The following is a 46,353-nucleotide window of genomic DNA, read 5'->3' on the forward strand; positions in this document are numbered from 1 at the left end:
GGCCGGGACCGTGTCCCGGCCCCGCCGCACACCACCGGCCGGTCCGATCCGGCCGGTTCGGCACCCTCCGGAACCGCCGATTGTCCACCCCGGCCAATCACGGACGGGTGATCCTTCCGTACAGGCGGAGTTCCGGCCCGGAACCGCTACTACACTGCTCAACACAACGCGTCAGGCCCACAGTGTCGTGCGTCTTCCACGCGGCTACCCCCTCCACGCCTGCGGCCGTCGGGACGGCCGTCCGCAATGGACTTGTGAGGACCCACGTGAGCTCGAAACCTGTCGTACTCATCGCCGAAGAGCTGTCGCCCGCCACCGTGGACGCGCTCGGCCCGGACTTCGAGATCCGGCACGTCAACGGAGCCGACCGCGCGGAGCTGCTGCCCGCGATCGTCGACGTCGACGCGATCCTGGTCCGCTCGGCCACCAAGGTCGACGCCGAGGCGATCGCCGCCGCCAAGAAGCTCAAGGTCGTCGCCCGCGCCGGTGTCGGCCTCGACAACGTCGACGTCTCCGCCGCCACCAAGGCCGGCGTGATGGTCGTGAACGCCCCGACCTCCAACATCGTCACCGCCGCCGAGCTGGCCTGCGGCCTGCTCGTCGCCACCGCCCGCAACATCCCGCAGGCCAACACCGCCCTCAAGAACGGCGAGTGGAAGCGGAACAAGTACACCGGTGTCGAGCTGAGCGAGAAGATCCTCGGTGTCGTCGGCCTCGGCCGCATCGGCGTCCTGGTCGCCCAGCGCATGTCGGCCTTCGGCATGAAGGTCGTCGCGTACGACCCGTACGTACAGCCCGCGCGCGCCGCCCAGATGGGCGTCAAGATGCTGACGCTGGACGAGCTGCTGGAGGTCGCCGACTTCATCACCGTGCACCTGCCCAAGACCCCCGAGACCCTCGGTCTCATCGGGAAGGAGGCCCTGCACAAGGTGAAGCCGTCCGTCCGGATCGTCAACGCCGCCCGCGGCGGGATCGTCGACGAGGCCGCGCTGTACTCGGCGATCAAGGAAGGCCGGGTCGCCGGCGCCGGCCTCGACGTGTACGCGAAGGAGCCCTGCACGGACTCCCCGCTGTTCGAGCTCGACCAGGTCGTCTGCACCCCGCACCTCGGCGCGTCCACGGACGAGGCCCAGGAGAAGGCGGGCATCGCCGTCGCCAAGTCGGTGCGCCTCGCCCTCGCGGGCGAGCTCGTGCCCGACGCCGTCAACGTCCAGGGCGGGGTCATCGCCGAGGACGTGCGCCCGGGCCTGCCGCTCGCCGAGAAGCTCGGCCGCATCTTCACCGCCCTCGCGGGCGAGGTCGCGGTCCGCCTCGACGTCGAGGTCTGCGGCGAGATCACCCAGCACGACGTGAAGGTGCTGGAGCTCTCCGCGCTCAAGGGTGTGTTCGAGGACGTCGTCGACGAGACGGTGTCCTACGTCAACGCCCCGCTGTTCGCGCAGGAGCGCGGTGTCGAGGTCCGGCTGACCACCAGCTCGGAGTCTCCCGACCACCGCAACGTGGTGACCGTCCGCGGCACGCTCTCCGACGGCCAGGAAGTCTCGGTCTCCGGTACGCTCGCGGGCCCCAAGCACCTCCAGAAGATCGTCGGCATCGGCGAGTACGACGTGGACCTGGCGCTCGCCGACCAGATGGTCGTCCTGCGCTACTCCGACCGCCCGGGCGTCGTCGGCACCGTCGGCCGCATCCTCGGCGAGGCCGGCCTGAACATCGCGGGCATGCAGGTCGCCCGCGCCGAGGTGGGCGGGGAGGCGCTCGGTGTCCTCACGGTCGACGCCGAGGTCCCGGTCAACGTCCTCGCGGACATCGCCTCCGAGATCGGCGCGGTCTCGGCGCGGACGGTCAGCCTCACCTGATCGCCCCGAAGGCTTGAAGCGCGGCGGAAGGGCCCGGGGAATCCCCGGGCCCTTCCGCTCTTTCCGGTGGTACGAGGCTCAGTGCACGAGGGCTCCGGGAGCCTCGGCCGGCTCCGCCGCGACCGGGGCGGGAGCTCCGATGCCCCGCATCGAGACCACCGCGAGCACCGCCGCCGCGAGCAGCAGCGCCGTGCCGCCCCAGGCCGCGTACCGCATCCCGTGCACGAAGGCCTCCCGGGCCAGCGTCAGGACCTGGCCGCCCGCCTCCCCGCCGAGCCGCTGGGCCACCGCGACCGCGCCGCCCAGGGTCTCCCGCACGGCGGGGTCCGCGCCGGCCAGGTCACCGCGGTAGACGGCGGTGCCGAGGCTGCCGAGGAGCGCCATCCCGAGGGCCCCGCCGAATTCCTGGCCCGTCTCCAGCAGGGAGGCGGCGGAACCGGCCTTCTCGGCGGGCGCCGAGCCCAGCGCCATGTCGGAGACGAGGGACATCACCGTCACGATGCCGGAGGCCAGGACGCCCGCCCCGACCAGCAGGAGCCACAGCGAGTCGGTGCCGACCAGCCCCATCAGGGCGAAACCGGCGGCGGCGAGGGCGAACCCGCCGGCGATGACGTAGGCCCGGTCGGTCTTCTGGGCGACGGCCGCACCGACGGGGGCGGCGGCGCCGATGGCCAGCGAGGGGGCGAGGCTCCACAGGGCCGCTTCGAGGGTGCCCATGCCCAGGACGGACTGGAGGTACTGGGTGGTGAAGTAGGCCGAACCCATCATGGCGAAGGCGGCGATGGTGTTCAGGCCGATGCCGGCCCCGAAGCCGCGGCCCTGGAAGAGCGCCCGGCCGATCATGGCGTCCTCCCGGGTGCGCTGGCGGCGGAGGAAGACGTAGCCGAAGACCAGGCCGACGGCCACGCAGCCGAGGTAGAGCGGTTCGAAGCCCTCGGCCGCGATCTCCTTGAGCCCGTAGACCAGCGGCAGGACGGCGGCCATCGACAGCGGGACGCTCAGCAGGTCGAACCGGCCGGGGGCCGGGTCCTTGAACTCCGGGACCAGTACGGGGACCAGGAGCAGCAGGAGCAGCATGGCGGGGACGTTGATCAGGAAGACGGAACCCCACCAGAAGTGGTTCAGCATCAGGCCGCTCATGACGGACCCGAGGGCGATGCCGCCGGTCATGGCGCCGGACCAGATCGCGATGGCCTGGCCGCGCTGCTTGGCGTCCTGGAAGAGGTTGCGGATCAGTGCCAGCGTGGACGGCATCAGCGTCGCGCCGCCGATGCCGAGCAGTACGCGGGCGGCGATGAGCATGTCGGGGCTGGTGGCGTAGGCGGCGCCGACGGAGGCGAGGCCGAAGGCCGTCGCGCCCGTCAGCAGCAGCTTGCGGCGGCCGATCCGGTCGCCCAGCGAACCCATGGTGATGAGCAGTCCGGAGAGGGCGAAGGCGTAGCTGTCGAAGATCCACAGCTGCTGGGTCGCGCTCGGGTCCAGCTGCCGGGTGATGGCGGGGATGGCGAAGTAGAGGACGGAGACGTCCATCGAGACCAGGAGCAGGGGCAGCACGAGCACGGTGAAGGCGATCCATTCACGGCGGCCGGCGAGGCGTGCTGTAGCAGCGGGGTTCGTCATGAGGAGGAATGTACAGACGTCATAAACGGTTGTCTAGTACGGTCGTGTGGAACGCGTGTCAGAGACGCTGGTCTAGGACGGTTGTCTTGTTATGCTGCGGCCATGGGACATCGTGAAGATCTGCTCGTGGGTGCCAAGAAGTGCCTGATGGAGAAGGGTTTCGTGCGGACCACGGCACGCGACATCGTCAACGCCTCGGGCACCAACCTGGCCTCCATCGGCTACCACTACGGCTCCAAGGACGCGCTGCTGACCCAGGCCTACATCGAACTCATCCAGGAGTGGGGCGACACCTGGACGGCCGACCGGGTCGGCGAGGACGGCTCCCTGGAACGGTTCCGCTCGGTGTGGGAGGGCGTCGTGGCGGGGCACGAGCAGACCGGCCGGCTGTGGGCGGCGAGCATGGAGGTCGCGCTGGGCGGCGAACGGCTGCCCCAGCTGCGTCAACTCCTCGCCGCCTCGCAGGGGGAGGGCCGCAAGGGCATGATCGCGCTGATGACCGGCCGGCCCGAGGAGGAACTGACGGACCGGGACGTGCGCACCCTCGGGTCCTTCTACCAGGCCCTCCTGAACGGCCTGATGATCCAGTGGCTCTTCGACCCCGAATCGGCGGCCACCGCCGAGGAGTTCACCGAGGGCATGCGCATGGCGGCCGAGGGCATCTTCCGGGCGTCGGGAGGGCAGCCGAAGGGCGACGCCTAGGGCGGGTCCGGGCGGTCCGGGGAAAACCGTGCGGCACGCGATCATGCCGTGTGCCTATCGTCGCTGGTCACCCCACAAGGAGGCCAACGTGACGGACTGGACCACCACCCCTGTCGGACCCCACATCCTGCGCGGCGCGCTCGAACTGGAGCGCACCGCGCACGGCCTGCTCCCGCACCGGCTGCCCGGCCGGGCGCGACGGCAGTGCCCCGACCCCTACCTCGCGATGGTCGAGTCCCAGCCGTCCGGCGTCCGGCTCGCGTTCCGCACCCGCGCCACCGCCGTCGAACTGGACGTGCTGCCCACGAAGGTGGTCTACCGGGGCGCCCCGACACCGCCGGACGGTCTGTACGAGCTGGTCGTCGACGGCCTGGTGACCGCGCGGGCCGTGGCCGCCGGCGGCAACGTGCACACCGTCGACATGGCGGGCGGGTCTGCGGTGACCGAGCCAGGGCCGGTCGCCACCGTCCGGTTCACCGGCCTGTCCGCAGGGGAGAAGGAGGTCGAGATCTGGCTGCCCCAGGCGGAGATCACCGAGCTGGTGGCGCTGCGCACCGACGCCCCCGTCACGGCGGCGGCCGACCACGGCCGCCGGGTGTGGCTGCACCACGGCAGTTCGATCAGCCACGGTTCGCGGGACTCCGGCCCGACGGGGACGTGGCCGGCCGTCGCCGCCCGCGCGGGGGGCGTGGAGCTGGTCAACCTCGGTTTCGGCGGCAACGCCCTGCTCGACCCGTTCACGGCCCGGGCCATGCGGGACACCCCCGCCGACCTGATCAGCGTCAAGATCGGCATCAACCTGGTCAACACCGACCTGATGCGGCTGCGCGCCTTCGGACCGGCGGTCCACGGCTTCCTGGACACCCTCCGCGACGGGCATCCGGACACGCCGCTGCTGGTCGTCTCGCCGATCCTGTGCCCGATCCAGGAGGACACCCCCGGGCCCCTCGCCCCGGAGTTCGAGGGCGGGACCCTGCGCTTCCGGGCGACGGGCGACCCCGCGGAGCGGGCCGCCGGGCGGCTGACGCTCAACGTGATCCGGGACGAGCTGGCCCGGATCACCGGGGAACGCGGGGCCGAGGACCCCCACCTGCACTACCTGGACGGCCGCGCGCTGTACGGGGAACCGGACCTGGACGGACTGCCGCTGCCAGACGGGCTGCACCCCGACGCCGCCGGCCACCGCCGGATCGGGGAGAGGTTCGCGGAGCGGGCCTTCGGGGCGGGCGGGCCGTTCGCGGCGAAGGACGCGCAGGCCTGAGGTCACGGCCCGTCAGCGCCGGTCAGGGCACGGCCCGGCGGCGCGGATGCGGGGTCACGGCCCGTCAGCGCGGGCCTGAGGGCACGGCCCGTGAAGCACCCGGCGGCCGGACCCCGGCGGCGTGCCCCGTCAGGTCAGGCGGGCCGTCTTGAGGGCCATGTGGAGCAGCAGCCGGTCCTCGCCCTCGTCCAGGTCGAGCCCGGTCAGCTGCTCCACCCGGCCCAGCCGGTAGTAGAGGGTCTGGCGGTGGATCCCGAGGGCCGCCGCCGCCCGGCCCGCCTGGCCCGCGCAGTCCAGGAACACCTCGGCGGTACGGGCGAGTTCCCGGTGCGCCGGGCCGAGCAGGGTCCGGGTCGCCGGGTCGGCCACGGGGGCCGTCGCCAGTGCGGCCAGCATCCGGTACGGGCCGATCGCCGACCACCGGGCCACCGCTCCGAGCCGGGGCTGGGCGGTCGCCGCCCGGGCCGCCGCCCAGGCCTGCGACCAGGCGTCCGCGAGCCCGGCCGGCCCGCGCCGCGGCTCCGCGATCCCGGCCGTGACGGCCCCGGCCGCCGCCGCGGGACCGGCCGACGCGGGACCGGCGTGCGGCCCCGGCTGCCGGGCCGCCGCCGCGGCGGCGTCCCGGGGCAGGAGCCGGGCCGCCACCGTCTCGGCCGGGGTCAGGATGTCCGCCGAGCGGAGCCTGACCAGCAGCGCCAGGCCCTGCGCGGGCCCGCCGCCCGGCCCCGGGCCGGGTGTCACGCACACCGCCGCCGCGCCCGGCACCGAACCCGGCGCCTCTCCGGCCCACGGGGTCAGGCAGACCACGGCGTGCAGGCCGTCCCCGTCCGGGCCCAGGGCGGAGCGCAGCGCGGCCTCCGCCATGTCCCGCTCCCAGCCTCGCCCGGCGGTGAGCGCCGTACGGAACTCCCGCGACAGGTCCGCCCCCGCCCTGGCCTCCTGCGCGAGCAGTACCCCGATCCGCTCGGCGACCTCCATGGCGGAGGCCAGCGCCCGCGGGCCGGGTCCCGCGCCGGACCCGGGTTCCGGATCGAGGAGCCACACGTAGCCCTGCACGACGCCCCGGTAGCGCACCGGGAGGCAGATCCGGCCCCGGAACACCCCGGCGTCCGGCGCGGCGGGGATCCATACCGGTCCGGTGGCGCGGGCGATGCCGAAGGCCTCGAACCAGGCGCGGACGGCCGCCGTCGACTGCCGGGTGAGGATCGACCGGGTCCGTACCGGGTCCATGGCGAGGTCGTCCTCGCTGTCGTGCGCGCCGAAGGCGATGAGGCGGAAGTCCCGGTTCTCCAGCGTCGCCGGGGCGCCGAGCAGCGCCGAGATCTCGTCCACCAGGTCCTGGTAATCGCCCTTCACCCGGACATTCTCCCACTTCCGGAACCGGCTCTCAGACATATGTATGAGATAGCTGCCACGGATGCGTGACAGCTGTCGATAGCAGAGGATCGTGGAGATCCTTAGGTTTCACGGTGGTTTTACTTGCGTTTTTCTTACGTCCTCCGCCCATCCGGCGACGGATCGTATGTCCGCTTCTGCCACCCGTTGGAGGTGCCCCGTGCTGGGTCCCGCGATCCTCGCCGCGTCGCGCAGCGACAAGATGCGCCGAATCGTTTCTGCCGCCCCCGTGACCAAGCCCGTGGTGAACCGGTTCATCCCCGGTGAGACGGTCGACCAGGTCATCCCGATCGTCGAGGACCTCACGCGCAAGGGCCTCGAGGTCACCCTCGACGTGGTCGGCGAGGACATCACCACCGTGGAGCAGTCCCACGCCGCGCGGGACGCCTACCTGGAGCTGATCGAGCGGCTCGGCGCCCTGGGCCTGGGCGAGAAGGCCGAGATGTCGGTCAAGCTCTCCATGTTCGGCCAGGCGCTGGAGGGCGGCCACGAGCTGGCGCTCGCCAACGTCCGCCCCGTCGTCGAGGCCGCCGCCGCCATCGGCACCACGGTCACCCTGGACGCCGAGGACCACACCACCCTCGACTCGATGTTCGCCATCCACGAGGAGCTGCGCCGGGACTTCCCGCAGACCGGCTGCGTGATCCAGGCGTACCTGTTCCGCACCGAGGCCGACGCCCGCCGGCTGGCCGCCGCCGGGAGCCGCGTGCGGATCGTGAAGGGCGCCTACAAGGAGCCCGCCGAGGTCGCGTACCAGGACAAGGCCGAGACCGACAAGGCGTACGTCCGGATCATGAAGACCCTGATGGAGGGCGACGGGTACCCGATGATCGGGTCCCACGACCCGCGGCTGATCGCCATCGCACAGGAGCTCGCGCGGGCGGCGGGGCGCAAACTGGACGAGTACGAATTCCAGATGCTGTACGGCATCCGCGGCGAAGAGCACCTGCGGCTGGCCGCCGAGGGCCACCGGATGCGTGTCTACACCGCCTACGGGACGGACTGGTACGGCTACTTCATGCGCCGCCTGGCGGAGAAGCCGGCCAACCTCCTCTTCTTCCTCCGCTCGATGATCACCAAGAACTAGGTCCAGAAACTAGCTCAAGGAGTTACCAGCCCCATGGATGCTGTGACCCAGGTCCCCGCGCCGGTCAACGAGCCGGTCCACTCGTACGCCCCCGGCAGCCCGGAGCGCGCACGTCTCGAAATCCAGCTCAAGCAGCTGTCCGAGAACCCGGTCGACCTCCCGATGACGATCAACGGCGTCAAGCGGATGGGCGGCGGCGAGCGCTTCGACGTCGTGCAGCCGCACGACCACAAGTCGGTGCTCGGCACCTACGCCAACGCCACCGAGGCCGACGCCCAGGAGGCCGTCGACGCCGCCCTGGCCGCCGCCCCGGCCTGGCGCGCGATGTCCTTCGACGACCGCGCCGCGATCATCCTGCGCGCCGCGGACCTGCTGGCCGGCCCCTGGCGCGAGAAGCTGGCCGCGTCCACCATGCTCGGCCAGTCGAAGACCGCCCAGCAGGCCGAGATCGACACCCCCTGCGAGCTCGTCGACTTCTGGCGCTTCAACGTCCACTTCGCCCGCCAGATCCTGGCGGAGCAGCCGGCCGCGAACAGCGCCGGGGTGTGGAACCGCAGCGACCACCGCCCGCTCGAGGGCTTCGTCTACGCGATCACCCCGTTCAACTTCACGGCCATCGCCGGCAACCTGCCGACCGCCCCGGCCCTGATGGGCAACGTCGTCGTGTGGAAGCCGTCCCCGACGCAGACGCACTCCGCGGTGCTGCTGATGGAGCTCCTGGAGGCGGCCGGACTGCCCAAGGGCGTCATCAACCTGGTGACGGGCGACGGCATCGCCGTCTCCCAGGTGGCCCTGAACCACCCCGAGCTGGCGGGCATCCACTTCACCGGCTCGACCAAGACCTTCCAGTACCTGTGGAAGACGGTCGGCAACAACATCGAGAAGTACCGGTCCTACCCGCGCCTGGTCGGCGAGACCGGCGGCAAGGACTTCGTCGTCGCGCACCCGTCCGCGGACCGCGGCATCCTCAAGACGGCCCTGACCCGCGGCTCGTTCGAGTTCCAGGGCCAGAAGTGCTCGGCCTCCTCCCGCGCCTACGTCCCGGCGTCGATCTGGAACGACGGCTTCAAGGAGGCCTTCGCGGCCGAGGTCGACGGCATCGCCATGGGTGACGTCCGCGACCTGACGAACTTCATCGGCGCCGTCATCGACGAGCGCTCGTTCGCCAAGAACAAGGCCGCCATCGACCGGGCCAAGGCCGACCCGACCTGCACGATCGTCGCGGGCGGCACGTACGACGACTCGGAGGGCTACTTCGTCCGCCCGACCGTCATCGAGTGCACGGACCCGGAGAACGAGGTCTTCACGACCGAGTACTTCGGCCCGATCCTCGCGATCCACGTCTACGAGGACGAGCAGTTCGACGCGATGCTGGAGCAGATGGAGTCGGTGTCGGCGTACGCCCTGACCGGCGCCGTCATCGCCCAGGACCGCTACGCGGTGGCCGACGCGATGGACAAGCTCCGCTTCGCGGCGGGCAACTTCTACATCAACGACAAGTCGACCGGCGCCGTCGTCGGCCAGCAGCCCTTCGGCGGCGGCCGCGCCTCGGGTACGAACGACAAGGCGGGCGCGGCGTCGAACCTGCTGCGCTGGACCTCGACCCGCTCCATCAAGGAGACGCTGGTCCCGCCCACCGACTACACGTACCCCCACATGGGCTGACCGCCCCCCGCTGAACCCCGCCCCCGTTCCGGTACCCCCGAGCCCGGAGCGGGGGCGGTCTCCATTTCACGGCACCAGCACCACCTTGCCGAGATTGCGGCGCTGCTCGATCACGGCGTGCGCGCGGGCCGCCTCGGCCAGCGGGAACTCCTCGTGGACGCGGGCGCGCAGAGTGCCCGAGTCCCGCATCTCCCACACCTCGCGCAGCCAGCGGGCGTACAGCGCGGGCCGGCCGAGGGCGATGGTCCGCATCTGGAAGCCGATCACCGACGCGCCGCGCACCAGGAGCTCGTACGCCTCCACCGTCCCGCCCCCGGAGCCGAAGGCCACCAGGCGGCCGCCGGGCGCGAGGGCGCGTACGGCGGGGGTGAGCAGGTCGCCCCCGACGCCGTCGAGGACGATGTCGTAGGGGTCACCCCAGGTGCCGTCCCCGTACAGGACGACGTCGTCGGCACCGAGGGCGCGGACGAACTCCGCCTTGGCGGGGTCGCTGACGGCGGCCACCAGGCGGCCGGCGCCACCGGCCTTGGCGTACTGGAGCGCGAGGGTGCCGACGGCGCTGGCCGCCGCCGTCACCAGGACCGACTCGCCGGGCTCCGGCCGCGCGGCCTCGTACGCGCCGCGCGCCACCAGGCCGCTGCGCACGAGGGCGACCGCCTCGACGGCGCTCGCACCGTCGGGGACGCGGGAGGCCATGGCGGTGGCCACGACGGCGAACTCGGCGTAGGCCTCGGCGAAGCAGAGCCCGGTGACGCGGTCGCCGACGGCGAAGCCGGTCACGTCGGCGCCGAGGGCCGTCACGGTGCCGGCGACCTCTCCGCCCAGCGGCATCGGCTCGCGGTTCTCGCGCACCTTGCGGACGGTGGGCAGGGTGACGCCGATCGCCTCGACGCGGACGAGCAGTTCGCCGGCCGCCGGGCGGGGAGGCTGCGCCTCTTCGACGAAGAGCACGTCGGGGCCGCCGTTGACCTCGTACCGGACACGTCGCAAGGGACCCCCTCGATCCATTCATTGGGTTTCCCAACGATAACCCATGTCGTGGGTACTCCCAACGGTTTTCGGATAGGCTGGACCCATGGCCTCAGCGCTCGCCCGCATCCAGACCCTGCCGAGCTGGCTCGTCGGCCGGGTGGCGGCCCGCGGCCGCGCGCTGGTCGCCGACGCGCTCGCCGCGGAGGGGCTCAAGCCCGCGCACCACGCGGTGCTCGCGGCGACCGACGAGTACGGCCCCCTCGCCCAGGCCGACCTGGGCCGGCGGCTGGCCGTCGACCCCAAGGACCTGGTCGGCCTGCTGAACCACCTCCAGGACGCCGGCCTCGTCCTGCGCACCCCGGACCCCGCCGACCGCCGCAAGAACGCCATCAGCCTCACCCCGGCCGGCGCTGACACCCTGGCCCGCTGCGGAGCCCTCGCGCAGGCGGCGAACGCGGAGTTCCTGGCCCCGCTGGAGCCGGCGGAGCGGCGCACGCTGATGGCCCTCCTCGGCCGCATCCACGACGCCGCTCCCTAGGACTCCGGGCGGGCGGTCAGATCTCGACCAGGACCTGGTCCAGGGACTTGCGGACCAGGTCCGGGACCTCGCAGTCCTCCGCGGGGTAGCCGACCGGGATGACGGCGAACGCCTTCTCGTTCTCCGGGCGGTCCAGGACGTGGGCCAGGAAGCGCATCGGGCTCGGTGTGTGGACGAGCGCCGCCAGGCCGCTGAGGTGAAGGGCGGACAACAGCATGCCGACCGCGATGCCCACCGACTCGTCGACGTAGTAGTGCTTGCGCTTGATGCCGTTCGGTCCGAGCCAGTAGCGCTGCTGGAAGACCACGATCAGGGCGGGCGCGTCGGTCAGGTGGGTCTTGACGGCGTCCGTGCCGATCGGGCGCAGCGCGGCCAGCCACTCGTCGCCGAGGCGGCCGTCGTAGGAGATCTGCTCCTCCTGCTCCGCAGCGGCGCGGATCTGCTGCCGGATGCCTGGGTCCCTGACCAGGACGAACGTCCACGGCTGCTGGTGCGCGCCGGAGGGGGCGGTGGCCGCACAGGCGATGGCGTCCCGGACGGCCTGGTCGGGCACCGGGTCGGTGGAGAAGTGGCGGACGGTCCGCCGCTCGTCCATCCGCGCCCGCAACTCCGCTGCGCGCGCGAGGGATTCCCGGCCGGGCATGCGCGCCGGGCGGTAGGCGACGGGCCGGTAGGGCCGGCCGTGGGTGGGGGTCCAGTGCTGGGTCTCAGGCGACATGCGCAGATCTTCACGCGGTGGACCCGTGGCCGCCAGGGTCCGGACACCACCGCCCTGTCCGATGTGTGCCGGACGGGACAGGTATGGGCATGGCGGGCGCCGGTCGATTCCCCTGCTGGGGGGGTTGTTCCGACGGACGCTCCCTGAGGGGCCTGGGACTGCCCGTGGCGGGCGCCGCCGTTCGCCGCCGCCCCCGCCACACGGCTGGACCACTGGCCGCGCCCGGTCCGCGTCCCCGGTGTCGACCTGCGCCGGAGCGGTGGAGCGCGCGGTGGACCACGCCCGCCGCCCGGCCGGCGCCGGGCCGCGCGGACGGCGCTCGGCGGGTGCGGCGCCGGGGAGCGCCGATCGCACGGCGGGCCGTCCGGGTTCCGCGGCCGCCGCGCGTTTCCGGCCTTTCCCGGCGCCCCCGGCGCCTTGGTAGCGTCGCCGGATGACCGTACGCGTCGTGCACACTGCCGAACTGACCGGCACGGAACTGCGCGAGCTCCGTGCCTTCCTCGACGCCGCCTTCGAAGGGCAGTTCGCGGACGAGGACTTCGAGCACGCCCTGGGCGGGCTGCACGTACTGGTCCGCGAGGACGGCGTGCTCCTCGCGCACGGGAGCGTCGTGCAGCGCCGGGTGGTGCACCGCGGCCGGGCGCTGCGCACCGGCTACGTCGAGGCCGTGGCGGTACGGGCGGACTCGCGCCGGCGCGGGCTCGCCGGGCGGGTCATGGCCGAGCTGGAGCGGCTGATCGGCCGGGCCTACGTCCTCGGGGCCCTCTCCGCGTCGCAGGCCGGGGCGGCCCTCTACGCGGGCCGGGGCTGGCGCCCGCACCCGGGACCGGTCGGCGTCCTGGGTCCCGCCGGACCCGAGCGGCTCACCGAGGAGGAGGGCTCCACCTACGTGTGGACGCCGCCCGGCGGGGTCCGGCTCGACCCCGCCGGGCGGCTCGACTTCGACTGGCGCGACGGGGACGTGCTCTGACTACGAGCCCGAGATGCTCGGCGCGCCCGTCTCGATGTGGCCGGTGTAGCGGCGCGACCAGGTGCCGTCGCAGTCCGCCAGGACCGTGAAGTCGTACCAGCCGTTGCTGTGGGCGACCGCGTTGAAGTAGTCCTCGCCGGCGGAGTTCGCCGGGACGGTGTACGTCCACGGGCCGTCCGCGCGGTAGGCGTTCGAGCGGATGGTGAAGGTGACCGGCGCGGCCGAGGCGTTGGTCATCTTGAGGTAGAGCGCGGTCTTGCCCGTGCCCGGCTCCACCGCGTAGCGGGCCGCGACCTCGACCGCCTTCCCCGCCTTCGACGCGTCGCCGATGAAGCGCCGCAGGAAGCGGTTGGGGCCGTACATCGAGATGTCGTACTTGCCGGAGCCGCTGCCCAGCCCGATGTTGAAGTAGTCCGTCGCGGTGGAGCCGGCGTCGACCGTGTACTGCCAGGCCGCCGTGTCGCGGTACTGGTGCGGGTGGATCGAGAAGTGCGCGGCCTGCTTCGCCTGCGCGCCCTGGTTGGTCATCGAGAACCAGGCCAGGATCTTGCCCGCCGCCCCGAACTCGAAGCGGTCGAGGTTGCCGTTCACCTGGTAGGGCAGGGCCCGCGCCGGACGGGTCCCGGCTTCCTGCGCCGGGAGGGCGTTGTCCTGCGGCGCCGGGTTGGGCAGCGGGCCGCAGGTCGACTGGCCGATGACCTTGGCCGTCGAGGGGAGCCCGGCGGGGACTCCGTAGACGGGGTGGGCGAAGTCGAAGACGCCGGTCAGGTCGCCCGTCACCTTGCGGCGCCACGCGCTGATGTTGGGACAGCCGGCCGGGGTGCCCAGGGCCGAGGTCCAGGTCTCCATGAAGCGCAGGACGGACGTGTGGTCGAAGACCTCGGAGCTGACCCAGCCGCCCCGGGTCCACGGGGACATCACGATCATCGGGACCCGGAAGCCGAGGCCGATCGGGGTGCCGTCGATGTACTCGCCGGGCGTGCCGGGCGGGGCGACCGGCGGCGCGACGTGGTCGAAGAACCCGTCGTTCTCGTCGTAGTTGAGGAAGAGGACCGTGGAGTCGAAGACCTCCGGGTTCGCGGCGAGCGCGCGGTAGACCAGGTCGACGAAGTGCGCGCCGTCGCCGGGCGGCGCGTAGGGGTGTTCCGAGAAGGCCTCGCTGGCCACGACCCAGGACACCTGGGGGAGGGTGCCGGCGACCGCGTCGGCGCGGATCGCCGCCGCGATGTCGTCCGGGGTGGAGCCGGTGGCCTTGGGGGAGCCCATGCCGCGGTCCCACAGCGGGTTGCCCGGGGCCGCGTCCGTGAACTTCTTGAAGTAGGCCAGGCCGTTGTCGCCGTAGTTGTCCTGGGCGTTCTGGTAGACCTTCCAGCTCATCCCGGCCCGCTGGAGGGCCTCGGCGTACGTCTCCCAGGTCAGCCCGGACTCGTCGCCGCCGTCCTTGCTGCCCGCGTCGACCTTGCCGCTCCACAGGAACGTGCGGTTGGGGCCGGTCGCGCTGAGGGTGGAACAGAAGTAGGCGTCGCAGACCGTGTAGTTGTCGGCGAGCCCGTAGTGGAACGGGATGTCGCCCCGGTCGAGGTGGCCGAGGGTGCGGGTGTTGCCGACGCCGGTGACCCAGTTGTCCATCCGGCCCTTGTTCCAGGCGGCGTGCTGCGAGGTCCAGCTGTGCGGGAGGTCGCCGTTGCACTGGGCGAGGGTCTCGCTGTCCACGCCGCCGGCGGCCGGGGTGGCGCTCAGTTTCCAGGGGTACTGGCGCCCGCCCCAGTTGGGCTGGTTGAAGGTGCTCCAGCCGCCCGGCAGGTTGCCGGCCGCGCGGTCGCCGAAGCCGCGGACGCCCTTCAGCCTGCCGAAGTAGTGGTCGAAGCTGCGGTTCTCCTGCATGAGGACGACCACGTGCTTCACATCGGTGATCGTGCCCGTCGCGGCGGCCGCGGCCGCCGTCGTCGGTGTGACCGCGGGCAGGGCGGCTCCCGCCATCAGCCCGGCGCCGATACCCACGAAACCTCTGCGGCTGATCGGTGTCACTGGCTACTCGCCTCCAACTCGGGTGCCCCGCCGGCACATCGTCCGAAAGAGTGGCGGGCGCCGGGTCAAAGGTCCACATCCGTGCGGTAAGTAGTCGGTGAACTTCCGGGTGGCCGGAATCAGCTGTCGGTCCGAACGAGCATCTTGCCCAGGTTTTCCCCCCGGAGCATGCCCAGGAAGGCCTCCACCGTGTGATCGAACCCCTGCACAACGGTGGTATCGGTACCTATCCGGCCACTGCGCAGGTGCGGGACCACGAACTGCTCCAGTTCGTCCTGGAGATTGGTGTGATGGCGAACCAATACCCCTTCGAGCCGCAGTGACTTGTGGACGACCTCGAAGAGGTTGCGCGGAGCGGCGGGGGAGCGGTCGCCGTTGTACATCGAGATCGCGCCCACCCAGGCGATCCGCCCGAACTCGCGCAGCACGTCGATCGCCCCCGCCAGGTGGTCCCCGCCCACGTTGTCCACGTACACGTCGATACCGCCCGGCGCGGCCTGTGCCAGCTGCTCGCCGACCGGCCCCTCGTGGTAGTCGAAGGCGGCGTCGAAGCCCAGCTCGCCGGTCAGGTGGGCGACCTTGGCCGCCGAGCCCGCGCTGCCGATGATCCGGCGGGCGCCCAGCAGGCGGGCGATGTGCCCGGTCGCCGTACCGACCCCGCCCGCGGCGGCGGAGACGAAGAGGTCCTCGCCTTCCCGCAGCCCCGCCGTCCGGGTGAGGGCGGCGTACGCGGTCAGGCCGGTGCCACCGAGGATGGACAGGTAGGCCTCAAGGGGGACGCCCTCGTGGTTGCGCAGCCGGCGGGTGCCGTCCACGCCCAGGGTGACCAGCGCGTGGGTGCGCCAGCCCTGCCGGTGGAAGACGAGGTCGCCTTCGGCCAGCCCGGGGTCCCGGGAGGCGATCACCCGGCCGACCGCGCGCCCCTCCAGGGGGGTGTGCAGGTCGAAGCCGCCCTCGCCGCCGTCCATCAGCCCGCGGTGGTAGGGGTCGACGGAGAGCAGGAGGTTGTGGACCAGGGCGGTCCCGGGGGCGGGGTCGGGGACCGGGGTGCGCACGTAGGCGAAGTCGGTGGCTTCGGGGAAGCCGGAGGGGCGGGCGGTCTGGTGGACGGCGTAGCCGGTCTGCGTGGTCATGGCAGTGACCGTAGGAAGGAATCCCGGGCCAGGGCAGGGGGTTGGGCTCATGGAAGCCGCACACCCATGAATCCCGCTCATAGAACGAGGTGAGAGCCCGCATGACCGAGCTCGCTCCGCAGGAACTGCGCATCCTGGTGGCCGTCGCCGAGACCGGCGGCTTCTCCGCCGCGGGCGCCGCGCTCGGCATCGGCCAGTCGGCCGTCTCGCACTCGGTGCGCGGCAGCGAGGCCAAGGTCGGCGCGGTGCTCTTCGAGCGCGGGCGCGCCGGGTCCGTCCCCACCCCGGCGGGCGAGCGGGCCGTCGCCCTCGCCAGGCGCATCCTGCGGCTGTACGAGGTCCTGGGGGCCGAGGCCCGGGGAGCCGGCCGGGCCCCGGGCGGGGCGGTGGCGGGCGTGCTGCGCATAGCGGCGTTCCGCAGCGCGGCCCTGCACCTGCTGCCGCCGGCCCTGGAGCGCCTCACCGCCCGCCACCCGGGGCTGCGCCCCGAGGTGCGGGTCGTGCGCGAGCTCGGCCCCGGTACCGCGGGGGAGGTGCTGGCCGGCCGGGCCGACCTGGGCATCGCCACCCTCGGCGGCTCGGCGGGGCTGCCCTCCGGCCTGCTGAGCGGGGTCATCGCCGAGGAGGCGTACGCACTGGTCCACCCGGTGGGACACCCGGACCCCAGGGCGCTGCCGCTGCTGGACTGGGACGAGAACTGCGGCTCCTGCACGCGGGCCTGGTGGGAGGCGCAGGACTGGATCCCGCGGGCCACCGTCAAGGCGGAGGACGACGGCATGGTGCTGACCATGGTCGGCCGGGGGCTGGGGATGGCGATCCTGCCCGAGCTGTCCTTGCGCGAGGCGGGCGGGACCGTCGAGGTCACTGACCTGGGTCCGGGGAGGCCGGTGAGGCAGGTGGGATACGTCACCACACCGGAATCTGCATCCACCCTCGCCGTACGGGCTCTGATCAGGGAACTCCGCTCGGACAACGGCTGAAAGAGGAACCGGTCCGGGGCCACGTGGGCACCCCGTTCGAGTCATTCCCGTCTCAGATACTAGGAAGTCCGAGTAATTGCGGAGACAGACAGCGGCACCTGCCCTAGCTTTGTAGGAGCCGAACGTCTCGCCGATCCGGCGAATGGCGGTCGAGAGCGCGCGCCCTTTGGCAGGCAACCCCTGCGGCGCACCGCTCCCCGCCTCTTCCGGCGCCTTGAAGGAACCCCTCATCCGTGGCCCCGCCACGCCGTGATCTCAAGGAGTCGATCACCATGACCCGTACCAGCACCGTCCGCCGCGTCCGCCACTCCTCCACCGCCGACGCCGACCGCAAGAACGCCGCCGCCGCCCTCCAGCGGGCGCTGGACCGCCGTGACAACGGCGGCTCGACCGGCCACTGAGCCGCAGCGCGGCCCGCTCGTCACCCGCCCCCGGTCCCAGCCCCCGCCCGGGCCGCACCCCGGACCACCTCCCGTTTTCCCGCGTCCACATGGTGGACGGAAGATGTCTGAGGGCTGGGACAGGGAGTACGGTTCCGACATGTCGACCAGCATCAATCTCGCAGTGATCCCCGGTGATGGCATCGGCCAGGAAGTCGTGGCTCAGGGCCTCAAGGTCCTTACCGCGGTCCTGCCCCAGGATGTGAAGCTGGAGACCAAGGAATACGACCTCGGCGCCCAGCGCTGGCACCGCACCGGTGAGACCCTCCCGGAAGCGGAGCTCGACGCCCTCAAGCACCACGACGCGATCCTGCTGGGCGCCATCGGCGACCCCTCGGTCCCCTCGGGGGTCCTGGAGCGCGGTCTGCTGCTGAAGCTCCGCTTCGCCTTCGACCACTTCATCAACCTGCGCCCCTCGAAGCTCTTTCCCAACACGGCCACCCCCCTGGCCGGCCGTCCGGAGATCGACTTCGTCGTCGTGCGCGAGGGCACCGAGGGCCCGTACACCGGCAACGGCGGCAGCCTGCGCACGGGGACGCCCGCCGAGGTGGCCACCGAGGTCAGCATCAACACCGCGTACGGTGTGGAGCGCGTCGTCCGCGACGCGTACGAGCGGGCCAACGCCCGCCCGCGCAAGAAGCTGACGCTGGTCCACAAGAACAACGTCCTCGTGTACGCGGGGCACATGTGGAAGAACATCTTCGACAGGGTCGGCCGGGAGTACCCCGAGGTCACCACCGACTACCTGCACGTCGACGCCGCGACGATCTTCTTCGTCACGCAGCCCGAGCGCTTCGACGTCATCGTCACGGACAACCTCTTCGGTGACATCCTCACCGACCTGGCCGCGGCCGTCACCGGCGGCATCGGCCTGGCCGCCTCCGGGAACATCAACCCGACCGGCGCCTTCCCGTCCATGTTTGAGCCCGTCCACGGCTCGGCCCCGGACATCGCCGGCACCGGCAAGGCCGACCCGACCGCGACGATCCTCTCCGTCGCCCTCCTGCTGCGCCATCTGGGCTACGAGGCCCAGGCCGTCCGCATCGAGGAAGCGGTCTCCGCCGACCTGGCCGAGCGCGACGGAACCTTCCGCTCCACCGACGCGATCGGCAACGCCCTCGCCGCGCGCGTAGCCGGCTGACCCGGCAGAGCTCCACACCCAGGAAGCCGCCGGGTCGCGATCACCGCACCCGGCGGCTTCTCCTGCGCGGCCCCGGGTGCCACCATCTCCCCTGGGCCGCATCACCCCGTTTCTCCGCGGACACCGCGCGCGCGATAATCGAACGCGAGGCCGCGGAATACGGGGAAGCTCGGACGTCCTAGTACGCGTGAGCGCGGTCCGCCATACACAAACGGTGAAGGACAAGCACTCATGACGACGCCCACCATCGAGCTGAAGCCCTCCTCGAACCCCCTGTCCGACGCGGAGCGCGAGGCGATCCTGGCCAGCCCCGGTTTCGGCCGCCACTTCACCGATCACATGGTGACGATCAAGTGGACCGAGGGCCGCGGCTGGCACGACGCCGAGCTGGTCCCGTACGCGCCGCTGTCGATCGACCCGGCGAACATGACCCTGCACTACGCGCAGACCATCTTCGAGGGCCTCAAGGCCTACAAGCAGCCCGATGGCACGGTCGCCACGTTCCGCCCCGAGGCCAACGCCGAGCGTTTCCAGGCCTCCGCGCGCCGCATGGCGATGCCGGAACTCCCCGCCGACCTGTTCATCGCCGCCTGCGATGCCCTCATCGCGCAGGACCGCGCCTGGGTGCCGGACTCGGGCGAGGCCTCGCTGTACCTGCGTCCGTTCATGTTCGCGTCCGAGGTCGGCCTGGGTGTCCGCCCGGCCAACGAGTTCCTGTTCATGGTCATCGCCTCCCCGGCCGGCGCGTACTTCCCCGGCGGCGTCAAGCCCGTCTCGGTCTGGCTCTCGGAGGAGTACGTCCGCGCCGTCAAGGGCGGTACGGGCGCGGCCAAGACCGGCGGCAACTACGCGGCCTCCCTCGTGGCCCAGGCCCAGGCCGCCTCGCACGGCTGCGACCAGGTGGTGTGGCTCGACGCCGTCGAGCACCGCTGGATCGAGGAAATGGGCGGCATGAACCTGTACTTCGTGTACGGCGAGGAGGACGGCACCCAGCGCATCGTCACCCCCGAGCTCACCGGCTCGCTCCTGCCGGGCATCACCCGCGACTCCCTCCTCACCATCGCCCGCGACCTCGGCTACACCGCCGAGGAGGGCCGGATCAGCACGGAGGACTGGAAGCGCGACAACGAGAACGGGACCCTGACCGAGGTGTTCGCCTGCGGCACCGCCGCCGTCATCACTCCGGTCGGCTCGGTCAAGTCGGAGCGCGCCAACTGGACGCAGGGCACCGGCGAGCCGGGCGAGGTGACCATGAAGCTCCGCAAGGCGCTGCTGGACCTCCAGACCGGCCACGCCGCCGACACCCACGGCTGGATGCACCCGCTCGGCTAGGCCCGTCCGGGTACGCGCGAAGGCCCGCCCCTTCTTCGGGGCGGGCCTTTCGTGTGCGGGACGCGGGGGAGCCTTACGCCGCCACGGGCTCCTCGGCGGCGTTTTCGGCGGCCGGGGCGGGGGCCGTGCGGCCGGTCAGGGCGGTCAGGGCCGTGTAGGCCAGGCCGCCGGCCAGGCCGGAGAGTACGAAGGAGCAGTCCACCCCGCCGGTCAGGGCCAGCAGCGGGCCCTCGTAGAACGGGGTGGTCACGGCGAGCAGGCCGACGCCCGCGCCGATCGCCCAGGCGGCGGTGGCCTGGACGTTCCAGCCCGCGCGGTACCAGTAGATCCCGCCCACCGAGCGGCGGTTGAAGACCTGGAGCGCATCGGCGTCGTACTGTCCGCGGCAGCGGACGTAGCCGATGAGGGTGATGACGGCCCACGGGGTGCCGATCGCGGTCAGCAGCAGGACGAACGAGGTCATCGCGGACTGGACGTCCCACTCGAACGAGCCGAAGAAGACGAACGCGGTGGCGACGGCGGCGGCGATCACGGTGGCCTTGGTGCGGGTGGCCTTCGGGACGATCGCGTCCAGGTCGAGGCCCATGGAGTAGAGCATCAGCCCGGCGTTGCCCACCGAACCGGCCGCGGCCGCCGCGAGCAGCGGGACCAGGTACCAGAAGGGCGCGGCCTCGACGAGCGGCCCGGCGTAGTCGGCACCGGCCTTGGCGGCGAGCGCGGTGTACGTACCGAACAGCTGCGGGATCAGGAGGCCGATCGCCAGCCCCAGACAGGTGCCCCAGAAGACCTTGCGGGAGCTGTGCCGGGTCGGGGAGATGTAGCGGGTGTAGTCGCCGAGCAGCGTGATGAACGCGACGGGACCGCTCAGGCCGGCCGCGACGGCCGCCAGCAGCCAGGTCGGCCAGAACGAGCCGAGCAGGTAGGCGGTCTCCGGCGGCGCGGCGGTGGTGAAGTCCGGCGCGTAGGCGTAGATGCCGATGGCCAGCAGGATCACCATGCCGATGGAGAGCACCTTGCTCATGCGCAGCAGGAGCCGGTAGCCGAAGACGGCTCCCACGACGGTGAAGGCGGCCAGTACGCCGTACATCACCGCGTGGGTGGCGCCGGTGTCCGGGAGCCCCACGAGCCGCGCCAGGGTGCCGACCATCACGTCGCCGCCGATCCACAGGGTCAGGGCGGTGTAGCCGAGCGCGAGGAGCAGGCCCACGACGGAGCCGACGAGCCGTCCCCGGACGCCGAACTGGGCGCCGCTGGAGGTCGACAGGTTGGTGGCCGTCCGCAGGGAGACCAGCGCCAGTGGCGCGGTGAAGACGATGCCGACGAGCGTGCCGGTCACGATGGCCGTCAGCGAGGGCCACAGGCCCAGTCCGAAGGACGGGGGCAGCCAGCCGAACACGATCACGCCGAGGCAGAGATTGGAGCCGAGCAGGATCGATATCAGGTCACGGGGACCGCTCGTCCGCTCCTCCTCGGGGATCGTGTCGACTCCGCGCTGTTCGATGGGCATGGGGGAGCTCCCTTGGCAGGGCGGGGGGTGGGTGCGCTTCGTTTGAGCGACATTCAATGTGACCTAAGCCAAGGTCCCAGGTCAATGCTTCATTGCAGAGAAGTGAAGAGTTAGAGTGATGCTCTAACCCATCGAACCAAAAGGTGGTGGATCGGCGTGCGGCTGACCCCTACGGAGCGCGACCGGCTGCTGCTGCGCGGCGCCGCGGAACTGGCCAGGGCCCGGCGGGCCCGGGGCCTCAAGCTCAACGTCCCGGAGGCCACCGCGCTCATCGCGGACACGGTCTGTGAGGCGGCCCGCGACGGCAAGCGGCTGGCCGAGGCCATCGAGGAGGCCCGCAGCGTGCTGGGCCCCGACGACGTGCTGCCCGGCGTGTCCGACGTGGTCACCGAGGTGCACGTCGAGGCCGTCTTCGACGACGGGTCCCGCCTCGCGGTGGTCTCCTCGCCGATCCGGGGCGCCGCGGGCCTGGGCGACGACGCGCCCGGCGCGGTGGTGCCCGGCCCGGGCGCGCCGCAGCCGGAGCCGGTCCTGCACCTGCGGGTGCGCAACACGGCCTCGGTGCCGGTGAGCGTCACCTCCCACTTCCACTTCTTCGAGGCGAACCCGCGCCTGGACTTCGACCGCGCCGCGGCCTACGGGATGCGGCTGTGCGTGCTCGCCGGCTCCTCCGTACGGTTCGACCCGCACGGCGAGGCCGAGGTCGGGCTGGTCCCGATCGGCGGCGCGCGGGTGGCCATCGGCTTCGCCGGGCTGGTCGACGGGCCGCTGGACGCCCCCGGCGCCAAGGAGGAGGCCCTGCGCCGTGCGGCCGCGTGCGGCTATCTGGGCACCGGCGACCCCATCGACGGGACCACGGACGAGGCCACGGACGGAGACCAGGCGTGAGCAGGCAGACCAAACACAGCGACCACTGCGCGCCGGGCGCGAGCCGGCACATCGACCCGCACGAGTACGCCTCCGTCTTCGGCCCCCGGGCCGGCGACCGGGTCCGGCTCGGCGACTCGGGCCTGACGGTCCGCGTCGAGCACGACGCGCAGCAGCCGGGCGACGAGTTCCTGGCCGGCTTCGGCAAGACCGCCCGAGACGGGCTGCACCTCAAGGCCGCCGCCGTCCGCGAGACCTGTGACGTAGTGATCAGCAACGTTCTGGTCATCGATGCCGTCCTCGGCATCCGCAAGGTCTCCATCGGCATCCGCGAGGGCCGCATCCACGCGATCGGCCGGGCCGGCAACCCCGACACCCTCGACGGCGTGGACGTCGTCGTCGGCACCGGTACCTCGATCGTCTCCGGCGAGGGCCTCATCGCCACCGCCGGAGCCGTGGACACCCACGTGCACCTGCTCTCCCCGCGCATCATGGAGGCCTCGCTCGCCGCCGGTGTCACCACCGTCATCGGCCAGGAGTTCGGCCCGGTCTGGGGCGTGGGCGTCAACTCCCCGTGGGCCCTGAAGCACGCCTTCAACGCCTTCGACGCCTGGCCCGTGAACATCGGCTTCCTCGCCCGCGGCTCCTCCTCGGACGCCGCCCCGCTGGTGGAGGCGCTGGCCGAGGGTGGTGCGAGCGGGTTCAAGGTCCACGAGGACATGGGCGCGCACACCCGCGCGCTGGACACCGCGCTGCGGGTGGCCGAGGAGCACGACGTGCAGGTCGCCCTGCACAGCGACGGCCTCAACGAGTGCCTCTCCGTCGAGGACACCCTGCGCGTACTGGACGGCCGCACCATCCACGCCTTCCACATCGAGGGCTGCGGCGGCGGACACGTCCCCAACGTGCTCAAGATGGCGGGCGTACCGAACGTCATCGGCTCCTCCACCAACCCCACCCTGCCCTTCGGCCGGGACGCGGTCGCCGAGCACTACGGCATGATCGTCTCGGTCCACGACCTCAAGCCGGACCTCCCGGGCGACGCGGCCATGGCCCGCGACCGGATCCGCGCCGGGACGATGGGCGCCGAAGACGTCCTGCACGACCTGGGCGCGATCGGCATCACCTCCTCCGACGCCCAGGGGATGGGCCGCGCCGGCGAGACCATCCGGCGCACCTTCGCCATGGCCGCCAAGATGAAGGGCGAGCTGGGCCCGCTGGCCGGCGACGGCGAGGGCGACGACAACGCCCGCGTCCTGCGCTACATGGCCAAGCTCACCATCAACCCCGCCATCGCCCACGGCCTGGCCCACGAGATCGGTTCCATCGAGGTCGGCAAGCTCGCCGACATCGTGCTGTGGCGCCCGCAGTTCTTCGGCGCCAAGCCCCAGCTCGTCCTGAAGTCCGGCTTCCCGGCGTACGGGGTCACCGGTGACCCCAACGCCGCCACCGACACCTGCGAACCGCTGGTTTTGGGGCCGCAGTTCGGCGCCTACGGGGCCACCGCCGCCGACATCTCCGTCGCGTTCGTCTCCGCCGCGGCCGCCGCCCTCGGCTCCGACCAGATGCCCACGCGCAGGCGCCGGGTGGCCGTCCGCGGCACCCGCGGCATCGGCCCCGCGGACCTCCTCCTCAACTCCCGGGTGGGCGCGGTCGACGTGGACGCGCAGAGCGGTCTCGTCACCCTCGACGGTGACCCGCTGCGCTCCGAAGCGGCCGATTCGGTCTCCCTCAACCGCCTGTACTTCCTGTAACAGACAGCCTCTAAGGACCCCTCCATGACCAAGCCCGCCGCCGACGGCTTCCGGATGCCCGCCGAGTGGACGCCCCACGAGCGCACTTGGATGGCCTGGCCCAGCCCCAACCCCACCTTCACCAACGACCAGGAGCTCGCCGAGGCCCGCCGGGCGTGGGGCGCCGTCGCCCGCGCGGTGCGCGGCTACGAGCCCGTGACGCTCGTCGTCTCGCCGGGTGACGCGGACAGTGCCCGTGCCATCGTGGGCGACGAGGTCGACCTCGTGGAGCGGGAGCTCGACGACGCCTGGATGCGTGACATCGGCCCCACCTTCGTCACGAACGACGCGGGCGAGCTGGCCGCCGTCGACTGGACCTTCAACGGCTGGGGCGCCCAGGAGTGGGCCCGCTGGGACCACGACGAGAAGATCGCCCGGCACGTCTCGGACCTGGCCGGCACCCGGACGTACAGCACCCCGCTGGTCAACGAGGGCGGCGCCATCCACGTCGACGGCGAGGGCACCGTGCTCCTCACCGACACCGTGCAACTCGGCGAGGGCCGCAACCCCGGCTGGACCCGCCAGCAGGTCGAGGAGGAGATCCACGCCCACCTCGGCACCACCAAGGCCGTCTGGCTGCCGTACGGCCTGGCCGGGGACTACGGCACCTACGGCACCCAGGGCCACGTGGACATCGTCGCGGCCTTCGCCCGCCCCGGCGTCGTCATGGTCCACAGCCAGCCCGACCCGGCCCACCCGGACCACGAGCGCTGCAAGACCATCGCCGCCATCCTGCGGGCCTCCACCGACGCCCGGGGCCGCCTGCTGGAGGTCGTGGAGATCCCGGCGCCGACCGTGCTGGAGGAGGACGGCGAGTGGGTCGACTACTCGTACATCAACCACTACCTGTGCAACGACGGTGTCGTCCTGTGCTCCTTCGACGACCCGCGCGACGAGGAGGCGGCGGAAATCTTCCGCGGTCTGTTCCCGGAGCGGACCGTGACCCTCGTTGACGCACGTACGATTTTCGCCGGGGGTGGCGGTATCCACTGCATCACCCAGCAGCAGCCGAAGGTCTGATCCAGGCGGACGGACCCGATGTGAGGAGAGGCCCATGGCGGCGGGTGGAGTACGGCCGGCGCGGAAGAACGCCCCGCCGCGCGAGGACGTACTCGTCGCCGCCATGGCCACGATCGCCGAACGCGGCCTCGACGGCCTGACCATGGCCGGCCTGGGCCGCCAGGTCGGCATGAGCAGCGGCCACCTCCTCTACTACTTCGGCAGCAAGGACGAACTGCTGCTGCGGACGCTGGAGTGGAGCGAGGCCGCGCTCGGCACCGAGCGGCGGGCCCTGCTCTCCCGCAGCGGCACGGCGCGCGAACGGCTGGCCGCCTACGTGGACCTCTACGTTCCCGACGGCGCCCGGGACCCGCACTGGACCCTGTGGCTGGAGGTCTGGAACCGTTCGCAGAACGCCGGACCCCGGGAACGCGACCGGCAGGCCGCCATCGAGGGGGCCTGGCACCGCGACCTCGTGGCCCTGCTCGCCGAGGGCATCTCGCGCGGGGAGTTCCGGCCGGTGGACGCCGACCGCTACGCGGCCCGGCTGCGGGCCCTGCTCGACGGGTTCAGCATCCAGGTCGCCGTCGGCCTGCCCGGAATAGGGCGGGACGACATCCTCGGCCACGTGCGGGAATTCGTGGACGGGACGCTGGCGGCGCCGCCGGGCTGACCCCGACGGCGGCCGCCCGCATAGTGAGACGTCGGTCCGCGCGCGCGGACCCGTGTGACACACTGCGGACGTGCCTGCTCAGCTCATGATTATGGACAGCAGCGCGCCGGTCCGCAGTGACCGCTGAGCCCTGGAACAACCAGGGGAAAGCGGCCACCGTGCCCCAGACCCGCGCGCAGACCTCTCGCACCCGCGAGGGGTCTTTTCGTTTCCCGGCCCATTCCTGCCGGGGCCCGGCAGCGCGCGATGATGGGGGCAGTGGATCCCCGGTCTCCGGAACCACTCATCCGACAGGAGTCTGACCAGCATGACGACGACAGAGGCGACGGAGCCGCACACAGGCCCTGCCGACGGCTTCCACGTCTTCGACACCACCCTGCGCGACGGCGCCCAGCGCGAGGGCATCAACCTCACCGTCGCGGACAAGCTGACGATCGCCCGGCACCTGGACGACTTCGGCGTGGGGTTCATCGAGGGCGGCTGGCCCGGCGCGAACCCGCGCGACACCGAGTTCTTCGCCCGCGCCCGTGCCGAGATCGACTTCAAGCACGCGCAGCTCGTCGCCTTCGGCGCCACCCGCCGGGCCGGCGGCTCCGCCGCCGCGGACCCCCAGGTCCGTGCCCTGCTGGAGTCCGGCGCGCCCGTGATCACCCTGGTCGCGAAGTCCCACGACCGGCACGTCGAACTCGCGCTGCGCACCACCTTGGACGAGAACCTGGAGATGGTCCGCGACACCGTCTCCCACCTGGTCGCGAAGGGCCGCCGGGTGTTCGTCGACTGCGAGCACTTCTTCGACGGCTACCGGGCCAACGCCGAGTACGCGAAGTCCGTCGTACGCACCGCCCACGAGGCCGGCGCCGACGTCGTCGTCCTCTGCGACACCAACGGCGGCATGCTCCCCGCCCAGATCACCGCCACCGTCGCCACCGTCCTCGCCGACACCGGCGCGCGCCTGGGCATCCACGCCCAGGACGACACGGGTTGCGCCGTGGCCAACACGCTGGCCGCCGTGGACGCGGGCGCCACCCACGTCCAGTGCACCGCCAACGGCTACGGCGAACGCGTCGGCAACGCCAACCTGTTCCCCGTCGTCGCCGCCCTGGAGATCAAGTACGGGCGCCGGGTGCTGCCCGAGGGCGCGCTCGCCGAGATGACCCGGATCTCGCACGCCATCGCCGAGGTCGTCAACCTCACGCCGTCCACCCACCAGCCGTACGTGGGTGTCTCCGCCTTCGCGCACAAGGCGGGCCTGCACGCCTCCGCGATCAAGGTCGACCCAGACCTCTACCAGCACATCGACCCCGAGCGCGTCGGCAACACCATGCGGATGCTGGTTTCCGACATGGCGGGCCGGGCCTCCATCGAGCTCAAGGGCAAGGAACTCGGCGTCGACCTCGGCGGCGACCGCGCGCTGATCTCCCGGGTCGTGGAGCGGGTCAAGGAGCGCGAGCTCCAGGGCTACACGTACGAGGCCGCCGACGCCTCCTTCGAACTGCTGCTGCGCGCCGAGGCCGAGGGCCGGGCCCGCAAGTACTTCCGGGTGGAGTCCTGGCGGGCGATCGTCGAGGACCGCCCGGACGGCACCCACGCCAACGAGGCCACGGTCAAGCTGTGGGCCAAGGGCGAGCGGATCGTGGCGACGGCCGAGGGCAACGGCCCCGTCAACGCGCTGGACCGTGCGCTGCGGGTGGCGCTGGAGCGGTTCTACCCGCAGCTGGCCAAGTTCGAGCTGGTGGACTACAAGGTCCGCATCCTGGAGGGCAAGCACGGCACGGAGTCCACGACCCGGGTGCTGATCTCCACGACGGACGGCGCCCGCGAGTGGTCCACAGTCGGCGTCGCCGAGAACGTGATCGCGGCCTCCTGGCAGGCCCTGGAGGACGCCTTCACCTTCGGCCTGCTGCGCGCGGGCGTCGAACCGGCCGAGTAGGGCACGGGGGCCCCGGCGGGAGCGGACCGCGCTTATGTCCCGTTCACACGGGAGAGGGGCGGTTCGGGTAGCGTCGTAGGCATGAGGACCAGGCTTATGTCCGTAGTGTCCGGTCTGCTGCTGGGGCTCTTCGCGTTCGCCTTCGTGGGCGTTCCGCAGGCGTCCGCCGCAACCGGGACCGCAGCCGTCGCGCAGGCGCTCAAACAGGGCCCGGTCTACGTCGACCCGCGCGCCGCGGCGCAGCTGTCCAAGGCGCAGGCCGACGCACTGGCCCAGAAGATCGAGAAGGCCGGCAAGCCGGTCTTCGTGGCGGTCCTCCCGGCCACGGACGAGTTCCCGCCCCAGGGGCTGCTGAGCGCCGTCCGGGCCCAGACCGGCATCACGGGGCTGTACGCGATCCGCCTCGGCACCGGCTTCGACGCCGGGGCCGACGCCTCCGTCATGCCGCGGGTCGCCGTACGCAACCTCACCGACGCGGTGAAGGCGGGCGGGCCGGTCGACGCGGCCACCGAGCTGAACAACTTCGTCGACCAGGCCCTCACGCAGGCAAAGGGCCGCGCCCCGGCCTCCTGGGGCGGCGGCGCGGCCGCGGACGACACCGGCACCCCGGTCGGCGGCCTGGTCACGCTCGGCGCGGTGGCCGTGCTCGGCGGCGGTGGCGCCTACGCGCTGGTCCGGCGCAACCGGAAGCGGAAGGAGGAGGCGAGGCGCGACGCGATCGCCCGCCTCAGCGTGGTCGTGGACGAGGACATCACCGCGTTCGGCGAGGAACTCGACCGGCTGGACTTCCAGCCCGGTGAGCCCGGCGCCGACGACGCCATGCGCGCCGACTACGGGCAGGCCCTGGACTCGTACGAGAAGGCCAAGCAGATCATGGCCCAGGTCCGGTACCCGGAAGAGGTGCAGGGTGTCACCCAGGCACTGGAGGACGGGCGCTACGCCCTGGCCCGCCTCGACGCGCGCCGGCAGGGCGAGCCGGTCCCGGAGCGCCGGGCGCCCTGCTTCTTCGACCCGCGCCACGGGCCGAGCACCGAGGACGCCACCTGGGCCCCGGCGGGCGGGGTGGCCCGTACCGTTCCCGTCTGCACGGCGGACGCGGTGCGGCTGCGCGACGGCCTGGACCCGGCGGTGCGCACGGTCGACACCGACTACGGGCCGCGGCCCTACTACGACGCCGGCCCGGCCTACGGCCCCTGGGCCGGCGGGTACTTCGGCGGCGGCATGCTGCCCGGTCTGCTCGTGGGCACGTTGCTCGGTTCGATGATGTCGGGCCCCGCATACGCCGCGGACTTCGGCGGCGTGGGCGGCGGGTTCGACGGCGGCGACGTGTCGGGGGCCGACTTCAACCCCGCCGACTTCGGCGGCGGGGACTTCGGCGGCGGTGGCGGCTTCGACGGTGGCGGCGGCTTCGACGGCGGGGGAGGCTTTTAGCCGCCCCCGGGCGTTCCGTCGTTCGTCAGGCCTGCTTGATGGCCGAGATGTCGAAGGTCAGCTTCACCTTGTCGCTGACCATCACGCCACCGGCCTCCAGCGCGGCGTTCCAGGTCAGGCCCCAGTCGGAGCGCAGGATCTGGGTGGAGCCCTCGAAGCCGACGCGCTGGTTGCCGTAGACGTCGGTGGCGGAGCCGTTGAACTCCAGGTCGATCGAGAGCGGGCGGGTGACGTCCTTGATCGTCAGGTCGCCCGTGATGCGGTAGGTGTCACCGCCGAGCGCGGCCGCCCGCGTGGAGCGGAAGCTCATCAGCGGGAAGGTCTCGGCGTCGAAGAAGTCGGCGCTGCGCAGGTGGCCGTCGCGGTCGGCGATGCCGGTGTCCACGGAGGCCGTCTTCACGTCGATCGAGGCCGTCGAGCTGGCCGGGTCGGCGCCGTCGAGGTGCAGGGTGCCCTCGTGTTCGGTGAAGGCGCCGCGGACGTTGGTGACCATGGCGTGCCGGACGGTGAAGCCGACGCTGCTGTGCGCCGGGTCGATGACGTAGTCACCGGTCAGCGCGGCGAGCGCCGGGTCCACGTCGGGCGCGGCGACGGCTGTGGTGGTGGTGTCCGGGCCGCTGTTGCGGCGGGTGAAGATGCCCATGATCACTCCTCGGTCGGCGGGGGCGAAGCTTTGTTTAAGCTTCAACAACAAGGACGCTAGACCCATTCCGTTCAAATTTCAACCTCCCCGCCTCCGCAGGGGTGATTTATAGGATCTCCACAACGGTCGGCGGTCCTGGCTGGCGGAGTCGGCGCATCCCGCGGCGGTTCTGTCCGGGCCACACAGCGGATCGCTTCGGAGACTGTGCGGAACCAACGGAGGGTTTTCGCCCCGTCACTTCGTAAGGTCGGTACATGACCGTTGTGGACCAGACTCCGAGCGAGCCGACGGACGCCCGTGGGCGCGTGGCCGAACTGCACTCCCTGAGGGAGCAAGCGCGGCGCGGCCCCAGTGACCGGGCGACCGAGGCGCAGCACGCCAAGGGCAAGCTCACCGCGCGCGAGCGCATCGCGCTGCTGCTCGACGAGGGTTCCTTCAAGGAGGTCGAGCAGCTGCGCCGGCACCGGGCGAGCGGCTTCGGCCTGGAGGGCAAGAAGCCCTACACCGACGGTGTCATCACCGGCTGGGGCACGGTCGAGGGCCGCACGGTCTTCGTCTACGCACACGACTTCCGCATCTTCGGCGGCGCGCTGGGCGAGGCCCACGCCACGAAGATCCACAAGATCATGGACATGGCCATCGCGGCCGGTGCCCCGCTGGTCTCCCTCAACGACGGCGCGGGCGCCCGGATCCAGGAGGGCGTCTCCGCCCTCGCCGGCTACGGCGGCATCTTCCAGCGCAACACCAAGGCCTCGGGGGTCATCCCGCAGATCTCGGTCATGCTGGGCCCCTGCGCCGGTGGCGCCGCCTACTCCCCGGCCCTGACGGACTTCGTCTTCATGGTCCGCGAGACCTCGCAGATGTTCATCACCGGACCGGACGTCGTCCGCGCGGTGACCGGCGAGGAGATCACCCAGAACGGGCTCGGCGGGGCCGACGTGCACGCCGAGACCTCGGGCGTCGCGCACTTCGCGTACGACGACGAGGAGACCTGCATCTCCGAGGTGCGCTACCTCATCACGATGCTGCCCTCCAACAACCGGGAGAACCCGCCGCTCCACCCGACCTCGGACCCGGCGGACCGCCGCTCCGACGTGCTGCTGGACCTGGTGCCCGCCGACGGCAACCGCCCGTACGACATGCTCAAGGTCATCGAGGAGCTCGTCGACGACGGCGACGTCCTGGAGGTCCACGAGCGCTGGGCCCGCAACATCATCTGCGCGCTCGCCCGGATGGACGGCCAGGTCGTCGGCATCGTCGCCAACCAGCCCGGCCACCTGGCCGGCGTGCTGGACATCGAGGCCTCCGAGAAGGCGGCCCGCTTCGTCCAGATGTGCGACGCCTTCAACATCCCGATCGTCACCCTGCTCGACGTACCCGGCTTCCTGCCGGGCGTCGACCAGGAGCACGGCGGCATCATCCGCCACGGTGCCAAGCTGCTGTACGCCTACTGCAACGCCACCGTGCCGCGGATCTCGCTGATCCTGCGCAAGGCGTACGGCGGCGCGTACATCGTCATGGACTCCCAGTCCATCGGCGCCGACCTGACCTACGCCTGGCCCACCAACGAGATCGCCGTCATGGGCGCCGAGGGCGCGGCCAACGTCATCTTCCGCAAGCAGATCGCGGACGCCGAGGACCCCGAGGCCATGCGCGCACGCATGGTCAAGGAGTACAAGGCCGAACTGATGCACCCGTACTACGCGGCCGAACGCGGCCTCGTCGACGACGTCATCGACCCCTCGGAGACCCGCGAAGTCCTCATCAGCGCCCTCGCGATGCTCCGCACCAAGCACGCCGATCTGCCGTCCCGCAAGCACGGCAACCCGCCGCAGTAAGAGCGAAGGAGACCTGCCACCCATGAGCGTCACCGCAGACACGCTGCTCAAGGTCGAGAAGGGCCACGCCGAGCCCGAGGAGCTGGCCGCGATCACCGCGATCCTGCTCGCCCGCGCCGCCGCCCCGGCGGCCGCCCCGGTGCACACCATCGGCTCCCAGGCCCGCTGGCGCCGCCTGGAGCGCAGCCCCGGCTTCCGCTCCGCCCACAGCTGGCGCGGCTGACCGGCCGCCGCTTCCGGCAGCAGCCGGAACGGCGAAAGGCCCCCGCACTCCTCGGAGTGCGGGGGCCTTTCGCGTGGGCCGGGCCGGCCGCTACCGCAGGCGGGCCATCAGGGCGTGCTCGACCAGGGTGATGAGCGCGCTCTTGGCGTCCCCGCGGTGGCGGGCGTCGGTGGTGATGATGGGGGCGTCCGGGCCGATCTGCAGGGCCTCGCGGACTTCCTCCGGGGTGTACGGCTGGTGGCCGTCGAAGCCGTTGAGGGCGATGACGAACGGCAGGCCGCTGTTCTCGAAGTAGTCGACCGCGGGGAAGCAGTCGGCGAGACGGCGCGTGTCGACCAGCACCACGGCGCCGATGGCGCCGCGCACGAGGTCGTCCCACATGAACCAGAAGCGGTCCTGACCCGGGGTACCGAACAGGTACAGGATGAGGTCCTGGTCCAGGGTGATGCGGCCGAAGTCCATGGCGACCGTGGTGGTCGTCTTGTCCCCGGTGTGGGTGAGGTCGTCGATACCGGCGGAAGCGCTGGTCATGACGGCTTCGGTACGCAGCGGATTGATCTCGGAGACCGCGCCGACGAACGTGGTCTTGCCCACGCCGAAGCCGCCCGCCACCACGATCTTCGCGGAGGTGGTGGAGCGAGCCGCTCCGCCGTTAGAGCTTGCGAAGTCCACTGAGCACCCTTTCGAGCAGTGTCACATCTGGCTGGCCGCCGGCAGACTCGTCGCCGCCGGGCTGATGAATGGCGACAAGGCCCGCCTCCGCCAGGTCGGCGACGAGGATGCGGGCGACACCAAGAGGAATGGAGAGGAGTGCCGAGATCTCCGCGACGGATTTGATCTCCTGGCACAGACGGCAGATGCGCTGGTGCTCGGGCAACTGCCCTTGCAGCCGGGCGGGATCCGCCGTGGTACTGACCAGCGCCTCGATGGCGAGCTGGTAGCGCGGCCGGGTACGGCCGCCGGTCATCGCGTACGGACGCACCAGCGGGTTGTGCGCCTTGGGCGCCTGCGGACGCGAGGCCCGCGGCTGCTGCTGCGGGAGCCGGTGGGGCGCCTGCGGCTGCTGCGGCTGCTGGGGCTGGCCGTACTGCGGCTGACCGTACTGCTGCTGGTACGGGTCCTGCTCCGGCACCGGCCGGCTGGGAGCGGAGGGAAAGTTGAAGCGGTTCTGGTCGTGCCCACCCTGCGGCTGCTGCGCGCCGCCATAAGGATGTCCTCCGGGTGTTGTCACGTTTCCTCCTCCTGCTCCAAGAACGCAGTACTCCCTGTAGAACCGCGCCACCGCACCCTATGGTGCGATGACGCGAAACGCACTGCCTGTTTGCTAGTTGAGAAGACTTCCCTGCAGCTCCGAACGCAGTTCCGGGGTGAGGACACTGCCGGCCCGGTCCACGAGGAGGGCCATCTCGTAGCCCACGAGGCCGATGTCGCACTCGGGGTGCGCGAGCACCGCGAGCGAGGAACCGTCGGAGACGGACATGAGGAACAGGAATCCCCGGTCCATCTCCACCACGGTCTGGTTGACGGCGCCGCCCTCGAAGATGCGGGAGGCCCCGGCGGTCAGCGAGGTCAGTCCGGAGGCCACGGCCGCCAGCTGATCGGCGCGGTCGCGCGGGAATCCGTCGGACATCGCCAGAAGAAGGCCGTCGGCGGAGACCACCACCGTGTGGGACACCCCGGGGGTGTTGTCCACGAAGTTGGTGATCAACCAGTTCAGGTTCTGTGCCGCCTGGCTCATCGGGCTCACACTAACGCTCCTGGTCATAGCTGTTACTTGACTGCTCGGAACCCGCGCTGCGTCCCTGCTGGACACCGCGCCGCAGGTTGCTCAACCTGCCGCGGACGTCCTCCGGGGCGCGGGAGACCTGGGGGCCGCCCTGCGGGGTCGTCTCCGCAGCACCCTCGACCAGGTTGGCCTTGGGCACCCGCCGAGGAAGACCGGACGGGGTGACCCCGCCCGCCTTCGGCTCACGGAGCTTGGCGGCCTGCTGCCAGCGCTCGTCGTTGTTCGAACGCCATGCCGCGTTGCCTTCCGTCTCCTCCGGGGCACTCTCCGCCTCAGCGGACTGCCGCTGACGCTGCGGCCGCTGCTCGAAGAGGGATCCGGTGGACTCCGCTTTCTGCTGTCCCGACTGCCCCTGCTGCTGGCTGCCACGACGCGGCAGGCCCGCTCCGGTCATCTGGTGACCGGTGTCGGCAGCGGCACCCGGACGGTCGAAGCCTACGCGGTCCGGAGCGGCTTCGGGAGCGGCCCGGGATTCCGATTCGGCCCCGTAGCCCTGCTGGTAGGAGCCCGAATAGGTGTTCTGCTCGGGCCACCCGGCCTGCTGGGACTGGGATGCGTAGCCGTCTTCGTAGGACTGGGCGTTGTGGCCCTGGTCCTGGTATTCGGCTTCCGGATAAGAGTAGTTCTGCTGCGGGTATGCCTCGTACGCCTGCTCGGCGGCCGAAGATTCGTACGAGGTCTCGTAGCCCTGCGCAGACTGCTGCTCGTAGCCCTGGTACTCCTGGTACCCGTGCTCCGGCTGCGGTTCCGGATACTCCTGCGCGGGGTACCCGGACTGCTCCTGGTCCTGCTCCGGCTCCTGCGGGAAGCCGACCTGGGCCGCCAGCGCGGCCCGGCGCTCCTGCTGGGTCAGGGACCGGCCGACCGGGTCCAGCGAGCGCTCCTCGCCGCCCTGGGCGTCGTAGCGCGAGTCGTCGAAGCCGAGCTCGGCGGCCGTGCGCAGCGGCGGGGCCAGCTGGGCCTGCTGCTCCGGGATGATCGAGGAGACCGTGAAGTCGTCGTCCGGTATGCCCTCGCCGCCGCCACCGTGGGTGATGGCGTCGGGGAGCATGACCAGCGAGGTGGTGCCGGCCGCTTCGCCGGAGGGGCGCAGCTGCACGCGGATGCCGTGGCGGTCCGCCAGCCGGCCGACCACGAACAGACCCATGCGCTGCGAGATCGCGGCGTCCACGGTCGGCGGGTTGGCCAGCTTGTGGTTGATGTCCGCGAAGTCCTCGGCGGTGAGGCCGATGCCCTTGTCGTGGATCTCCACCATGACGCGGCCGTCGGGCAGCCTCGTGGCGTTGACGCGGACCTTGGTCTGCGGGGAGGAGAACGTGGTCGCGTTCTCCAGCAGCTCGGCGAGCAGGTGCACGAGGTCGGTCACGGCCTGCCCGTGGATCTCCGCCTCCGAGACGCCCGAGAGCTCGATGCGCTCGTACTGCTCCACCTCGGAGGAGGCGGCGCGCAGCACGTCGACGAGGGGCACCGGCTGGTCCCAGCGGCGGCCCGGCTCCTCACCCGCGAGGATGAGGAGGTTCTCGCCGTTGCGGCGCATGCGGGTGGCCAGGTGGTCCAGCCGGAAGAGGTTCTCCAGCTGGTCGGGGTCGGCCTCGTTGTTCTCCAGGTCGGTGATGAGGGTCAGCTGGCCCTCGATCAGCGACTGGTTGCGCATGGAGAGGTTCGTGAAGATCGCGTTGACGTTGCCCCGCAGGAGGGCCTGCTCGGCGGCGAGCCGGACCGCTTCCCGGTGGACCTGGTCGAAGGCCCGGGCGACCTCGCCGATCTCGTCCTGGGAGTCGATCGGGATCGGCGTCACACGGGTGTCGACCTTGCCCGGGTCGGTGCGCGAGAGCTGGTCGACGAGCATCGGCAGGCGCTGCTCGGCGACGTCGAAAGCGGCGGAGCGCAGGCGGCGCATGGAGCGGCTCATCTGGCGCGCCATCATGCCGGCCAGGATGAAGGCCGCCAGCAGGGCCACGACCACGGCGGCACCGGTGACGATGGCGTCGGTGCGGGCCGAGTCGGAGACCGCGACGGAGTCGTTGACGGCCTTGTCGAGGAGTTCCTTCTCGATCTCGGCGTAGCCGTCGAACTTGGCGGTGGCCGCCGCCTGCCAGGCGGGGGCGGTGGTACCGCCGGCGGCGAGCTTCTCCTTGCCGACGCCGCTGGCTATCGCCTCGGTCATGCCGGTGAGGGCGGAGCCGTTGACGACCGGCGGGGCCTTGAAGGTGGTGCCGGCCTGGTCGGCCGCCAGCTTGGCGGCGGTGAGCTTGGCGGCGCCGTCCTTGGCCTTGCCGGCCATGACCTCCTTGAGGCGGTTGGTGTCCGCGTCGGTGCCGGCCGCGACGTACTCGCCGATCGCGATCTCTTCGAGGTAGGCGTAGGAGGAGAACGCGACGAGCTGGCCCTTGCGGGTCTCCTCGTTCTCGTTCGGGCGGACCAGGAGGTGCGTACCCACCGAGCGCTGGAGCGAGTTGGCGGCCTTGGCCAGCTCGACCGCGTAGACCATGCGGCCGTAGCTGGTCACGTTGCCGGTGCCCAGGCCCAGTTCGTTGGAGAACGTCATGAGGTAGTGCTGAACCAGCACGTAGCCCTCTTCGGTCGGGATGGGACCCGCCTGGTTGGGAAGTGCCTTCTTCGGCGTCTCCGGGGCCACGTAAGCCGTCTTGCGGACCTGCTCCAGCTTGGGCTCCTCCTGGCGGAAGAGCGCGAGGCGGTGCTCCAGGCTCTGGTTGTCCGGGAGGTCCTTGGCGGCTTCGGCGAACTTCGCCTTGGCCGCGTCCGTGGCCGCGTAGGCCTTCGTCACGACCGGGCTGTTGCGCTCGCCCTTGAGGAGCGGTTCGGCGGTGAGGTCACGCTCGTTGAGGAGGGCCTGGCCGTATTCGGCCGCCGCCTGGACGATGCGGGCGGTCTTCTCGGCGTCCTTGGCCTCGTTCCAGCTGTCGACCGAGCCCTTCACCTGGAATCCGCCCATGACCAGTCCGACGAGGACGGGTACCAGGAGGATGGCGTTCAGCTTGGTCGGCACGCGCCAGTTGCGCGGGGCGAACTTGCTGCTGCTGCCCTTGGCGGCAGGTGGCTCCACGGGCGCGTCGACGGGCGACGCGGCCGCTCGCGGCGGCGGGGTGAAGTTGCCCCGCGCGGGTTCGACCCCGGGGCTCGCGTTGCTTCGCCTCACTCGACCAACAACCTCTCGGCGGTGCTACTAGCTAGTTCGTTGAATTCCAGCACGGTTGACGGCCCTGTTCCAAACAGTTGGAATCAGCCATTCCAACAACCTTATGTCCCGCATAAATCGGACATAAAGAGCGACCTGCGGCAAAACCCGGGCCAGTTGTGAGCACAGGGGTACCGCGTGAACGCGCCCTGTGCCCAACTGGCGCCAATTCTCTGTCGAAACGTTATGAACGAGGAGGGCGGGCCGTGTTCTATGACACAGCCCGCCCTTCGCCGAACACGATATGAGACCCGTTACTTGAGCCGCGCCATCAGTGCGTGCTCCACGAGCGTGATGAGCGCGCTCTTGGCGTCCGCGCGGTGGCGGGCGTCGGTGGTGATGATGGGGGCGTCCGGGCCGATCTGCAGGGCCTCGCGGACTTCCTCCGGGGTGTACGGCTGGTGCCCCTCGAAACCGTTGAGCGCCACCACGAACGGCAGGCCGCTGTTCTCGAAGTAGTCGACCGCCGGGAAGCAGTCGGCCAGTCGGCGGGTGTCGACCAGGACGATCGCGCCGATGGCGCCGCGCACGAGGTCGTCCCACATGAACCAGAAGCGGTCCTGACCCGGGGTACCGAACAGGTACAGGATGAGGTCCTGGTCCAGGGTGATGCGGCCGAAGTCCATGGCGACCGTGGTGGTCGTCTTGTCCCCGGTGTGGGTGAGGTCGTCGATGCCCGCGCTCGCGGACGTCATGACGGCCTCGGTACGCAGCGGATTGATCTCGGAGACCGCGCCGACGAACGTGGTCTTGCCCACGCCGAAGCCGCCCGCCACCACGATCTTCGCGGAGGTGGTGGAGCGAGGAGCCGCTCCGCCGTCAGATCTTGCGAAGTCCACTGAGAACCCTCTCGAGCAGCGTTACATCCGGCGTTCCGCCGGCCTCTCCATTGCCCGGCTGGTGGATGGCCACCATTCCGGCCTCGGCCAGGTCGGCGACGAGGATCCGGGCGACACCGAGCGGCATCGACAGCAGTGCGGAGACCTCCGCGACCGACTTCACCTCACGGCACAGGGTGCAGATGCGCTGGTGCTCCGGCAGCAGGCCGGACAGGTGCATCGGATCGGCCGTGGTGCTGACCAGCGCCTCTATGGCGAGCTGGTAGCGGGGCCGGGTCCGGCCGCCGGTCATCGCGTACGGACGCACCAGCGGCTGGTCGCCTTCCGAGTACGAGTCTCCGTACGAGTCCGGGTAGGCGGGGGGCGGGGTCATTGATCCTCCGGGCTGGACAGCAGTGGTCAGCGTGCCGTCTCACGGGGCGGCCGGTGGGGGGGGACGGTATGACGGCCTGACGGTGGCACTTGGTTGGGGCGGGCGCCCCTGCCTCCCGGCCGGAAGTACCGGCCGGCCGGGAGGGTCGCGGTCAGCTGAGAAGGCTTCCCTGGAGTTCCGAGCGCAGTTCCGGGGTGAGGACACTGCCGGCCCGGTCCACGAGGAGGGCCATCTCGTAGCCCACGAGGCCGATGTCGCACTCGGGGTGCGCCAGTACGGCCAGCGAGGAACCGTCGGAGACGGACATGAGGAACAGGAATCCCCGGTCCATCTCCACCACGGTCTGGTTGACGGCGCCGCCCTCGAAGATGCGGGAGGCCCCGGCGGTCAGCGAGGTCAGTCCGGAGGCCACGGCCGCCAGCTGATCGGCCCGGTCACGGGGGAATCCTTCCGACATGGCCAGAAGGAGTCCGTCGGCGGAGACCACCACGGTGTGGGACACCCCGGGGGTGTTGTCCACGAAGTTGGTGATCAACCAGTTCAGGTTCTGTGCCGCCTGGCTCATCGAACTCAACTATCGCTCCTGCTGGTAAGTGGGGTCGATCTGGTAACTGCCGGTCGCGGGGCCGGTGGTGCCGGCCTGGCGCCCCTGCTGAATACCGCGTCGGAGGTTGGTGAGGCGGCCGCGGACGTCGTCCGGGGCGCGCGAGACCTGCGGGCCGGCCTGGGTCTCGGCCTGCTGCTGAGCGGTACCGGCCACGAGGTTCGCCCGTGGCACCCGCTTGGGCAGGCCCGAGGTGGTGATGCCGCCGGCGGCGGGCTGGCGCACGCGCTCGGCCTGCCGCATCAGCTCGTCGTTCGGCGAGGACCGCCAGCTTACGGTCGGCACCGCGCCGGTCGCCGTCTGGTCGGCCGGGAGCTCCTGACCGCGCTGGGGGAGCGGCTGCTGGTGAGCCGGCGCGGCGGGAGCCTGCTGCTGGTACTGCTGCTGCGGCTGCCGGGGTACGGAGGGACCGCCGTCCTGGCGGACCCAGTTCGACTCCAGCGTGTCGAAGATGGGGCTGCGCGCCTCGCCGGGACCCTGGGCCGGTGGCAGCGCCTCGGGCTGTGCCTGCGGGCGCTGCGCCGGGAAGTAGCCGCCGGGCTGGGGGGCCTGCGGCTCGCGGCCGCTGTGGCCGCCCACGCCGGGACCGCCGCCGCGGGGAGCCTGGAAGTCCCCCGGGCGCTCGAACTGCCCGGTGGCGGACGGGTCCAGCGGACCGCGCACGTCGGGGCGCTCGAACTGCCCGGTGGTGCTGTTGGCGGGGTTGCCGCCGCCCTGCGGGGGCGGGGCGTTGAAGTCCGGGCGGGCGAACTCGGCCGTCGCACCGGGGCCCGACAGCTCGTCGTGCCCGCGCGGGACCTCGTGGCCGCCCTGGCCCGCGCCCCAGCTGGTGCTCTGCGGCGCCGCGGTACCCGCACCCGGGAGCTCCGGTCGCGGGGCGCCGCCGCGCGGCGGCAGCTGCGGCCGCTTGCGCTGCACGGGTGCCTGGGGCTGGCCCTGGGCGGTGGCCGGAGCGGACTGCTGCTGCGGCCGCTCGAAGCCGCTGCCCTGCGGGAAGGCGGCGGGACCGGCACCGGGCCGGGACTGCGCACCGCCGACGGGGCCGCCTGCCGGACCCCCGGCCGGGCCGCGGCCCGGGAGCGGGGCACCGGGGGTGAAACCGCCCGCGCCCTGACCCGTCGGGGCACCCGGACCGGCCTGCGGACGCGTCATAGGGCCGCCCTGCTGCTGCGGCCGGCCGCCCTGACCACCCTGCGGACCGGGACCCTGGCCCTGGGGCCGCTGCTGCGGACCGGCGGAACCGTCCCGCCCGGGCAGCGCTGCACGCTGTCCGGCGGCGGAGACCTGACCGCGCTGCGGGCCGGCGCCGACCGGGGGACGCGCGCCCCCGGCGCCGACGGAACCCTGGCCCGCGGAACCGCCCGGACCGCCGGGCAGACCCTGCCCGGAGCCGGCCCCGGGACCGCCCTGACCACCCTGGCCGGGCATCGGCGCGGGCTTCTTGCCGCCCTGGGCGACGTCCACCGGCAGCATGACGAGCGCGGTGGTACCGCCCGAGTCGGAGGGGCGCAGCTGGATCCGGATGCCGTGTCGCAGGGACAGGCGGCCGACCACGAACAGGCCCATGCGGCGGGAGACGGAGACGTCCACGGTCGGCGGCGAGGCGAGCCGCTCGTTGATCGCGGCGAGGTCCTCGGGGGAGAGGCCGATACCGGTGTCGTGGATCTCGACCAGCACCCGGCCGTCCGGCAGCGCGTGACCGGTGACCTTGACCTTGGTCTGCGGGGAGGAGAACGACGTGGCGTTCTCCAGCAGCTCGGCCAGCAGGTGCACGAGGTCGTTGACGACGCGGCCGGCGACGTCGGTGCCGGGCACCGACGAGAGTTCGATGCGCTCGTACTGCTCCACCTCGGACGCCGCGGCACGGAGCACGTCGACGAGCGGGACGGGGCGGGTCCACCGGCGGCCCGGCTCCTCGCCCGCGAGGACGAGGAGGTTTTCGCCGTTACGGCGCATACGGGTCGCGAGGTGGTCGAGCTTGAAGAGCGAGGACAGCTGGTCCGGGTCCGCCTCGCGCGACTCCAGCTCGGAGATGAGCGAGAGCTGGCGCTGGATGAGACCCTGCGAGCGGCGCGAGAGGTTGGTGAACATCGCGTTGACGTTGCCCCGGAGCAGGGCCTGCTCGGCGGCGAGGCGGACGGCCTCGCGGTGCACGTCGTCGAAGGCCGCGGCCACCTGGCCGATCTCGTCGCGGGTGTGCAGGCCGACGGACTCCACCGTGGTGTCGACGTCCTGCGGGTCGGTCTCGGACAGCTGCTTGACGAGCTCGGGCAGCCGGTCCTGGGCGACCCGGGTCGCCGTGTCCTGGAGGCGCCGCAGCGAGCGGATCATGGAGCGGGCCATGACGAAGGCGCCGACGAGGGAGACGCCGAGGACGAGGAGGATCAGCGCACCGTTGATGATGGCGTCCTGCTGCGACTGGCTCTTCAGCTCGCGGGCCTTCTGCTCCATGTCCTCGAGCAGGGTGAGCTCGATGACCTTCATGGCCGTGAGCTTGGTGCCGTCGGCGTCGTACCAGTCCATCCAGGAGCGGTACTGCGCCTCCTTGGCGAACTGCCCCTGCGTGGACAGCACGCGCCGGGTGAAGTGGTCGGCCTTGCTGATCTCCGCGTTGCCGTCGCCGAGGCTCGCGAGGAGCTCCTCGGGCTTGCCCTGGTAGACGAGCTCGAAGGTCTTCTTCGACTGGCTCTCGCCGCGCAGCGCGGACAGCGCGTACAGCCGGTCGTTCTCGGACAGCGTGCCGGGCTTCTCGCCGCTCTCGGGGAGCGAGGCGGCGATGATCGCGCGCTGGATGGAGGCGTACTCCTTGGCGGAGGAGAAGGCCGCCAGGGCGCGCGTGCGCTTGATCATCTCCGGGTTGGAGGTGGCCTGGGCCATGTCCTGCGACAGCGAGAGCAGCGAGACGATCAGTGCGTTGTACTCGGTGACCGTCTGCTGGGCGCCGTTCTGGTACGCCTTCTTGCGGATGTCCTCGATGCCGGTGAGCTGGCGGCCGATCTGCAGGATGTTGTTGCGGATGGACTTGAGGGTCTCGTCCTTGTCCTGCGTGCTGTCGACCTTGTCGGTCGCGACGGCGAAGGCCTTCGCGGCGGCATCGGTCTGGTCGCGGACACCCGCGACGAGGGAGTTCGGCTTGCCCGACCTGTCGACCGACAGCGGACCGGCCGACTTGTCGCGCTCCTCCTGGAGCGCGGCGGCCAGGTTGGTGGCCTGCCGGGTCATCGTCGTCAGCAGCTGCATGTGGTCCAGCTGCGCGATGTCGTTGAGCGAGTCGTTGATGCGGAAGCCACCGAGCGTGGTGGCGGCGACGACCGGCAGGGTCAGCAGCGACACCAGTCGCGTGCTGATGCGCCAGTTCTGCATGGCGAGGCGTGAACCGGACCCGCTGGGGGCCTTCGGTATCGCCACGTCCTGTTCCGGAGCCGGCTCGCCCTTGCCCTTGGCCCGCGCCACGCCCTTCGGCTTGGCCCGGCCCTTGGCCTTCCCCTTCACGGGGTTGGCGGCATCGGGGCCCGCTCCTTCGACAGCCGGCCCTCGGTTCTGGGCGTGCTGGGGCGAGGAGCCACGGTCGGTCCCGCCGCGCGGCTCCTGCTCCGACGCAGCTTCCCCTCGGCCCTGGTGGGCCTGGGGAGAACCCTTGCCATCCCTCTTGAATCGTCCCTGCACTAGCGTCGCAACCTCTGGACCAGGCGTCCCGCCGGTGGAGCGGTGGGACGGTGTCGAGTCGTGGGGCACTGACGGCCCCATGGTGGTCGTCGGTGACCGGCGCGTCTCCCTCTCCTTGCCACCGCGCTGGGCGCTGAGTCGCGCCACCTGCGCGCCGGCTGATTCCCGCGGCGGTCCCGCGAATTCCAGCACAGTGGGGGATCTCCAACAAGGTGCGCGCATCCCCCCGGCGAGCCGGTCACACACCGCGACAGACGTATTACCTGGCGTGGAAGCGCTATCGGGAGGAACCGGACTTACATCGACCAAACACCGCGACTGTCAAGGTGTCCCAGTCGAGATGATCAGGAGCGGAATGACGCGTTCAGTGGCGCAATGTCCGTTTCGTGGCCTCGAATTGACTGCCCGTTATGACCGTAATGCCGGGTCGCTGGTGAGGAAACTCACACAGCCCTGGCCATTACTTCCCGGTTCGGCGGGGGATTCAGATGTTTAGCCTTTCCCTTTGCAGGGTTGGCGCATCCGACAACCACCACACCGACGAGCGAGCCGAGGGCCCGAAACTCCGATGAAGACGACGATGATGTTCCGCAACATAGCCAACCCCCGCCGCACCACCCTGGCGCACCTCAAGGACGCCGAGGAGCTGCAGTCGGCCCTGGCCCCGGAGCACTCCGTCGAGCTGCCCGCGCAGACCGCGAACCCCCGCCGCACCGTCCTGATGGACGCGCCGGTCGCCGCCGCCGCGCAGTAGACCCGCCCGGCAAAGGACGCGAAGCGCCCCCGTCCACCGCGTTAGCCTGGAGTCCGCAGACTCCAGCCAGCGGAAATACAGAGGGGCAGACGCAACCGGTGCGCATCGCCAGGTTCTCGATCGACGGCAACGTCGCGTTCGGCGCGGTCGAGGGCAGCACTGCCCCCGGCGCCGAAGGCGAGCTCGTCCTCGACATCATCAAGGGCATCCCGTTCGCGGACTTCGAGCTCTCGGGCACCAAGGTCCCGCTGAACAAGGTCCGGCTGCTGCCGCCCGTGCTCCCGAACAAGGTCGTGGCCATCGGCCGCAACTACGCGGAGCACGCGGCGGAGCTGGGCAACGCGGTGCCGGAGACGCCCATCACCTTCTTCAAGCCCTCCACCTCGGTGGTCGGCCCGGGCGACCCCATCACGTACCCCTCCTTCTCCCAGGACCTCCACCACGAGGCGGAGCTCGCCGTGGTCATCGGCCGGATGTGCCGCGAGGTCCCCAAGGAGCGCGTCAAGGACGTGATCCTCGGCTACACCTGCGCCAACGACGTCACCGCGCGCGACGTCCAGCAGCGCGAGAAGCAGTGGGCCCGCGCCAAGGGCTTCGACAGCTCCTGCCCGCTGGGCCCCTGGATCGAGACCGACCTCGACCCGGGCGACCTGACCATCCAGTGCACCGTCAACGGCGAACAGCGCCAGCTCGGCCGCACCAGCGACATGGTCCGCTCGATCGAGGACCTGATCGTGCACATCACCGAGGCCATGACGCTGCTCCCCGGCGACGTCATCCTCACGGGGACCCCGGCCGGAGTCGGCCCCCTCAACGTCGGCGACGAGGTCGCCGTCACCATCGAAGGCATCGGCACTCTCACCAACAAGGTGATCAAGCGTGGCTAACGCGAACGTCCGCGTACGTTTCTGTCCCTCCCCGACCGGCAACCCCCACGTGGGCCTGGTCCGGACCGCCCTCTTCAACTGGGCGTTCGCCCGCCACCACGGCGGTACGTTCGTCTTCCGCATCGAGGACACCGACGCGGCCCGCGACTCCGAGGAGTCCTACCACCAGCTGCTCGGCTCGCTGCGCTGGCTCGGCTTCACCTGGGACGAGGGCCCCGAGGTCGGCGGCCCGCACGCCCCCTACCGCCAGTCGCAGCGGATGGACATCTACGCCGACGTCGCCCAGCGCCTGCGCGACGGCGGCTACGCGTACGACTGCTACTGCACCACCGAGGAGCTCGACGAGCGCCGCACCGCCGCCCGCGCGGCCGGCCGGCCCTCCGGCTACGACGGCCACTGCCGCGACCTGACCGCCGAGCAGGTGGCCGCGTACCAGGCCGAGGGCCGCCTCCCGATCGTCCGCTTCCGGATGCCCGACGAGCCGATCACCTTCACCGACCTGGTCCGCGGCGAGCTGACCTTCACCCCGGAGAACGTGCCGGACTTCGGCATCCTGCGGGCCAACGGCGCCCCGCTGTACACGCTCGTCAACCCGGTCGACGACGCGCTGATGCAGATCACGCACGTGCTGCGCGGCGAGGACCTGCTGTCCTCCACGCCCCGCCAGATCGCGCTGTACAAGGCGCTGATGGAGCTGGGCATCGCCACCGGCGTGCCGGAGTTCGGCCACCTGCCGTACGTCATGGGCGAGGGGAACAAGAAGCTCTCCAAGCGCGACCCGGAGGCCTCGCTCAACCTCTACCGCGAGCGCGGCTTCCTCCCCGAGGGCCTGCTGAACTACCTCTCGCTCCTCGGCTGGTCGTTCTCCAAGGACCAGGACATCTTCACCATCGAGGAGATGGTGACGAAGTTCGACATCCAGGACGTGAACGCCAACCCGGCCCGCTTCGACCTCAAGAAGGCCGAGGCGATCAACGCCGACCACATCCGCCGGATGGACCCGAAGGCGTTCGCCGACGCGTGCACCCCGTGGCTGCGCGCGCCGCACGCCAACTGGGAGCCGGAGGACTTCGACGCGCAGGCGTGGGAGGCCATCGCGCCGTACGCCCAGACCCGGGTGACCGTGCTGTCGGACATCACCGCGAACGTCGACTTCCTCTTCCGCAAGGAGCCGGTCGAGGACCAGGCGTCCTGGGACAAGGCGATGAAGGGCGAGCCCGCGGCCCTGCTCGGCACCGTCCGCGCGCACCTGGAGACGGCCGACTGGAGCGACCCGGAGGCACTCAAGCAGGCCGTCCTGACCGCCGGCGAGGCCCACGGCCTGAAGCTGGGCAAGGCCCAGGCCCCGGTCCGCGTCGCCGTCACCGGCCGCACGGTCGGCCTGCCGCTCTTCGAGTCCCTCCAGATCCTGGGCAAGGAGCGCTCCCTGGCCCGCATCGACGCGGCGCTGGCGAAGCTCGCCGCCTGACCCGCACCCACCCCGAAGGGGCGGCCGCCTCCCGGCGGCCGCCCCTTCGGCGTCCGCCGGGGCCGGGAGGGCCGAGCCGTTCACCGGCGTACTTCTTCGTCGTGCCCCCACCGGAGGAAGCCGCCCAGTAGTCTCGGCCGTATGCCGATCCGAGCGCTGTTGTGGGACGTCGACGACACCCTGTTCGACTACACCGGGGCCGACACCGCCGGGCTCGCGCGGCACCTGGCCGACGACGGGCTGGCGGAGCGCTACGGGACCCCGGCGGCGGCCCTCGCCCTGTGGCGCGCCGCGACCGAACGCCACTGGGCCCGCTTCGCCGCCGGGGAGACGACCTTCCGGGCCCAGCGCCAGGACCGGGTACGGGACTTCCTGGCGGCCCCGGGGATGAGCGACGCCGAGGCCGACGGCTGGTTCGACCGGTACGTCGTGCACTACCAGGCGGCCTGGGCGCTCTTCCCGGACGTGCTCCCGGTACTGGACGCCCTGGCAGGCGTCTACCGGCACGGGGTGCTCTCCAACTCCTCCACCGCCAACCAGGACCCCAAACTGCGCCGGCTCGGGCTGCGCGAGCGCTTCGAGGTGCTGGTGTGCGCCGCCGAGCTCGGCGTCAGCAAGCCGGACGCGGCCGCCTTCCTCGGCGCCTGCGAGGCCCTCGGACTGCCGCCGCAGGAGGTGGCGTACGTCGGCGACCAGCCGGAGATCGACGCCCGCGGGGCCCGGGACGCGGGACTGACTGCCGTATGGCTCGACCGCTGCGGCGCGCCCGGACCGGCCCCCGAGGGAGTGCACCGGATCTCCGGTCTTGCCCAGCTCCCTGCGCTGCTGGCCGCGGATACCCGTTTTGGAGCACGGTCAGGCATCCGGTAATGTTCTTTCTGCGCCGCCCGAGCGGGCCGGAAGGCCGGACGGAGGCGCTAACCGAATGAAAGTCCCTCAGGGGCTTGCATTTTGGTGGGCTATAGTGTAATTGGCAACACGAGGGTTTCTGGTTCCCTTATTCTAGGTTCGAGTCCTGGTAGCCCAGCGCAGTGC

At 71.5% G+C, this 46,353-nt stretch carries 39 protein-coding genes and 1 tRNA gene; 24 read left to right on the plus strand and 16 right to left on the minus strand.

Annotated elements, in window-relative coordinates; translation table 11 throughout:
• Nucleotides 1–266: 266 nt before the first annotated feature.
• The gene (gene serA, locus ACWGH1_RS06660) at nt 267–1,856 is read left to right on the plus strand and encodes a phosphoglycerate dehydrogenase (RefSeq protein WP_453357590.1); all 1,590 of its coding nucleotides are present in this window, start codon (nt 267–269) and stop codon (nt 1,854–1,856) included.
• 78 nt (nt 1,857–1,934) lie between these two features.
• On the opposite strand, the gene ACWGH1_RS06665 is transcribed toward serA, so the two are convergent.
• Nucleotides 1,935–3,476 (minus strand): MFS transporter, encoded by a 1,542-nt coding sequence (locus ACWGH1_RS06665; protein WP_453408482.1) that lies wholly within the window; start codon nt 3,474–3,476, stop codon nt 1,935–1,937.
• Nucleotides 3,477–3,578: 102 nt separating this feature from the next.
• Between ACWGH1_RS06665 and ACWGH1_RS06670 the strand changes: the two genes are divergently transcribed.
• On the plus strand, nt 3,579–4,178 hold the full coding sequence (locus tag ACWGH1_RS06670; RefSeq protein ID WP_453356464.1) for a TetR/AcrR family transcriptional regulator: 600 nt from the start codon (nt 3,579–3,581) through the stop codon (nt 4,176–4,178).
• Nucleotides 4,179–4,221: 43 nt separating this feature from the next.
• Nucleotides 4,222–5,439, plus strand: a complete 1,218-nt coding sequence (locus ACWGH1_RS06675) for a GDSL-type esterase/lipase family protein (protein WP_453356463.1) — start codon at nt 4,222–4,224, stop codon at nt 5,437–5,439.
• 129 nt (nt 5,440–5,568) lie between these two features.
• Here the strand turns inward: ACWGH1_RS06675 and ACWGH1_RS06680 are convergent, their stop codons facing one another.
• Nucleotides 5,569–6,795 carry a PucR family transcriptional regulator gene (locus tag ACWGH1_RS06680; protein WP_453408483.1) on the minus strand — a complete coding sequence of 409 codons (1,227 nt, stop codon included), beginning with the start codon at nt 6,793–6,795 and terminating at the stop codon, nt 5,569–5,571.
• A gap of 199 nt (nt 6,796–6,994) precedes the next feature.
• Between ACWGH1_RS06680 and ACWGH1_RS06685 the strand changes: the two genes are divergently transcribed.
• Nucleotides 6,995–7,921, plus strand: a complete 927-nt coding sequence (locus ACWGH1_RS06685; protein ID WP_453357394.1) for a proline dehydrogenase family protein — start codon at nt 6,995–6,997, stop codon at nt 7,919–7,921.
• A gap of 33 nt (nt 7,922–7,954) precedes the next feature.
• The gene (gene pruA, locus ACWGH1_RS06690; RefSeq protein WP_453408484.1) at nt 7,955–9,586 is read left to right on the plus strand and encodes an L-glutamate gamma-semialdehyde dehydrogenase; all 1,632 of its coding nucleotides are present in this window, start codon (nt 7,955–7,957) and stop codon (nt 9,584–9,586) included.
• 66 nt (nt 9,587–9,652) lie between these two features.
• Here the strand turns inward: pruA and ACWGH1_RS06695 are convergent, their stop codons facing one another.
• Nucleotides 9,653–10,576 carry a quinone oxidoreductase family protein gene (locus ACWGH1_RS06695; RefSeq protein ID WP_453356349.1) on the minus strand — a complete coding sequence of 308 codons (924 nt, stop codon included), beginning with the start codon at nt 10,574–10,576 and terminating at the stop codon, nt 9,653–9,655.
• Between the two features lie 85 nt (nt 10,577–10,661).
• Here ACWGH1_RS06695 and ACWGH1_RS06700 point away from each other — a divergent pair, with 85 nt between their 5' ends.
• Nucleotides 10,662–11,096, plus strand: a complete 435-nt coding sequence (locus ACWGH1_RS06700; protein WP_453356348.1) for a MarR family winged helix-turn-helix transcriptional regulator — start codon at nt 10,662–10,664, stop codon at nt 11,094–11,096.
• A gap of 16 nt (nt 11,097–11,112) precedes the next feature.
• Here ACWGH1_RS06700 and ACWGH1_RS06705 read toward each other — a convergent pair whose 3' ends face one another.
• Nucleotides 11,113–11,814, minus strand: a complete 702-nt coding sequence (locus ACWGH1_RS06705) for a nitroreductase family protein (protein ID WP_453356347.1) — start codon at nt 11,812–11,814, stop codon at nt 11,113–11,115.
• Between the two features lie 433 nt (nt 11,815–12,247).
• On the opposite strand from ACWGH1_RS06705, the gene ACWGH1_RS06710 reads away from it, so the two are divergent.
• The gene (locus ACWGH1_RS06710; protein WP_453408485.1) at nt 12,248–12,784 is read left to right on the plus strand and encodes a GNAT family N-acetyltransferase; all 537 of its coding nucleotides are present in this window, start codon (nt 12,248–12,250) and stop codon (nt 12,782–12,784) included.
• On the opposite strand, the gene ACWGH1_RS06715 is transcribed toward ACWGH1_RS06710, so the two are convergent.
• Both ACWGH1_RS06715 and ACWGH1_RS06720 read right to left on the minus strand, forming a co-directional pair.
• A complete protein-coding gene (locus ACWGH1_RS06715) occupies nt 12,785–14,812 on the minus strand; it encodes a phosphocholine-specific phospholipase C (RefSeq protein WP_453408486.1) in 2,028 nt (675 codons plus the stop codon).
• 119 nt (nt 14,813–14,931) lie between these two features.
• A complete protein-coding gene (locus ACWGH1_RS06720; RefSeq protein ID WP_453355541.1) occupies nt 14,932–15,945 on the minus strand; it encodes an NADP-dependent oxidoreductase in 1,014 nt (337 codons plus the stop codon).
• 101 nt (nt 15,946–16,046) lie between these two features.
• Between ACWGH1_RS06720 and ACWGH1_RS06725 the strand changes: the two genes are divergently transcribed.
• From ACWGH1_RS06725 to ACWGH1_RS06740, 4 genes are all read left to right on the plus strand, one after another.
• Nucleotides 16,047–16,925, plus strand: coding sequence for a LysR family transcriptional regulator (locus tag ACWGH1_RS06725; protein WP_453355542.1), 879 nt, complete (start codon nt 16,047–16,049; stop codon nt 16,923–16,925).
• A gap of 272 nt (nt 16,926–17,197) precedes the next feature.
• On the plus strand, nt 17,198–17,326 hold the full coding sequence (locus tag ACWGH1_RS06730; RefSeq protein ID WP_453355543.1) for a hypothetical protein: 129 nt from the start codon (nt 17,198–17,200) through the stop codon (nt 17,324–17,326).
• Between the two features lie 139 nt (nt 17,327–17,465).
• Entirely contained in the window at nt 17,466–18,506 is a 1,041-nt protein-coding gene (locus ACWGH1_RS06735) for a 3-isopropylmalate dehydrogenase (protein ID WP_453355544.1), read from the plus strand.
• A gap of 231 nt (nt 18,507–18,737) precedes the next feature.
• A complete protein-coding gene (locus tag ACWGH1_RS06740; protein WP_453357781.1) occupies nt 18,738–19,838 on the plus strand; it encodes a branched-chain amino acid aminotransferase in 1,101 nt (366 codons plus the stop codon).
• 73 nt (nt 19,839–19,911) lie between these two features.
• Here ACWGH1_RS06740 and ACWGH1_RS06745 read toward each other — a convergent pair whose 3' ends face one another.
• On the minus strand, nt 19,912–21,345 hold the full coding sequence (locus ACWGH1_RS06745; RefSeq protein WP_453354568.1) for a cytosine permease: 1,434 nt from the start codon (nt 21,343–21,345) through the stop codon (nt 19,912–19,914).
• Between the two features lie 156 nt (nt 21,346–21,501).
• Here ACWGH1_RS06745 and ureA point away from each other — a divergent pair, with 156 nt between their 5' ends.
• The 6 genes from ureA to ACWGH1_RS06775 all read left to right on the plus strand — a co-directional run bounded on the left by ureA (nt 21,502) and on the right by ACWGH1_RS06775 (nt 29,038).
• The gene (gene ureA / locus ACWGH1_RS06750) at nt 21,502–22,233 is read left to right on the plus strand and encodes an urease subunit gamma (protein ID WP_453354567.1); all 732 of its coding nucleotides are present in this window, start codon (nt 21,502–21,504) and stop codon (nt 22,231–22,233) included.
• A gap of 50 nt (nt 22,234–22,283) precedes the next feature.
• Nucleotides 22,284–23,966 carry an urease subunit alpha gene (locus ACWGH1_RS06755; protein WP_453354569.1) on the plus strand — a complete coding sequence of 561 codons (1,683 nt, stop codon included), beginning with the start codon at nt 22,284–22,286 and terminating at the stop codon, nt 23,964–23,966.
• Between the two features lie 24 nt (nt 23,967–23,990).
• On the plus strand, nt 23,991–25,025 hold the full coding sequence (locus tag ACWGH1_RS06760; protein ID WP_453354566.1) for an agmatine deiminase family protein: 1,035 nt from the start codon (nt 23,991–23,993) through the stop codon (nt 25,023–25,025).
• A gap of 34 nt (nt 25,026–25,059) precedes the next feature.
• On the plus strand, nt 25,060–25,677 hold the full coding sequence (locus tag ACWGH1_RS06765; protein WP_453354565.1) for a TetR/AcrR family transcriptional regulator: 618 nt from the start codon (nt 25,060–25,062) through the stop codon (nt 25,675–25,677).
• Nucleotides 25,678–25,984: 307 nt separating this feature from the next.
• Nucleotides 25,985–27,607, plus strand: coding sequence for a citramalate synthase (cimA, locus tag ACWGH1_RS06770; RefSeq protein WP_453354564.1), 1,623 nt, complete (start codon nt 25,985–25,987; stop codon nt 27,605–27,607).
• Nucleotides 27,608–27,688: 81 nt separating this feature from the next.
• Complete coding sequence (locus ACWGH1_RS06775; RefSeq protein ID WP_453408487.1) at nt 27,689–29,038, plus strand: hypothetical protein; 1,350 nt, start codon at nt 27,689–27,691, stop codon at nt 29,036–29,038.
• A gap of 25 nt (nt 29,039–29,063) precedes the next feature.
• Here the strand turns inward: ACWGH1_RS06775 and ACWGH1_RS06780 are convergent, their stop codons facing one another.
• Nucleotides 29,064–29,681, minus strand: coding sequence for a YceI family protein (locus tag ACWGH1_RS06780; RefSeq protein ID WP_453357172.1), 618 nt, complete (start codon nt 29,679–29,681; stop codon nt 29,064–29,066).
• Nucleotides 29,682–29,935: 254 nt separating this feature from the next.
• Between ACWGH1_RS06780 and ACWGH1_RS06785 the strand changes: the two genes are divergently transcribed.
• Nucleotides 29,936–31,519 carry an acyl-CoA carboxylase subunit beta gene (locus ACWGH1_RS06785; protein ID WP_453357173.1) on the plus strand — a complete coding sequence of 528 codons (1,584 nt, stop codon included), beginning with the start codon at nt 29,936–29,938 and terminating at the stop codon, nt 31,517–31,519.
• A 22-nt stretch (nt 31,520–31,541) separates the two neighbouring features.
• Nucleotides 31,542–31,742, plus strand: a complete 201-nt coding sequence (locus tag ACWGH1_RS06790) for an acyl-CoA carboxylase subunit epsilon (RefSeq protein ID WP_453357174.1) — start codon at nt 31,542–31,544, stop codon at nt 31,740–31,742.
• Between the two features lie 90 nt (nt 31,743–31,832).
• Here the strand turns inward: ACWGH1_RS06790 and ACWGH1_RS06795 are convergent, their stop codons facing one another.
• The 8 genes from ACWGH1_RS06795 to ACWGH1_RS06830 form a co-directional block, all read right to left on the minus strand.
• Complete coding sequence (locus tag ACWGH1_RS06795) at nt 31,833–32,414, minus strand: GTP-binding protein (protein ID WP_079429940.1); 582 nt, start codon at nt 32,412–32,414, stop codon at nt 31,833–31,835.
• Nucleotides 32,395–32,973, minus strand: a complete 579-nt coding sequence (locus tag ACWGH1_RS06800; protein ID WP_453356992.1) for a DUF742 domain-containing protein — start codon at nt 32,971–32,973, stop codon at nt 32,395–32,397. The genes ACWGH1_RS06795 and ACWGH1_RS06800 overlap by 20 nt, the downstream gene beginning before the upstream one ends.
• 93 nt (nt 32,974–33,066) lie before the next feature.
• On the minus strand, nt 33,067–33,480 hold the full coding sequence (locus ACWGH1_RS06805) for a roadblock/LC7 domain-containing protein (protein ID WP_008739857.1): 414 nt from the start codon (nt 33,478–33,480) through the stop codon (nt 33,067–33,069).
• A gap of 10 nt (nt 33,481–33,490) precedes the next feature.
• Nucleotides 33,491–36,688 (minus strand): nitrate- and nitrite sensing domain-containing protein, encoded by a 3,198-nt coding sequence (locus ACWGH1_RS06810; protein WP_453408488.1) that lies wholly within the window; start codon nt 36,686–36,688, stop codon nt 33,491–33,493.
• A 293-nt stretch (nt 36,689–36,981) separates the two neighbouring features.
• Complete coding sequence (locus ACWGH1_RS06815) at nt 36,982–37,566, minus strand: GTP-binding protein (RefSeq protein ID WP_136214586.1); 585 nt, start codon at nt 37,564–37,566, stop codon at nt 36,982–36,984.
• The gene (locus tag ACWGH1_RS06820; RefSeq protein ID WP_136214587.1) at nt 37,547–37,939 is read right to left on the minus strand and encodes a DUF742 domain-containing protein; all 393 of its coding nucleotides are present in this window, start codon (nt 37,937–37,939) and stop codon (nt 37,547–37,549) included. The genes ACWGH1_RS06815 and ACWGH1_RS06820 overlap by 20 nt, the downstream gene beginning before the upstream one ends.
• A gap of 151 nt (nt 37,940–38,090) precedes the next feature.
• Nucleotides 38,091–38,504 carry a roadblock/LC7 domain-containing protein gene (locus ACWGH1_RS06825; RefSeq protein ID WP_453353997.1) on the minus strand — a complete coding sequence of 138 codons (414 nt, stop codon included), beginning with the start codon at nt 38,502–38,504 and terminating at the stop codon, nt 38,091–38,093.
• 9 nt (nt 38,505–38,513) lie between these two features.
• Nucleotides 38,514–42,209 (minus strand): nitrate- and nitrite sensing domain-containing protein, encoded by a 3,696-nt coding sequence (locus tag ACWGH1_RS06830; RefSeq protein WP_453353993.1) that lies wholly within the window; start codon nt 42,207–42,209, stop codon nt 38,514–38,516.
• 568 nt (nt 42,210–42,777) lie between these two features.
• On the opposite strand from ACWGH1_RS06830, the gene ACWGH1_RS06835 reads away from it, so the two are divergent.
• The 5 genes from ACWGH1_RS06835 to ACWGH1_RS06855 all read left to right on the plus strand — a co-directional run bounded on the left by ACWGH1_RS06835 (nt 42,778) and on the right by ACWGH1_RS06855 (nt 46,345).
• Nucleotides 42,778–42,963 (plus strand): hypothetical protein, encoded by a 186-nt coding sequence (locus ACWGH1_RS06835; RefSeq protein WP_453353994.1) that lies wholly within the window; start codon nt 42,778–42,780, stop codon nt 42,961–42,963.
• Between the two features lie 98 nt (nt 42,964–43,061).
• Nucleotides 43,062–43,850, plus strand: coding sequence for a fumarylacetoacetate hydrolase family protein (locus ACWGH1_RS06840; RefSeq protein WP_453353995.1), 789 nt, complete (start codon nt 43,062–43,064; stop codon nt 43,848–43,850).
• On the plus strand, nt 43,843–45,318 hold the full coding sequence (gltX, locus tag ACWGH1_RS06845; RefSeq protein ID WP_453353996.1) for a glutamate--tRNA ligase: 1,476 nt from the start codon (nt 43,843–43,845) through the stop codon (nt 45,316–45,318). Before ACWGH1_RS06840 ends, gltX begins: the two co-directional genes overlap by 8 nt.
• A gap of 141 nt (nt 45,319–45,459) precedes the next feature.
• A complete protein-coding gene (locus ACWGH1_RS06850) occupies nt 45,460–46,188 on the plus strand; it encodes an HAD family hydrolase (RefSeq protein WP_453357787.1) in 729 nt (242 codons plus the stop codon).
• A gap of 85 nt (nt 46,189–46,273) precedes the next feature.
• A tRNA-Gln gene (locus tag ACWGH1_RS06855) sits at nt 46,274–46,345 on the plus strand.
• The last annotated feature ends 8 nt before the right edge of the window (nt 46,346–46,353 follow it).

The organism is Streptomyces sp. NPDC054883, from assembly GCF_053610645.1.

Bases quoted from the DNA above. Each gene is read 5' to 3' on its own strand.
- ACWGH1_RS06665 (WP_453408482.1), bottom strand. From the start codon at position 3,476: ATGACGAACCCCGCTGCTACAGCACGCCTCGCCGGCCGCCGTGAATGG.
- ACWGH1_RS06670 (WP_453356464.1), top strand. From the start codon at position 3,579: ATGGGACATCGTGAAGATCTGCTCGTGGGTGCCAAGAAGTGCCTGATG.
- ACWGH1_RS06675 (WP_453356463.1), top strand. From the start codon at position 4,222: ATGCCGTGTGCCTATCGTCGCTGGTCACCCCACAAGGAGGCCAACGTG.
- pruA (WP_453408484.1), top strand. From the start codon at position 7,955: ATGGATGCTGTGACCCAGGTCCCCGCGCCGGTCAACGAGCCGGTCCAC.
- ACWGH1_RS06700 (WP_453356348.1), top strand. From the start codon at position 10,662: ATGGCCTCAGCGCTCGCCCGCATCCAGACCCTGCCGAGCTGGCTCGTC.
- ACWGH1_RS06705 (WP_453356347.1), bottom strand. From the start codon at position 11,814: ATGTCGCCTGAGACCCAGCACTGGACCCCCACCCACGGCCGGCCCTAC.
- ACWGH1_RS06710 (WP_453408485.1), top strand. From the start codon at position 12,248: ATGACCGTACGCGTCGTGCACACTGCCGAACTGACCGGCACGGAACTG.
- ACWGH1_RS06720 (WP_453355541.1), bottom strand. From the start codon at position 15,945: ATGACCACGCAGACCGGCTACGCCGTCCACCAGACCGCCCGCCCCTCC.
- ACWGH1_RS06725 (WP_453355542.1), top strand. From the start codon at position 16,047: ATGACCGAGCTCGCTCCGCAGGAACTGCGCATCCTGGTGGCCGTCGCC.
- ACWGH1_RS06730 (WP_453355543.1), top strand. From the start codon at position 17,198: ATGACCCGTACCAGCACCGTCCGCCGCGTCCGCCACTCCTCCACCGCC.
- ACWGH1_RS06735 (WP_453355544.1), top strand. From the start codon at position 17,466: ATGTCGACCAGCATCAATCTCGCAGTGATCCCCGGTGATGGCATCGGC.
- ACWGH1_RS06740 (WP_453357781.1), top strand. From the start codon at position 18,738: ATGACGACGCCCACCATCGAGCTGAAGCCCTCCTCGAACCCCCTGTCC.
- ACWGH1_RS06745 (WP_453354568.1), bottom strand. From the start codon at position 21,345: ATGCCCATCGAACAGCGCGGAGTCGACACGATCCCCGAGGAGGAGCGG.
- ACWGH1_RS06760 (WP_453354566.1), top strand. From the start codon at position 23,991: ATGACCAAGCCCGCCGCCGACGGCTTCCGGATGCCCGCCGAGTGGACG.
- ACWGH1_RS06765 (WP_453354565.1), top strand. From the start codon at position 25,060: ATGGCGGCGGGTGGAGTACGGCCGGCGCGGAAGAACGCCCCGCCGCGC.
- cimA (WP_453354564.1), top strand. From the start codon at position 25,985: ATGACGACGACAGAGGCGACGGAGCCGCACACAGGCCCTGCCGACGGC.
- ACWGH1_RS06775 (WP_453408487.1), top strand. From the start codon at position 27,689: ATGAGGACCAGGCTTATGTCCGTAGTGTCCGGTCTGCTGCTGGGGCTC.
- ACWGH1_RS06780 (WP_453357172.1), bottom strand. From the start codon at position 29,681: ATGGGCATCTTCACCCGCCGCAACAGCGGCCCGGACACCACCACCACA.
- ACWGH1_RS06785 (WP_453357173.1), top strand. From the start codon at position 29,936: ATGACCGTTGTGGACCAGACTCCGAGCGAGCCGACGGACGCCCGTGGG.
- ACWGH1_RS06790 (WP_453357174.1), top strand. From the start codon at position 31,542: ATGAGCGTCACCGCAGACACGCTGCTCAAGGTCGAGAAGGGCCACGCC.
- ACWGH1_RS06805 (WP_008739857.1), bottom strand. From the start codon at position 33,480: ATGAGCCAGGCGGCACAGAACCTGAACTGGTTGATCACCAACTTCGTG.
- ACWGH1_RS06820 (WP_136214587.1), bottom strand. From the start codon at position 37,939: ATGACCCCGCCCCCCGCCTACCCGGACTCGTACGGAGACTCGTACTCG.
- ACWGH1_RS06825 (WP_453353997.1), bottom strand. From the start codon at position 38,504: ATGAGCCAGGCGGCACAGAACCTGAACTGGTTGATCACCAACTTCGTG.
- ACWGH1_RS06835 (WP_453353994.1), top strand. From the start codon at position 42,778: ATGAAGACGACGATGATGTTCCGCAACATAGCCAACCCCCGCCGCACC.
- ACWGH1_RS06850 (WP_453357787.1), top strand. From the start codon at position 45,460: ATGCCGATCCGAGCGCTGTTGTGGGACGTCGACGACACCCTGTTCGAC.